Source organism: Paenibacillus sp. FSL P4-0184 (genome assembly GCF_038004625.1).
Classification (GTDB): Bacteria; Bacillota; Bacilli; order Paenibacillales; family Paenibacillaceae; genus Paenibacillus_AQ.
In genome coordinates, this window is the sequence record NZ_JBBORN010000001.1 from 2,041,885 (window position 1) to 2,099,555 (window position 57,671).

The following is a 57,671-nucleotide window of genomic DNA, read 5'->3' on the forward strand; positions in this document are numbered from 1 at the left end:
CTTCCACAACATCATCAGCGGGCAAATCAAGTACGGTCCGGATGAATTTTTTGCGTGAAGTCGCCAGTAACAGTGGATAGCCAAACTCAGTCAACCCGTCCAAAAGCATCATCGCCTGCAAATTTTCATTAAAATCCTTCGCAAAGCCGATCCCTGGATCCAAGATGATATTGGCCGGCTTCACTCCTGCGGCTAAAGCAAGATCAATACTTTCCTTAAGGTCTGCCGACATATCCGCACTTAGATTCGTATAATCACGGTCCTGCCGGTTATGCATCAAAATAATGGGACAGTCCGCAGCAGCTGCCACTGCCGCCATTTCCGGATCAGCTTTACAGCCCCATATATCATTAATGATATGGGCACCAGCAGCAATAGCTTGGCGTGCCACTTCAGCTTTGTAGGTATCTATAGATAACGGAATATGCGGTGCCGCTCGATGAATACTCTCGATGACAGGCAATACACGAGCTAATTCCTCTTCAAGCCCCACTGGTTTATGACCAGGACGGGTAGATTCTCCACCAATATCTATAATATCAGCACCGTCTGCGGCCATTTGTAGCGCATGTTCTACTGCTTTGTCCGGATCATCCCAAAGTCCTCCATCTGAAAAAGAATCCGGGGTTACATTCAGGATGCCCATAATCAGCGTTCGATTTCCCAATTCCAAATCAGTATTTCCACAGCGGTATGTCCGCTTGAATATGGCTGGTCTCATTTCGGTATTCCAGTCCTTTCTCTATAGAATGAAATCAAATCCGAAGTCATTCTGCCGCAAAGGCCATCGCCAACGGTAAATTTTTTATCTTTTTCCCAAAGCGTTGTGACCGGGACAATTTCTTGTACGGAATTAGTAAGAAATACTTCGTCGGCTATTTTTAACTGCTCCCAATGATATGCGCCCTCTTCTACCCTAATCCCAGCACTACGAGCCAGCTCCATTACCATTTCCCGGGTAATTCCCGGTAGAATCCCAGTTGAGATATCTGGAGTGTGGAGAATATTGTTTTTTATAAAAAAGATGTTGCTGACAATGCCCTCTGCTATGATCTCTTGTGCAGTCAACATCAGTCCTTCAGCACCATTCGCCGCAGAGGCATAGCCCCTAAGCTCACGCTTGGCCAAAATATTATTCATATAATGCAGAGACTTGAATCGCACTGCTCCCTCCGGAGTGTTACGCCGTAAGGACAACAGTTGCAGGTCTTTGCCTTCGCTATATATCTTTTCGGATACTTTCGGCAGCGCTTTGATGTACAGCAAATGATTGGGTTCGCAATAGTCGCCCGCAGGTAATCCGAGAATATCCTCACCAGCGGTCACGGTATAGCGTATATAAGCTTCTTTTAATTCATTTTTGTCCATAACACGCTGGATCCACTCCTGCAGCTGTTCAACATCCTGCGCAAATGGAATACCAAGCTCCTTGCAGCCCTCTGCCATACGCTTCAAATGACGCTCCAGCAGAAAAGGCACTCCCCCATACGTCCGAAAGGTCTCGAACAATCCTATGCCGTATAAAAAACCGTGATCCAGGGCGGAAACCACGGCTTGTCTTGCATCAATGACACCATTGTTAAATCCTATATATTTCATGCCGTTTCTCCGGCTCTCCGTTTCAAGAAATTACGCAGCATCGTATGACCATGATCCGTAATAATCGATTCCGGATGGAATTGCACACCTTCGATAGGGTATTCTTTATGGCGCAGTGCCATAATCTCCCCTTCTTCAGTCTCCGCTGTAATCTCCAGACAATCCGGCAGACTCTCGCGCTCTACAATCAAAGAATGATATCTCGTTGCCGTAAAAGGAGACTCCAGACCTTCAAGAACCGACGTGCCCTTATGATGAATCGGGGATGTCTTTCCATGCATCAAACGCTCTGCGCGAATAACATTTCCACCAAATGCTTGGCCTATCGCCTGATGCCCAAGGCATACGCCGAAGATCGGAATAATACCTTTGAAATGATGTAACAATTCCAAACTGATCCCCGCTTCATTAGGTGTACATGGTCCTGGAGAAATTAAAATATGATCGGGAGCCATTTTTTCAATCTCTTCAATGGTAATTTCATCGTTGCGGTGTACTTTAACCTCTTCCCCAAGTTCACCCAAATACTGTACAAGGTTATACGTAAAGGAATCATAATTATCGATGACCAAGATCACAGTGTTTCTCCCCCTTCGGCGCCGCTGGTAGTTTGGGATTCCTGCTGTAACTCACTACAGAGTACTGCCTTCACTACCGCTTTGGCTTTATTATGGCATTCACGGTATTCACGGTATGGATCAGAGTCGATCACGATGCCCGCACCTGTCTGAATATATCCGACTCCATCCTTTACAGCCAGTGTTCTAATAATAATATTTAATTCCATATTTCCGTTATAGTCAATAAAGCCCATGGATCCTGTATACGGCCCACGCCGAACCGGTTCCAGCTCTTCAATGATTTCCATTGTTCTTACTTTGGGCGCGCCTGTAATCGTTCCCCCTGGGAACAATGCTGCGATTACAGCATAAGCATCCTTATCCGGTGCGACCTGGCCCTCTACCTGCGAAACGAGATGCATCACATGAGAGTAGCGCTCCACCGTCATTAGCTCAGGCACGCTGACGGATCCATACGCAGCGACACGCCCGATGTCGTTGCGCTCCAGATCGACAAGCATAATATGCTCGGCGATCTCCTTTTCGCTCCCGCGAAGCTCCGCCTCCATGGCGGCATCCTCCGCGGGAGTCAGGCCTCGGCGCCGGGTGCCGGCGATTGGCCGTGCGCTCACTTTGTCCCCGTGCAGCTTGACGAGCAGCTCCGGTGAAGCGCTGGATAGCGCGAAGCCGGGCGACCGCAAGAGCCCCATGTACGGGGACGGATTGAGCTTGCGCAGCCATTCGTAAACATCCTCCGGCGAGGACTTCAGCTGCGCCTCCTGGCGCAGCGAGAGGTTCACTTGAAATACATCGCCTTGGCGGATGTATTCCTGAACGTCCAGCACGGCCTGCTGGAACTTCTCAGGTGAGAAGGCCGAGGTCATACCCGGCCACTCCCCTGAGGAATCTGTGAGGGCCTCAATGCTACCTTTGACCTCTTCGTTCAATCCCGAAGCAGCGGATACCAACTGCCACTGCTCTACCATTCGTCCAGCCTGTTCTATAGCACCGAGATAAAGGTTCTGCAAATCCTCCATCCCACATTCTGCTGGAACCGGGACGTGAACAGCACAATAAAGCACATGCTCTTCGTGATCATAAATCCATACCTCATCCATCCTCATAAAGAGATAATCAGGAAAACCGGGATCATCTTGTGCGAGAGACGGTAAACGCTCCAATGAGCGAACCACATCGTACCCTAGAAATCCAATACATCCACCGGTAAATGGAGGAATGCCCTGAACGTTTAGACTTGGCGAGGTGAAGCCTGACATCCACTGCTGTAGCAGCTCTAGCGGCTGACCTATCAGCGTTGTAGTCTCATGTGAACCCTCATCGGCTGTATGACCCAATGATTCGGGAGAAAGGCTAAACACCTCAGCGCCTTCTCCCTTGCCTTTTAATATTGATACAGGATTTAAACCTAGGTAAGTATAGCGGCCACCCTTGCCACTCTCCAACACTACGGAGTATTCGGAAGCTAGTTCCCAGGCCTTCTTCCAGGATGCGGGCAATTCCCCCGAACACTTGGGTGATTTTATAATCAAGGGGAACATGCTCCAGTCTTCAGCTGCCCATTGTTCCCACTCATGCCATGTCGTTATGATTTCCAAAGCCATCCTCCTAAAAGTTTTATGGAGCCATTACATCATAGACATCACTTCGCAATAAAACTTACTTCGTAAGCATTTGCTTAGTTTTATCTAACAATTACTTATTATTAATCATCAGTAGTATATTGCCTGTCAGTATACTGTACTTAAGGCATTATTGAAAAGCCCCCAGCTATAGGAAATTATTATGGCTTTTAAGTCTTCAGTAAAAACCATAGCATTTCTCAAAAATAATAAATTACCACGTCTAGGTCGTCATATATCCATAGAGCCTTTTGCCCATATAATCAACGAAAAGAGTCTCCATCACCACCAGAAAAGTGGTATGAAGACTCTTATAAATTACGTTATTGCAAACAATTACGCTTCGAAATTGTAAAGTGGTGTACTCAGGTAACGTTCACCATTACTTGGGATGATGACAACTACCTTCTTGCCAGGACCGAGGTCTTTAGCAACCTTAAGTGCTGCAAATACTGCTGCACCGGAAGAAATCCCAGACAAGACGCCTTCTTCTTTAGCTACACGGCGTGCAGTTTCGAATGCTTCATCGTTCTCAACATGGATGATCTCATCATAAATGTCCTGGTTCAGGATTTCAGGAATGAAGTTTGCTCCGATACCCTGAATTTTGTGAGGGCCTGGTTTGCCTCCTGCCAAGATTGGAGAAGCAGCAGGTTCCACAGCATAGATCTTCACGTCAGGATATTTGCTCTTCAGCACTTCACCCGCACCCGTGATCGTTCCACCTGTTCCGATACCTGCAATAAAAGCATCCAGAGGGCCTCCGATGGACTCAATAGCTTCAACGATTTCAGGTCCAGTGGTCTCACGGTGGATCTTCACGTTCGCTTTATTCTTGAATTGCTCCGATGGGAAATAGCTTGGGTTCTCTTTCAGAATTTCTTCCGCTTTCTTAACCGCACCATTCATGCCTTCCGATCCTGGAGTCAGAACCAATTCTGCTCCGTATGCACGAAGTAGATTACGGCGTTCCAAGCTCATGGTTTCCGGCATTACGATAACTGCCTTATAACCTTTAGCCGCAGCCACAAGTGCCAAGCCAATACCAGTGTTACCACTAGTTGCTTCTACAATTGTACCTCCAGGCTTCAGTAGACCTTCACGTTCAGCTTCTTCAACGATGCTGATTGCGATACGGTCTTTTACGCTTGATCCCGGATTCTGATATTCCAATTTCAAATAAATATCTGCGGAGCCTTCCTGTGCCAGACGATTCAAACGAACGAGCGGAGTACCTCCGATCAATTCTGTTACGTTGTTAACGACTTTAGCCATGAGCAAAAACCTCCTTAGAATGATAAATGCGATATAAGAACGTAAATTGTGACTTTACTCTTCTGTATGTGTGTCCCTATTATGCAATAATAACTGCTATAAAGGGGTATAGATATTGGACCACCGTTAGTTATTTCCGACTAAAACGGTAGGTTTTACGTTAATATCATATTATCAATCTTGCAGGCTGTTGTCAATATTTATTGCCACATCATATTTCGTGCGCAAATCACTCTCCACTTGTTGTAAAGGGGGTGCTTGCTCAAGCGCCAGCTCTTGACGTATCAGCGCCCGAATTTCCTTTTGATCAGGAATATTTTGTGTGTGAATACTCTCTAGTCGAATGATAGCGAAGTCGTCCTCCGCCTGAATCGGCCCCGCTATATCACCCTCATCCAAACTAGCAGCGGTCTTAAGCAGTCCCTCAGGCCAAAAAGGATCGTCTTCCTCTACTTTGCCCAAACGGCCTCCTTGCTGCCGACTCTCTGCATCAATGGAAACTTCCCTAGCTAAATCAGCAAAATTCTCGCCCTGCTCCAAGCGATCCATTACTTGCTCGCCTTCATCATAAGATGAAACCTTAATCATGGAGAGTTCCAATTCCCTTTTGGGAGTGAAACGCTCCGTGTTTTGGTCTAAATAAGTATCGATATCAGCTTCCTTAATCGTAATACCATCAGTGGCTATTGCTTGTAAGGTCAGACGATAAGCCGTTTCTGCGAACACTTCCTGACGAGATAATCCCAGCTGAGACTGCATTTGTGCATAATACTGTTCTTCCGATCCGTATCCAACCATAGTTCGTGCAAGTTCTTGCTCAACCTCATCGTCGGTCACGGTAATCCCCAGAGCCTTTGCTTCCATCTCCACAACAATATGATTGATCATTCCAACCAGCACTTCGTGGCCATGCTTTTTTTTGAGCTCATCCATCCACTGCTTATCTGTTATCGGTTGTCCGCCTGCAGTCGCTGCATCCGGTGTTTCGTTTTCTGTTGTATCCCCTTTTAGAAGAGCCATGGCGCGTAAGCTCCAGAACAATAGGCCCCCGAGCATTAAAGTTGCAACAGCCAGAATAACTACCGTATTGCGAAGTGCACGTTCCTGTCTCGTCATCATCCCATGCCCTACGATTTCGCTTGTTCTAAAATGACCTGTAATTCGTCCTTATTAAAAACATAAGCCTCGTTGCAAAAATGACATACAACTTCAGCCTGCTCATCTTCTGCAATTAATCTCTCCAGTTCATCTTGCCCTAAGCTAACCAATGTCTGCTCTACCCGCTCACGCGAACATTGACAAGCAAAGTTAATATCCAGTTCATCCATAACTACCGCATCCGGCAAAAGAAAACGCAGCATTTCTTCTGGCTCTAGGCCCTGATCAAGAAGTGTTGTCACGGAAGGCATAGCCCCTAGAGCTTTTTCGATCTCCGTAATCTCCGCATCCGTCAGTCCTGGAAGAAGCTGAACGATAAACCCTCCGGCTACAATCACTGACTCATCGGTATCCACTAATACACCTAAGCCAACTGCAGCTGGGGTTTGTTCAGAAACAGCGAAATAATAAGTGAAATCTTCCGCAAGTTCTCCGGAGATGATAGGAATACTACCTCGATAAGGTTCCTTCAAACCTAAATCCTTTATAATATCAATGAACCCTTCAGTTCCTACGGCTCCAGCAACATCCAATTTGCCCATACTATTGCTAGGTAAGTGAATGTGAGGATGGTGTACATAACCGCACACTTCTCCCAACGCATTGGACTCCGCAACGATTTGCCCGATCGGTCCATCCCCTTTGACCATGATACATAGTTTCTCTCTTCCTTTGAGCATAGCGCCCATCATGGCTGCAGCGGTAACTGTACGTCCAAGTGCGGCTGTAGCCGTTGGATACGTATCATGTCTGCGCCGCAATTCCTCGACCAATTCTGTTGTGCGGACAGCAAACGCTCTCACTTTACCATTCATAGCCGTTCCACGGATAAGTCGATCCTTCTTTTTTTCCATTGGGTGCATAGCCCTCCTATCTCTTCGCCCTTTAGGCTTCTTTATCTTTATTGGTTACGGTCATAAATAATTCGTAATCCTTCTAGTGTTAACATAGGATTTACTTCATCGATACAATCCGTCTCCCCCGCAATTAGCGAAGCGAGGCCTCCAGTAGAAATAACCTTCAGTTCCGGAGCGTTCATCTCGATTTTGATACGCTTTACAATCCCCTCGACTTGGCCTGCATACCCAAAAATAATACCAGCCTGCATAGCGTGAACTGTATTACGTCCGATAACCTTTTTAGGCTTCTCCAACTCAATTCGTGGCAGTTTCGACGCCCGCTGGTATAAGGCCTCTGTAGAAATAACAAGACCCGGAACAATCGCTCCTCCAAGATAATTAGCCCCTGCATCGATACAGTCGAAGGTCGTAGCCGTACCAAAATCAACAACAACAAGCGGACATTTATATTGTTCAATCGCAGCCACAGCATTAACAATCCGGTCTGCGCCAATCTCACGCGGATTCTCATAGCGAAGATTAAGTCCCGTTTTTATCCCTGGTCCTACGAGTAACGGATCTTTGCCTATATACTTTATACACATATCCACGATAGTCTTAACCAAAGGTGGAACTACCGAGGATATAATTACACCTTCCACATCTTTGACAGAGATCCCTGACATCTGAAAAAGATTGTGTATCAGCACTCCATATTCGTCCACGGTGGATTGGCGCGCAGTACTTAGCCGAAAATGATGTAACAATTCGCGCTTTCTGTATACACCGAGAACAATATTGGTATTACCGACATCGACAGCAAGCATCATGATGAGGACCCTTCCTTCTTGGCATTAAGGTCTAGACTAATATCCAGACTGGAAAAGGAGTACGTAAGGCGTCCTACAGAAATCACATCCACACCTGTTTCTGCGATCCCACGAACCGTTTCTAACGATACATTGCCGGAGGCCTCTGTCTTGACATGTGGAGCTTTAGCTTTAATCCTAGCCACCGCTTGCTTCATCATCTCGTTAGACATATTATCAAGCATAATAATATCAGCACCTGCTGCCAGCGCCTCTTCGACTTGCTCTAAGTTCTCAGTCTCTACTTCAATGCTCATCGTATGTGGAATGTTCTTCCGCGCACGACCTACTGCCTGCCTAATACCACCTGCACCTTTGATATGATTGTCCTTGATCATAACCGCATCATATAGACCAAAGCGATGATTAAAGCCTCCACCAACACGAACTGCATATTTTTCCAGCATACGATGTCCTGGTGTAGTCTTACGTGTATCTACTAGACGAGTCGGTAATCCATCGAGCACCTGTACGAAAGATGACGTACGTGATGCTACACCGGAAAGACGCTGCATCAAGTTGAGTGCAAGCCGTTCACCCGTAAGAATTGCATGTGTGCTTCCCTCTACCTCAATAATTACAGTCCCTTTTGTCACTGCTTGACCTTCTTCTACAAGGGCTGTAAAGCTAAGCGTAGGATCAACAATTTCAAAAACCAACTCTGCAATCGGGATACCACAAATTACGCCATCTTCTTTAGCATGAATAATCCCTTTAGATTCATGGCCAACAGGTATTGTCATTTGTGTTGTTACATCACCGGAACCTACATCTTCCCGCAGCCAAGCCTTAATGGATTGTACTAGTTCTTCATTGTAACCATTAAACATCATCGCTTAATTCCTCCACTATTCCCAGATCGCGAATTTGAAGCAGGTGCTTGCGCCACTGATCATCACTTCGCTGCGGGTAATCCTCACGGTAATGTGCCCCGCGACTCTCTTCCCGTGCTAGAGCAGACTCTGTCACGAGCAAACAGCAGGTCAGCATATTAGCGAACTCGTATTCCTCACGTTTAGTCAATACGGATCCAAAGATGGGTAGCTGCCGTTTCAATTCTTCTATTCCCTTAGACAAGGTCTCTTCATTACGTCGTAATCCAGCATATCGAACCATTACCTTTTGTAGCTTCAAACGGCGTTCCACAATAGCTTGAGTTGGCGAATCAACACGCCCTTCGTTGCTACTAACTGATGTAACATCACGTCCAAGCGGAGATAATTGGCGAATCCGCTCAATAATACGATGTCCAAAAACAACTGCTTCTGATAATGAATTGCTTGCTAATCGATTAGCCCCATGTACGCCTGTGGAAGAAACCTCCCCGCAAGCAAACAAGCGAGGAATCGTACTCTCCCCATTTAGATCGGTCTTAATGCCCCCCATCATATAATGCGCAGCTGGAGCCACTGGAATCCAATCACTTGTAATATCCAGTCCATAGCCCATACAGGTCTCATGTATTGTAGGGAAACGATGCTTCACCATTTCTGGGGATTCATGCGTAATATCCAAATAGACAAACGTTGACTTTGTAAGCTCCATTTCACTTACAATAGCCCGAGCTACAATATCTCGTGGGGCTAGCTCAAGCAACTCATGATATCGTTCCATGAACCGCTCTCCATTAATATTGCGCAATACCGCTCCTTCCCCACGGACTGCTTCGGAGATTAGGAATCTAGGAGCTCCAGGATAACTCAATGCTGTAGGATGAAATTGAATAAATTCCATATCTCGTATATGAGCCCCGGCACGATAAGCAATGGCTACCCCGTCGCCTGTAGCTACTTCAGGGTTGGTAGTGTATCTAAATAATTGTCCTGCTCCACCAGAGCACAAAATAGTCGCATCCCCTTGCAGGAATAACCGTCCGCCGCCGGGACGCTGCAACAATGCGCCTACACATTCTCCACCTTCAGTGATGAGATCAATGACATAATGATCATCCCACACCTCAATGTTCTCATGTTCAGCTACCTGTTCAGCCAAGGCACGAACAATCTCATAACCTGTAGCATCTCCATTAGCATGCAAAATACGACGGTGACTATGCGCTCCTTCCTGCGTCAAAGCCAGTACCCCATCTTCCTTATCAAAAAGAGTACCTAAACGAATTAGCTCATGAACTCTATCTGGTCCTTCATTAACAAGTGCATCGACAGCTGTGGATGAGCAAAGACCTGCTCCCGCCATTAATGTATCCTGCCGGTGGTAAGCAGGGGAATCGTCCTCAGCTATTACAGCTGCGATCCCCCCCTGTGCATAGCGAGTATTACTCTCCATTACTGATTTCTTTGTGATCATAATGACACGCCGATCTTCACTAGCTTTAATAGCCGTGAACAATCCGGCAATCCCTGAACCGATAACAATACAATCTGTCTTTACTTTAGGAATATCCCGAAGATCAAAATCAACCAAATATTGTGGAATCATGACCGCGTTTCACCTGTTTCAACGAAAGAGTAGCGCATACTACCGGACTTGTAGCATGCGCTCTAAGGAAGTTCTGGCTTTGTCGGCGACAGCAGGCGGTACATAGATTTGTGGCTTCATCGTCTCCAGGCATTTCACCAGTTTTTTTAGATTGTTAACTTTCATATTAGGACAAACAAGAAATTTTGTAGCAAAATGGAATTCTTTATCCGGACTATCTTTACGAAGCTGATATCCTGTACCATCCTCAGTTCCAACGATAAATTGCTTACGGTCAGATTTCCGGCAATACTCGAGAATGGATGTAGTACTACCTACATAATCACCCATGGCCACTACTTCCGGACGACATTCTGGATGAACTACAAATTCTGCTTCTGGGTACTTCGCTCTCATTTCTACTACATCTTTAACAGTCAACATATCATGAGTGTTGCAATAGCCTTCCCAGATAATCAGTTTTTTGCCGGTCTGATCTTGTACGTATTGACCAAGATTCTTATCGGGTACCCAGATAATTTCTTCAGCATCGAGGGATTCGATTACTTTCACGGCATTGGCAGAGGTACAACAGATATCAGTTTCCGCTTTAATCTCTGCAGACGAGTTGATATAAGTCACCACTTTAGCATTTGGATGTTGCGCTTTAAGCTTACGCAAACCGTCTACATTAACCATATCAGCCATTGGGCAGCCTGCACGTTCATCAGGAATAAGGACGGTTTTGTTTGGAGCCAGAATTTTAGCACTTTCCCCCATGAAATGAACACCGCAGAATACGATAACCTCTGCATCAGTCTCTGCAGCCTTCTGAGCGAGTAAAAAAGAGTCTCCCCGGAAATCAGCAACCTCCTGAATTTCATCACGTTGATAATAATGAGCTAAAATGATTGCGTTTCTTTCCTTCTTAAGCTGTTCAAGACGTATACGAAGTTCTCGATTCTGTTCCTGCTTACGCTCAAGTGCCAGAGCTTCCACCGATTGTTCTCCCCCTTAAATCTTCGCGGCTTTACGCCGGTGCGATGTTATCAAATGGCATGAGCCATCATCCGAAAAAATGAATAAGCTGATGTTAATAGTAAGTAATATTAATCACTAATGTACACAACGTTCCAGCCCCTGTCAATGTGACTAGACAGGCTTCCAAGCATGAAATTACCTAAAAATTAAAATAAAAAATCCGGAGAGCAATTACGCTCACCGGATTAATTTACATCTTATGAATAGTGATCCTGCTTAGGTAAGGCCAGTTCCGCCGCCTTTATTGTCATCATCAGATCCGTCATTACCCTCAGATTCAGGTTTGTTCGGGATTTCCTTTGATAGGTTCGGAGGCGTGGAATCAGTATCTTCAGACTTGCCTTGAATGCGGACACGCACATCACCGATATTATCAATGACAGGTTCGCCAACTTCAAGCGCAACGCCTTCGCCACCCTCAGCCTTACCATCTTCAGAAAGGAATCCTTGTTCAATCAGCTCTTTAATCTGATCAAGCTCAAGTGTTTCCTTCTCAAGTAACGTATTGGCAATCAGGTGCATTTCTTTAGAGTGTTTGAGCAACAGTTCTTTACAACGTTCGTAGCTCGAAGTAATAAAGTTTTGCATTTCTTGATCAATCTCATAAGCAATGGAATCACTATAATTCTGTTCATGCCCAATATCACGACCCAAGAATACTTGGCCTTGAGAAGAGCCGAACTGCATAGGTCCAAGCTTATCGCTCATACCGTACTCCATGATCATGGCACGCACGATGCGCGTAGCCTGTTGGAAGTCACTGTATGCGCCCGTACCGATCTCACCAATAAACAATTCTTCGGCAACACGTCCACCAAGTAATCCAGTAACCTTATCCAAAAGCTCCTGCTTGGTAACGATCATCCGATCTTCCTTCGGAAGCATAATAACATATCCGCCGGCACGTCCGCGTGGGATAATTGTAACTTTATGCACCATATCAGCATGCTCAAGGAAATAACCAGCTATAGTATGGCCTGCTTCATGGTAAGCAACAATGCGTTTCTCACGGTCACTGATAACCCGACTACGTTTCTCAGTACCCACGATAACACGGTCAATGGCTTCATCCACTTCAATCATGGAAATATCTTTGCGGTTACGACGTGCAGCTAGCAATGCTGCTTCATTTAGCAGATTCTCTAGATCAGCACCCGTGAATCCAGTTGTGCGTTTAGCGACAACATCCAGTCTTACATCTTTCGTAAGCGGCTTGTTACGGGCATGAACCTTAAGTACAGCTTCACGGCCTTTTACGTCAGGGCGGTCAACCGTAATTTGACGGTCAAAACGTCCTGGACGAAGTAATGCAGGATCAAGTATATCAGCGCGGTTAGTTGCCGCAACAATAATAATGCCTTCGTTACCACCGAATCCATCCATCTCAACCAGCAATTGGTTAAGTGTCTGCTCGCGCTCGTCATGTCCGCCGCCGAGTCCGGCGCCGCGTTGACGACCCACAGCATCAATTTCATCAATGAAGATAATACATGGCGCGTTCTTCTTAGCGTTCTCGAACAAATCACGTACCCGAGAAGCACCGACACCCACGAACATTTCTACAAAATCGGAACCAGAAATACTAAAGAAAGGAACACCGGCTTCACCTGCTACTGCACGTGCAAGCAATGTTTTACCTGTTCCCGGAGGGCCTACAAGCAGTACGCCTTTAGGGATACGTGCACCGACAGCTGCAAATTTGCGCGGATCTTTCAAGAACTCAACGACTTCGACAAGCTCTTGCTTCTCTTCGTCTGCCCCTGCAACATCCTCGAAGCTGATTTTCTTCTTCTCTTCATTATATAACCGAGCCTTGCTCTTGCCGAAATTCATGACTTTACCGCCGCCACCTTGCGCCTGGTTAAACAGGAAGAAGAACAAGATGAACATAATGACTAGCGGGATAATAGAAGAAAGGAATGTCAGCCAAATGCTGGTACCTTCCATTTTCTTCTGAGTTAATTCAATCCCATTAACATCACTAGCTTGAATCAGTTCATTAATAGCAGCATCTGTTGGAGGAATATATGTGGAGAAGCTTTTCGATTTAGTATCGGCAGGCAACTCTCTATATTCGCCTGTAACTAAAAAGGCATTACCCTCAAACTGAACCGTCAAATCCTTCACATTGTTGCTCTTGATCTCCTGCCGTAACTCGTCGTATCTAGGGAAATCGGCGGCTTCATTTCCATTGCTCACAAACTGGACAATACCCACCACGACTAAAAATAAAATCAAATAAAAACCAGAATTCCGGATGAACCGATTCATCCCCTACCTCCTCTCGCAACACTCAAGTTATTGTACCATAGCCTCTTGGGACACCTCAAATAAAGGAAGCCAAGGGTGCCCGATCCGTATGATCAAGGCAATCAATAGTTCAATTGGAATAAATCTCAGGCTTCAGTACTCCAACATATGGGAGGTTCCGATACCGCTCGGCATAATCCAATCCGTAGCCTACTACAAATTCGTCTGGCAACACGAAGCCTGTATAGCTGGCTTCCAGATTAACCGTACGACCTGAGGGCTTATCAAACAAGGTAACCACATTGATAGAAGCAGCATTGCGGTTGCGGAGTAGCTCAATCAAATAGCTGAGCGTAAGGCCACTGTCAATAATATCTTCAACGATCAAGATATCGCGGCCTTCTACCGATACATCTAAATCCTTAATAATTTTGACAACACCAGAGGACTTGGTGGATGCTCCATAGCTAGATACTGCCATGAAATCCATCTCAACAGGTACTGTAATGGCTTTAACCAGATCTGCCATAAATATAAACGCGCCTTTTAGTACACAAATGACTAAAGGGGTACGTCCTGCGTATTCTTCGCTCAGTGTTCGACCGAGCTCCTTAATTTTCTGCTGAAGTTCCTCTTCGGTGATCAAGACTTCTTGAATATCATTTTGCAACTTGCGAAACCTCCTAAGTTATACTATGAAAGACTTACATCGACCATTACGTTTCTTCACGGTCATCCAGCTCTGCTAGAGACAATAGAAGTATCGAGGTCGTTTGCCGCCCTACTGCGGCATGCATCGAGCGTCTTACGCCCGGAATCCAGACGATATTGCCCAAACCATCACAAACGAGGGGGATCATTGAGCGTTCAGCAGCAGGTATTTTATCATCAATATAAATATCTTTTACCTTTTTGCTTCCGTTTAATCCCATGACTCTTATGGTATCTCCAGGCAATCGGGAACGTATCGTTAGTGGAAAGACCAGTTCATCACGGTCAAACCAAGCCGACATCTTCCCATAATCCTCCCCCTGTACAAAAAAGTTTTCTCTCTCCAGCACCGCCATCGACATCACCTTACCTATTTCCTCCAGCTTAAGCTCGGAATCCGGTAAAAACAGACGATATGTATAGCTTGCCTGTTGCTGCGCGGGCTTGGACGAGAACAAGATGATATCATATTGCCGCACACAAGTCAGGCCTCCACCTAAATCCAAACTCCAGGTGGTGGGATAGCTCTGCAGCGTTCCCCGACGTACAGATTCAATCTTGGAGAAATCAAGGGCAGATAGATCCGCCGACAGATAATTTAATATTAGTTTAATCAAACGCCGTTGTAAAGCGGAGGGTATGGCCGCAAATGAAGCTCTGTTAAAGGTATATTTCCCTTCCCCTTCCGAAACCAGCTCCTCAAAGCATTTTACCGCAGATGCCTCCATATATTCATCCTCAGCTCCTGCAATTTCCGCAAGCTGCACAAGTGACTGTCTCACTCTGCCGTTATACCTTTCCAGAAAAGGAAGAACTTCCAATCGAACAGCATTCCGCTTGTATTTCGTCAGCAGATTAGTTGCATCCTCGGCATAGGTGAAACCTTCATTCTGACATAACCCAAGAAGAGCCGTTTTGTTAATACGTAGGAATGGACGAATGAGTTCCACCTTTTTTTCTGTTCTTTTCCACTTGATACCGGACAGCCCCGATAAACCGCTTCCTCGCAATAGACGCATAATCACCGTTTCTGCCTGATCATCCGCATGATGAGCCAGAGCAACGGAGCGCGCCCCATAACGGTGTGCGGTATCAATCAGAAATTCGTATCGCTTCTCGCGTGCTGTCCCCTCAGGACCGAGTCCACTCTCTTTAGCCAAAGAGGGAATATCGAATTCTGCCAACTCAAAGGGCAGTCCCAACTGTTCAGCCATACCACGTACTAGCTCTGCCTCTTCCTTAGACTCCGCTCTAAATCCGTGATTCACATGAGCGCATATTAAGGTAAGTGGCATAACGTTTACTGCTATTTCATGCAAAACATGCAAAAGAGCCACAGAATCCGGGCCGCCGGAAACTGCGACTACAATGGTGTCATGGGGCGCCCACAGCTCGTGCTCGGCTGCTGACTCCAATACTGACTCCACCAGTCCATTCATTTGCTCCATATGCGGCCCCCCTTTTCTCTAACTATATGTATAAGTTCAAAACCGAAATACCCAATAAATTGTAAAGGCAAGCACAAACAAGGATAACCCAAAAGCATTTTTGAGCCAGCGAGGTGTGTCCATACTATCAGGACGCTTTCTACGCGAATTGTAAATATGGCTTCGCCAGAGCTCTGTAGCATCTGCGGAACCGGTGAAACCTCCTTTTAACGCCAAACAAATCCAAGAGGATAGTTTCTTGTCGGGTAGATTTCTAGCCAGCTTAAACAGCTCATCTACACTTCTTGTCTGCGGCAGCTGTAGCGCAGCTTTCTTGAGCCCCTCTTCATTCAAAAGACGGAGGCACAGTACAGCAAAAGCGAATAGATCATAACCCTCATCACTCGTGCGGCTGCCTGCATTCCAAAAGCCACGGTCATGCCATTCGGTAAACTGCTTCACACTGCGACCAATAGGACTTGTGCCCCCAAAGTCGATCAGCTCCACTTCGCCGTACTTTGATACCATGACGTTTTCCGGCTTCAAATCCCCGAACACAAAACCGCATTCATGCAGCGTGCGCAGCTTATCAAGCAGACCAAGCCCTACCAGGCCTAACCAGTCGGGACCGTTTTTCGATAAAAAATGATGCAGAGGTTTGCCTTCAACATACCTCATTACATAAAAGGGGACATTATCCCCATTCGCAAAATCATCCGCTTCCAAAAAATAAGAAGACAATGGATTCTCACGACGAGCACGATGTTCATTCCGCTTTCGCCGTGATTGCAGCGAGGTTAGTACATTGATCTCCGATTGAAGTTCAAGTGTATCGTATCCGATTTTTAGCGCGTACCTTTCCCGTCTGCCTTCTCTTTGCACAAGATATACGGTTCCGTTCGCGCCCCTTCCCAGCATCCGCTCAACGACATAACGGTTACCCCGCCATTTGCCGTTAATTAAGGTACCAGTAGGATAGGACGGATTAGACGACATACCCACCAATCATCCCTTCTCTTTCGTCGTGGTCATCACTTAGTCGGCGTCCACGATGTTCATCCAGTGTATCATAACGATAATGTTCAAGCACCTTGAAAATAGCTGGACCCGTCGGTGTCGCCCCTCTCATGTGTAATTTAGAGAATAACGTACGAATACCTGACATGTCATGGGTCCAATCTAGATCAAGCTTGGCATCTTCGCTGCTGTTATTTCCAGGATAATGGAACACAGCAATCTCACTCTTACCTTCCCGTGCTTCCAAACTGAGCGCCAAATCGCGGATAGCATCTTCCACAGCACCCAGTTTAGGTTTCATACTAGCACTGGCATCGATAAGAAGTGCAATGCGCAGCGGTGTTGTTTCTGTCAGTTCATCTACAACTGTAACAACCTGTGAACGTTGAACAGGAGGTAACTGATCCAATGAGCCATCGCCTAGTATCTTTTTTACCTCTTTATTAACCGCCTGCTGGATCGTCTGAACCACGGTCTTGCGTGTCATCATCTGAATCGTCTGCGCCAGTTGTGGCGTTCCGACTATTCGGCTAAGGCCTCCCCCGGCCTTGGCAATGTCGGCAATCTCCCGGCTTCCGAGCTCGCCGATCGTACCATAATCAACTACACCAACCACATTTACGGTGATTCCCTCCTGCAGGGCATGCGCCGCTGCCAACACCGGACTTTCTCCTACATTCGAACAACCGTCAGTAATGAGCATAATTTGCTTCATGACCCTCAACTCCCCCTTTGTTTGAACCTCTGTTTCTAGCATATCCAGAAATGAGAGATTTCAAACGGTCGCTTTTGTTGGGGAAATTTATGATCTGAACTACGGGGATAGTGAATAGGGGAACTGCGAGAAATGTTTGGGCTTTCGATCGCTGTTATTATTTGATTTCTCTATTAAAACCGTCCTTTACGGTTGAAATCAAATAATAAAGGCGAACGCTCCGCTTCTACAGCTCCAAACTTTCTCTCCGTTCCGTACCTTCACTAGTAAACAGTTTAGATCAAAAAATTACGTTCCAAAGTCAGCGAACCTTTGAAACGTAAATAGTAGAGGCCGGCGAGTTACACATCATAGACTCGCCCCGACTTCCAAGCACGCACGACGCTTCGCGCGTACTTAAACCTCGTATAGCAGCACGGCGCATTGCGCGCACTGCAAATATATAGGCAACACGACACTTCGTGCGTGCTTAAACACACAAGCAATACGGCGCTTCGCGCGTACCAAACGTAAAACCTAAGCCTAAACCGAGAAAATTCCTAACTCACCGTACGCGGACGCTCCATTCGGCCGACACCAGGCATATGCAGACTGGACCACTCTGGGTGGAAATGATCTACACGACTTACGACAATTGTCATGTCATCATGGATCTCATTGCCCTGATAACGAATTACCTTATCTAACAGGCTATCCGCCAAATCTTGAGGATCATCCCCCTCAAGCTCTTGGATCAACCGTTTCATCCATATCTCCTTATTAACGGCATATCCTGGCGCATCATAAATACCATCCGTCATCATAATCAAAATATCACCGGCCCGAAGCTGCATACTAATCAGATCCACATCGATATCTTTAATGATTCCTATAGGCAGATTGCTAGAGGTTATTGGAATGACCTCACTCCCCCTCCGGATAAAGCTCGGTGCGGAAGCAATCTTCATAAAAGTTGTCTGTGCGGAATACTGATCTATCAAAGCCATGTCAACGGTAGCGTAGAACTCGTCAGGAGAACGTAATAAGAGAATAGAGTTTACCGACTTTACAGCCAGCTTCTCATCCATACCGGATTGCAGTAGCTTTTCTAACATACCGAGGGCGGCACTACTCTCCATTCTCGCCCGCTCACCATTTCCCATTCCATCGCTAATGGATACTGCAAAGGTGCCGTTTCCAAGCTCTACGGTACTGAAGCTATCGCCAGATAACATATCTCCTCCTTTAGAAACAACGGCCACTCCTGTGTTTATCTCAAAGGCTTTGGCTGAACCGAAGGTAACCATCGACAATCCTTCCCGAGGATGGACTGCCGTCTCGCTCATGACAGCAATATTCTCATCTAGTATGTCGGAAAGGAGCGGAGCGATCATTTTACGGCATTCATCAAAACCACGAGTATAGGCATGCACCACCTCTATTTCAACACGCCCAGGATCTAAACTTAGGATTTCGATACTATGAATAGACAGCCCTAATTTCTCCAATGTCTCACGGATTTGAGCTTCCTGACGATACATAGCCTGTCCCTCGCGTTTTATTTCACGCGCCAGGTCCTCCATAACCTGTGACACGCCCGATAACTGCTCGGCAACAAATTGACGACTATCGTATATTTGTCTTTTCCATCGCATATCATGTTGGTAAAGATCATATTGTCCTTTCATGACTTCAAGCACCTCACCCGTTTTACCGCAAATCCGGCTCCATTCCGGAGGCAGCTGAGCTGCCGTAATATCAGGGCATTCCTCAACAGTAGTCATCATATCTGTCATATATCTATACGTCTGATAGAATTTTGCATCCCAGCAGTGGGAACGCCGAATGCATCCTGCACAAGCACCCTCTGTCACCGTACTCATGAAATCCTCCATCTCACGGTCTGATTTCCCTACTTCTCCGGCACGTGGAATCTGACCAAAGCTGCTCGACAGCTGCTGGAATACCTGTGAGAATTGCGTCACCCGTTCTGCCGTTAAATCCCTGACCCTTCGCGCATATTCGTGTTGAGATCGGCTATGATCTGACGTGCCAGGAACATATTTAGCAATGGCAGATATCATCGCCTTAGGCGTTATAAGAAATAGCACTACCGCTACGCAGGTTTCCCATGTTGAGGCCATCATATCACCCGGACCCGTAAAATAGACGGAAAGGATCGTGGATCCTAGCAACATCCCGATAGATACTGCACCTTTTCGACCACCCTGCATCATTCCCGCTAGCATTCCAGAAAAAGCAAGCAGGCTCATCTGATAGATAGCACTAATATCCGCCAAACTGAGAATCAATCCGGTCACCACCCCAACAGCAGCCCCAAGAGGAGCCCCACCTGCCATGGCGAAGAGTAGAATCAAATATCGTGACAATATATGCTCCAAAGACAAACCATTAAGGGTCCAGCCCACAAGACCCGTCATTACTGAGGCAAGTAATATAATAAGGCACAGAATCTCCTCGTTCCTGAGCGCTCTACTCTTTTGCTTATAGGTTAGTAAAGGCAGCGCTTGAATGAACACCAGTGTAAGCACAAAACCTAGTAAAGCATCTAGTGTTGTCATCATAAGCGGATACCAAGAAAGAGAAGGTCCAATAACAATCTGGAACAAGCCAACCATAAACGAAGACACGAACACCATAAGTGGTGCATAGGATAAATCTATTCGTTCATAACTTTCCAAGCCTTTATAAACTAAAAAGAAAATAATCAGCTCAGCAGTAGTAACCAAAGCTCCAGGGAATGGAGTAAAGAGACTTCCAGCTATAATGGCTGCAGCTACAGGTAGAATAGAGTCGCGACGCATAAACACAATGACGGCAAAGTATGCGACAGCAAAAGGGGATAGTTCGTCCAGAATCATGGCTCTACCCAGCAGAAACCCCATGAAACTGAGCAATAGCATCCATTTCTTCGCTGCTATTAGCTGAACATACCGCTGCTTCTGACCCCAAGCTGTAATACGCGTGCGCAATGCTTGTCTCTGCTTCTTATCTTCACTTCCCACTCTTGTCCACTCTGGCAAATTTACCACGTTGCTTTTACTCATTCCCCTACACCACCCGTTTAAGAATTTATGGTTCTCATTATATAACCGGGGAATTGAGAAAGTTTGTCAGAAATGGAGGGACACACACAAGAAATTTCCGACAAAAAAGCCTTCATTCATGATCTGTAAAAAAGCGGTTCTATCCCTTGCGGGACGGTAGGTTGATTGGTTTCAAGATTGTTTACAACGTAATTTCACGCGCTGACGCGGCGGTTATTCGTCAGCGATTGCCCTAGAGTTATGTGAGAATGACATGGATGCTGTCGGCAATTTTATATGACATGACAAAAAAACCGCAAGGGCGAAATGCCCCTGCGGTTATTTATGATGTACAGGTATTGGATTATACGCGTTTAGCTCCACGGCCTCCACGCTTTCCTTCTGTGTTCTTCTTAATCGAAGATATCCGTTCTTCGCTGTCTTTCAGGAATCGCGACATTTTATCCTCGAATGAAGGTTTACCGGCTGCAGGCTTAAATGGACGCCCACCCCGTTCACGATTGAATCCACCGCCGCCTCCACCACTGCCGCCGCCACCGCCGAAACGGTCTCCGCCGCTAGGACGTTCTGGTCTTGGAGCTCTAGGCGGACGTACTTCCGATGCTGGCTTGTCAACAGCCTGCTTAATGGAAAGTCCGATCTTGCCGTCCTTATCGACGTTGATCACCTTGACTGTTACTACATCACTAATCTTCAGATGATCGTTAACATCCTTGACATAATTATCGGCGATTTCCGAGATGTGAACGAGACCTGTGACACCTCCTGACAGATCCACAAATGCTCCGAAATGCGTGATGCCTGTCACTTTGCCTTCTAACTTGGTGCCCACTTCAATTGCCATAGAATAAAATGATCCTCCCTTAAAAATATACAGACGAATATTAAGGTCATCCTGTCTGCGGTGATTTGATTATACAGTAAAGAGCAAAGCAAGGCAACAGAGTAAAAGCCTCTTTTCGCCGCTATTATTGCTCTGATTGCTCTGTTCGAATAGGAGTTTCCCCTTGAGGATAGATATTGTACCATTTACGTGCTAATTGGCCAATATACTCGTCATCATTAAGTCTGGATAATTCATATTTTAATTGAGTTAAAGATGCCATGACATCCTCACTAGTCTCCTGTTTCTTTGCAAGTTCCTCACCCTTGTCCGCAATGACCGCACTTTGAGCGAAGTAAGTATAACCCGCCCAACCAAAAAATACTGCCACAAAGACAATCCACATAAATCTTCTTCTCTTCGCGCCTGCGGCCGAATTTTTGCTATGATTACTTTTCTCTTCCGCAGTAAATCTGTTCATGCAACGTACCCCCTAATTCAAGGTCAGCGTTTCCGCCATTTGGTAATCCATTCAGTGATCTTCACAATCCAGGGGCTATGTGTCAGCCGCGATAACTGTGGAGAGATCCACCTAACAGGTAATACCCAAATTGGTTTGGTCAGACGCAGCAGAAGCTTAAAGATGAACCGCAGAATACGACCTAGTAGCTTTAGCAGCCCTAAAATAAATCGCCAAAGCCAGCGAAGAGGTGTACCTATCAGGATCTCCACAAGTCTCCACAGCAACCTGCACATATACTGAACCGATTGAATTAACCTTAACACAAAACGCCGCACCGTAACACTGAAGATTAAAAAATAGATCCATACTCCTAGAAACAAACCTAGAAAGACATAAAACCGCAATTGTCCTTGATTTCCGGCATACAGCATACGAAAAACGAGCAAGGCGGCCCAAAGCCAATACAGTAGATCTAGCATGGCATTCAGCCATTTGGGAAAATTGAACTTCAGCGACAGCACCCGGTAGCTGTCATAGGCCAGTCCCATTGCCAGCCCGGCCATGATCATGTAGAACAGCGTCACCCACTGGACTGCAGGATTCATTTAAATAGCTTACCGAGCAGACCTTTATTTTTGCCCTGCGATCCGGGATCGAGATAAATCAGGGAATGTACATTGCCCTCTAGGGACAACATTCCGTTCTCCAGACTTAAATTTTTGATATGTAAATGATTCCCGCGAATGGTGAGATGGCCGAGTTCTGTACGAAGCAAAAATTCCTCGCTGTCGAAGCTCTCCACATTTTGCACGCCCGTCAACTCCAGCTGCTTCCGACTGCGCATGTGCAGATCATGCTGTTTGTTTACCTTTCCTGGCTCGATCATAGCATGTACCCCTCCTTCTTACCTCTAATCTATGGCAGAGGCAGAAGTTATAGAACATCCCGTCCCACTAAAAATAATAGAAACAAAAAGAAGGCACAACTCTACAAAATGTAAAGTTATGCCTTCTTCTATTACTCTTACCAGTCCAGTCCGCTGCTTTTGGCAACAGGCTCTTCCCGAACTAGAGTATACATACCAGCGGCCTCGTCCTTGCGAGTCGTTTCGACCAGCTTTTCTACTTTGACCGTTACAAGCTTTTGTCCAAATTGTACAGTAATCTCGTCACCGATCTTAACTGCACTACTAGGTTTAGATTCCCGCCCGTTAATCAGTACCCGGCCTTGTTCGGACACATCCTTGGCCACTGTTCGGCGCTTAATTAAACGGGACACTTTCAGGAATTTGTCAAGACGCATTAGTTAACGGCTTCTTTAAGCTTGTTACCAGCTTTGAAAGCCGGTACAGTCGATTCTGGAATTTCAATCGTTGTGCCCGTTTGCGGGTTGCGACCAGTGCGTCCTGCACGTTTGCGAGTTTCAAAAGTTCCGAAACCGATCAGTTGGACTTTATCACCTTTTGCCAAAGCTTCTGTAATCTCACCCAAGAATCCGTTCAATACTGCTTCTACATCTTTTTTTGCCAATCCGTTTTTCTCGGAAATGTTGTTTACCAAATCTGTCTTGTTCATAATTTAAAGTTCCTCCTAGGATACGAAAAAATAAATGAAACGAGAATCACCACCATAATATGGGGCGAATCGCATTTCGTCTTTATGTTATTCTTGATGTCACCTTAAAATCCTGCCACGATTCGTCGTTTTTTTAAAAAAGAAGCAGTTATTTCTCAGAAATCGTCGCAGAATCTATTCTATAGCACTATTAAACTACTGGCCACATTCTAAATCAGAAAATAAAAGCTACATCCACAGCATTGCCCCATTTTTGAGTCCATATACCGTAAAGGGGCTGTGAATTACTAGACTTTTCGCTCCTCAGCCTTAGCCTCTTGCCACAGTTCTTCCATCTCTTCCAAACTACTATCCTTTACGCTCGTTCCCTTGCGCTGCAAGCTTTGCTCAATATATTGAAACCGGCGCACAAATTTGCGGTTAGTCCGGGTTAATGCCTCTTCCGGATCTGCACCGATAAAACGAGCGACATTCGTAACTGCAAACAACAAATCCCCAAGTTCCAGAATTTGATCATCTGTCGCCGCATCTGTGTCAATCGCCTCCTGCAGCTCATCGATCTCCTCACGAATCTTGGCTATGCAATCCGTAGCGTTGTCCCAGTCAAAGCCCACCTTGGATGCTTTTTTCTGAAGCTTGTATGCCTTCATAAGAGCAGGCAGGTCACGCGGAACACCACTAAGAACGGATAATTCCTCTGGCTTCACACCTTTACGCCGCTTCTCTTCTGCTTTCATGCCTTCCCAGTTCTTCAGCGCTTCTTCGGCATCATTCGCATTGGTATCCCCAAATACGTGAGGGTGACGGAAGATAAGCTTATCATTCAGCCCTTCAATGACGTCATACACGTTGAACGTACCAAGCTCCTCCTCCATTTGAGAGTGAAGCATAATTTGCAGCAAAAGGTCGCCCAGCTCCTCTTTCATATGATCGGGGTCATCCTCATCAATCGTTTCAAGGACTTCATAGGTTTCTTCGATTAAATTTTTGCGCAGGGATTCATGTGTCTGCTCCCGATCCCATGGACAACCTTCCGGGCTTCGAAGAATATCGACAATCTCATGCAGACGGGCAAAGGTACGATTTCTTAGATTCTCGTCACGATTCGCAGGTACATAAACTAACGACAGGTTGCCATAACCGTCGAGTCGATCCAGTTCGTACAGTGGGACTCTTACAATACTTTCTTCGTTCTCGACACCAAGTGCATGCCCCACAACAACTTCATATTCAGGCGGATACAGCTCCATCAAACATAATTTTGTCTCCGAGGCTGTAAAGCTATCGTACACCTGACCAATCAGAGTATGTAGTTCAGGCTGAAGCTGAGCACTGCGAATGCCTGAAGCATCTAGTAACTGAAACCCTTCAATGGGGTCAAACCCCAGTCGAACAAACGCCTCGTCGAGAAAGCTCTCCCCACCCAATATTTGCAGTTCAATGCCTTCCTCAGGACACCGCTCGCGCAGCTGCGAAACCGCTGATTCCGCAACCATAGGATGACCCGGAACCGCGTAAACAATATCTGTACCGTCTGCTGCTGCTTGAGCCTCTTCAATCAGTTTTGAAGTAATCGCTGCATACACCTCTGGAAACGAGGATAAAGATTCATACAATCCATCAAAGGACTGTGAAGTTATTTCAAGCTCGGAGAGGGCAGCCATGACTGGATGCTCTTTTGTGCGGACATAGACAACGGATGCTGCCTTCAGCTTCTTTATAATTCCTAGCGTCAATCGATCAGGGTTGCCTGAACCCAGACCGACGACCGTTAATGTTGCACTCATGTCTGTTCCTCCTCTTAAGCGGCTGTCTCAGCAGACCGCATTTTTAAATTGTGATGTAAACGTTGATTAAGGGAATAAGCGCAGCTTCTTCAGCTTGTCCGCCAGGGACGGGCCGAAGCCTGGAAGCTGGCGAAGCTCGCTCTCGCTAAGGAGCCGAAGGACTATAGCCCCTACGGCAAAGACAGCGCAGCCTGCGAGCACCCCGAGCAGGCTCTGCGCCAAGCTGGCAGTGCGCCCGCCGCAGATGCCAGCGGCCGTAGCCGCAGCGTCCACGCCCCAGCTGGTGGCTGCGGCGGCAAGAGCCAGGCCCGCTGTGAGCAGCGCGGGCCGTGCCAGGGCATCTGCGAGGCGAAGCCGCAGATGGCCCTGGCGGTAAAGCAGCAGCACGTTGAGCGCTGCTGCGAACGAATGCGCGGCCACGCCAGCGATGGCTGCGCCGGTAATGCCCTGCTGCGGAACCAGCAGCAGGTTCAGGGCCGCCTTGAGCAGCGCGGCGGCCAAAAGGTGCAGGGCCGGGGCGCGCACGTAGCCGAGGCCCTGCAGGAGTGCAGCCGAGATGATGCTGACCGTACCGCCAACAGCGGTTAAGGCCAGCCAAGTCATAGTGCTGCTGCCGGCGGTGTCGCCATAAAGAGCCATATTAATCGGCTCAGCAAGCACTGCAAGGCCCGCTGACGCTGCTAGCCCTAGCAGCCAGAACCAACGCAGCGACAAGCTGCAACGGTTCTCGATCAGCTTCATGTCTCCCTTGTACTTCGCCTCTGCTAAGGCTGGTATGAACACGACAGACAAAGAAGTGGCAATCATCGTTACAATCTGCACTAGTGGCAAACCACGATTGTATATACCAAACTGTGTCATTGCCTCCACTTCGCTTCCTAGAGAGGATAGCAAGCGAGGTACAGTGAATACATCTACAAGACCGATAAGAGGCATTGCGAGCGCGCCAAGCATCACGGGAATTCCATAAGCCAGCAATGCCCCTGCTTTAACGCCCATAATCCGTTGATTCGAACGCCCCTCATTATCTGCATTGGGCAGTTTTAAACCCTGACTTTCGACAGAAGCGGCAGCATCTAAAGGGGCCCCTTGTCTTAACACCCGCCGATGACGTCGCAAAAATAGCAGCATGATCACAAGCCCCGCTGCCCCTCCCCCGGCTGATCCGAGCAATGCGCCAGCAGCAATGCTCTCAGCGCCTGCACCCAGTGAGGTCAGGTATAAGAGCAGTACAATCATTACCGTAACACGTACGGACTGCTCTACAATTTGTGACACAGCCGTCGGAACCATATTATGAAGACCCTGAAAGAAACCCCGAAGAGCTGACATGATTGGAACAACCGCAAGCCCCCACGCACTTGCCCGCAAAGCGGGCATCACATGCGAGTTGCCGACCCACCCAGCTATAATCGGTGCACCTGCATAGGTGATTGCTCCGATAACCAAACCGCTTATGGCTGTTATAACCGCAGATAACCGCAGAATCCGCCGACCCTCGTCATCCTGCCTTCCTGCAGAGGCTTCAGCGACAAATTTGGATATGGCCGCTGGCAGACCCAGCATCGCTACCGTCAACAACATCGTGTATAAAGGATAAACCGTGTTGTATATACCAAATACCGCATCTCCGCCTAGATTTTGCAGCGGGATTTTTTGGAGTGTACCTATAAGCTTTGAAATAATCGCTGCCGCACTTAGAATAAATGCCCCTTGCAGCAATCGTGATGTTTGTGAGTTAGATTTCATAAAGTACCTGCTTCTACAACTTTAATGGGATGAATTTCTATATTATAACGTATGTATACCCACAAGTAGAAACGGTTTTGTAAGAACGACAAAACCCCGTTTGCCCTTTGTATATCTTACCAAAAGGAAAGCGGGGTCTACATTACGGTCTATTGCTCCATTTGCTTGCCAAGGAATGCGGCGGCGGTTTCGGCCATTTTCACTTCCATTGACGACATTTTCGCTGAATCATCCTTACTTACCATCACTACACAACCAATAGGATCTCCACCGGAAATGATCGGTGAGGCTACATATGAGGACACCAAATCCGGATGATCTTTAGCGATTTCATAACTGCCTTCGTTGGTTTCCAGTACAGTCTTACGACTATCCATGACCTTCTCCAAAAGAATTCCTACTTGTTTTTCCAAATAGTCTTTCTTGGAGCCTCCAGCCAGTGCAATAAAGGTATCACGATCAGCAATCATCGTAATATGCCCAGTACCTTCGAACAAGGACTCCGCGTACTCTTTTGCAAAGTCACCAAGCTCGCCAATCGGGGAATATTTCTTGAGTATGACTTCACCGTCCCGATCGACGAAAATTTCCAGTGGGTCGCCTTCTCTAATCCGTAGAGTACGTCTAATTTCTTTGGGAATAACCACTCGTCCGAGATCATCAATACGCCGAACAATTCCAGTAGCTTTCATTTCACATGTGCCCCGCTTTCTTAAGAAGTATGGTCTTACTACTGTCCATTATGGGAAAGGATAATCCCAGTGATTTATCGTAATATCTGACCATAGTATTCATCTCTTCCCAGATCCTTATACATAAGCTGACATGTATTAATATCTGCATCAAGATAAAGGCCGTTCTGAAGATGTTTCTTCGAAATAAAAAGCCATCTTCACATTAAGTGAGGATGGCTTTTCTAAGGTAAGCTTGTCCATTTTTACCGATGTTTATTCAGCAGCTTTTGTAGCACTTGGGGATGCGCTTGGCGCTGTAGTGGCTTCTGTTCCGCTATTTTTTGTTCCGGATTCATCTGCGGCAGCAGAGCTCTTCGGCAGATTGATGCTCTCAATAATGCCTTCCAGATCTTTCTCCATGAACGCTTCTAGGTTCTTGGACACAATGGAGCTCTTAATGCCTTCTTTTTGTTCATCCGTTAACTGATCAAAGGTTTTGTCGGTACGGGACTCCACCTTGATGATGTGGTAACCATAAGAAGTCTCTACAGGATCACTAATGGTATTCAAAGGCAAGGTTTGAGCAGCCTTCTTAAACTCATCTACATACGTTCCTACAGCTTTATCTTTATATTCTCCGCCTGTTTCCTTAGAGGCTGTATCGTCAGTGTATTCCTTAGCGATTGCTGCAAAATCAGCTCCGCCGTCCAGCTTTGCCTTAACTTCCTTCGCGATTTTCAGTGCTTCTTCACTAGTGCGCTCTTTGTTGTTAGCATCGGTCAGACCGATTAGTACATGGCGCAAAGTCGCTACCGTAAAGTCACCTTTTGTAGCTTCAAATTCTTTGACAACCTGATCATCTGTCACTTTAAGCAGCATATCCTGATAAACCGTCAGCACACGCTCCATATAACTATGGATATCGCCCTCTGTAACGTCAGCGTCTTTAAGTGTTTTCTTATAAGTGTCGCCCAGAGTTTTCTTCAAGTCAGCGATTTGGCTATCAGCCTCTTTCTTCGCCTGCTTCTTCGCTTCATCCGTTGCTTTGGAAGCCAAATATTCAAAGCCCACTTCCTGCTTCAAAATAGACTCCTTAAACGCCTCAATCTCTAAATATTGCGCTTGCTGTGGGGAGAGGAATTTCATGATTTTTTGATCCATAGCAAATTCCTTCTCTGTGATTGTTCCACCTTTATAAGTCGCAACTGCCTTGCTATCATCAGCACTACTACCGCATGCTGCTAGCATAGAAAAGGAAACCGCTGCTACCAATGAAACGAGCAGTACTTTCCATGATTTTTTTTTATTTAACGACATTGTGTAGTTCTCCCTTCGATTTAAAAGACTGTTTAGCTTCCTTAAGAAACTGTTCAAGCAAGTCAAGCAGCTGTTTATCACTTAAGTCTTTCGACTTTACTCGGATACTGGCTTTAGCATCTCTATCGAATTGTACACGTCTTTCGAAGCTATTTCCAACTTTGGCGAGTTTCGCCGTATCCAGAGCACCAAGACTTCCCTCATAGAAATTCAGGGTAACATCATCACCACGTCTGATCATGGAATCAATGCCATACATTTTTCCATACACTTTCAGACGAGCTACAGTTACTAGATTAACAACTGCTTCAGGCAATTCTCCGAACCGATCCAAGAGCTCATCCTCAAGCTCAGAAGCATCATCGAAGGATGTTACTGCCGCAACTTTTTTGTAGATTTCAATTTTCTGAATACTGTCGTAAATATACTCGGATGGCAGATATGCGTCAATCGACAAATCAATGACGGTATTGCCCTCTTTAAGCGAGGTATCTTCCTCTCCAAGCACAGTAACCTTACGCTTGCGGATCTCCTCCGCCAGCATTTGTGAGTATAGATCAAATCCTACGGATGCAATAAAACCATGCTGTTCTGCACCAAGTAAGTTACCGGCACCACGAATAGATAAATCCCGCATCGCTATTTTGAAACCAGAACCCAGTTCCGTAAATTCCTTAATAGATTGCAGCCGCTTCTCTGCCACTTCAGTCAGAACCTTGTCCCGCTGGTAGGTAAAATAGGCGTACGCAATCCGGTTGGACCGGCCTACACGTCCACGTAATTGATAGAGCTGAGACAAACCCATCTTATCCGCATCATGCACAATAAGTGTATTTACGTTAGGAATATCTACACCCGTCTCAATAATACTTGTGCTGACCAGCACATCGTACTCTCCATCAAGAAAATCAAGGATCGTCTTCTCCAGCTCCGCTTCCGACATTTGGCCATGTCCGATGCCTACCCGAGCCTCAGGAACAAGCATAGAAATTTGAGCGGCCATTTCTTGAATGCCCTGCACACGATTATAGAGATAGTAGACTTGACCGCCACGAGCCAATTCACGCTCTACAGCTTCCCGCGTAAGCGTCTGACTATGCTCAACAACATAAGTCTGCACGGGGAAACGGTTCTCCGGCGGCGTCTCAATGACAGACAAATCACGCACTCCCAGCATCGACATATGCAATGTACGAGGAATTGGAGTTGCTGTCAGGGTAAGAACATCTACATTCGTTTTTAACTTCTTCAGCTTCTCTTTATGAGTCACGCCAAATCGCTGTTCCTCATCCACGATCAATAAACCTAAGTCCTTAAATACAAGGTCCTGAGACAATAAACGGTGGGTACCAATAACCACGTCAACCGTTCCTGCCCGAACACCTTTAATCGTCTCATTCTGCTCCTTACGGCTGCGGAAACGACTTAGGACTTGAATATTTAGCGGATAATTTGCGAAGCGTTCCCGGAAGGTCTCATAATGCTGCTGAGCTAGAATCGTTGTCGGTACCAGCACAGCCACCTGTTTACCTTCAATCGCTGATTTAAAGGCTGCTCGTATAGCTACTTCCGTCTTACCATATCCAACGTCTCCACAAAGGAGCCGATCCATTGGACGATTCTGTTCCATATCCTTCTTAATCTCTTCAATCGCTCGAAGCTGATCCCGAGTCTCCTCGTAAGGGAACATTTCTTCAAATTCACGCTGTTCCTGTGTGTCCTTCTCAAAACCATACCCTGCTGCACTTTGGCGTTCAGCGTACAGTTTGATTAGATCATCAGCAATATCCTGAACGGAAGAGCGGACCTTATTGGTCACCCGCGTCCATTCATTACCGCCTAATTTATATACTTTCGGCTCTTTATCTTCTGAACCGACATATTTCTGAATCAAGTCAATTTGCTCAATCGGAACCGAGAGCTTATCGCCACCCGCATATAAAATATGCATATAGTCGCGATGAATACCGCTGACCTCCAGCGTGCCGATCCCCATATACTTACCGATACCATGGTTCTGGTGAACAACATAATCACCAATTTTCAGCTCAGTATAACTCTTGATCCGTTCAGCATTATCTATCCCTTTGGAGATCTTCCGTGCCTTCCGCTGCTTCTGAGAGAACATCTCTCCTTCAGTGATAACGGCTAAATGAATAGAAGGCAGCTCAAAGCCTGAACCCAGGTTTCCTTGTACGATCGTTGGCTCATCAATGCCGTAGTCATAAAGGACTCTGCGCACACGTTCAATCCGTTCTTCACTGCTCGCAAGCATCATTACCTTTACACCAGACTTCTGCCAACGCTCCATTTCCGATTTAAGCACATTCATCTGACCATGGAAATCCTGCATCCCACGACTAATAAACCCAAGAATGTTCTGTGGTTGAATGTGTGGGACCTGGCGCAAAAAGATCGACATAAACAGGCTTTGGAACGGACGTTTGTACATCACAACATCTGTCTCGACAGAGAGATCCAGATCCGGCAATGTTTTGCCGTTTTGCATCAGATGGAGGTTCCATTCCGATTCATCTCTTTCGAGCTGTTTCGCCGTTTCAAGCAGTCTTGTCGGCTCATCGAGAATAAGGATCGTATCCTGGGCCATGTAATCAAATAAATGAGAGCGTTCAGGGTATAAAAGACTGATATATTTATAGATTTCAGGAAAATAGGTTCCTTCGCGCAGCATTTCTAGCTCGCGTCCAATTTCTTCTTTTAGACGCAACTTAGCCTGCCGATCCGCCATTTTCTCTAGCTGCCGTTCCAGCATAACAGATGCTTCAGCAGAAGCAGATTCCTGGCGAAACCTGCTCCCTATAATCTCTTTAGCCGGTGTAATCTTCACACTTCGTACTTTATCAATAGAACGCTGATCGACTGGATCAAAAGTTCTGATCGAATCAACCTCATCATCAAATAACTCAACACGATATGCCAAAGGAGAAGTCATTGGATAAAAATCAATAATTCCACCTCTTACGCTCAGTTCACCGCGATTCTCAACCCGCTCTACTCTTTCATAACCCATTTCGATCATGGACATCAAGAATTCATCCAGAGCAAGCGTTCCATCCTGAGAAACCGTAACCTGTGCCTCTGCCATAACCTCTGGTGCAGGGAGCAATCTGCGCACTCCCGAGTAGGGAACTACAACAATACCACGGAAGCCCTGGGCACATTTGGTCAGTACATCAATACGCTGGGCTAATGTCTCTGGACTTGAGACAGCCGCTTCCGCAGCCACAAGTTCATTAGCAGGATAGAGCAGTACTCGTTCCGGGGAAAGCGCTTCCTGTAAATCATCGGCCATTTTCTGAGCCGAAAACATATTATGAGTCACCACAAGCAAGGGACGAGCTGTCTCTTCATGCAGTGCTGCAAGCATGATCTGTCTAGCTGAACCTGTAAGCCCCGATATGAGCTGCTCTTTCATACCTGCAGCTACACCCTGGGTGATAGACTGGAAATCGGGATCCTTGGAAAAAGCTTCTATAATACCTTGTAACAACAGGCGCACCTCTCTTACTAAACAGGCTAACGGAAGCCAAAGCCACCGTCACCTATTATGATTGGAATCGAAAAGAAGCCTCAGCTGTAACGCCAAGGCTTGCGGATGACGATAGAGACAGGCGCTATCACCTACTGAAGCGGACTCGTCAGCAGGCTAAGCTCCGGATTATGCTCTAAAGCCTCCTTGCAATAGTCGCAAGTCACCTTTACCGTGATCTCACCTTCTGAATTATACGCTATTATATCTCTGCGCTCCGCAGGGGTCAAGGAATGAAGGCCCAACTGCATTTCTGTTACATCACTTCTATTAATGCTGCCTAGAGATGTCTTGCAGTGCCTACATACATAGTTTATTGCCATCTATATGCCTCCTGAAGGTACTATATACCTTCAGTATGTCCGGGGAGCATCATCTTTAGCCTCATAACCAACAGAGTTTACAGATCAACCATTGAATTTAGCCATCGTCTGTTCGAATGAATTCTGTAAGCTGAACTCCAGTGCATCACAAGTATTAAGGATCATCTGCTTCAGAGGATCGCCTTCCTTTTTAGGAAAAGAAGAGAGAACATAATCCACTATTGCAAAACCCGGTTCAGGGCGAGAAATACCCATGCGTACCCGATTAAAGCTTTGTGTACCTACATGCTGAATGATCGATTTAATTCCGTTATGCCCACCAGCACTACCTTGATAACGCAAGCGAATTTTTCCGATTTCGGTATCCAGATCATCGTAGACGACGATCATATCTTCTAGTTTAACTTTATAATAATCCATATAAGCGCGAACGGCCTCACCGGACAAATTCATAAAGGTCATCGGTTTAATCAATACGGTTTTGACTCCCCCGATAACCCCTTCACCGATCACGGATTTACATTTGCTTTGGTTGAAGGAAATCCCGTTCTGAGCCGCAAGCTCATCCAATGCCATAAAACCAACATTATGCCTTGTTTTCGCATATTGTGTTCCCGGATTTCCCAATCCGACAATCCATTTCATTATCGAACCTTTCCTTTCCATTCGGGCTCTCCGGCAAGAGAAGTCCGTTTTTGGTACAATAGATCTTATCTACATATCTCTGTGCAACCAGAGCGAAATTATACTCCGAAGACAGGTGATAACCTATGCTACATCAAAGTAGAATCTTAACACATCAGCGCGATTTTCAGTACCATATCCAATATGCTGTGCCTGTGGAAATATACAGAGGCGACGTGCACATTGACATTGGTGTATTGACAGCAGTGGACGAAGGATTCGTGGAGCTGCAAGGGACACTCTATAACCGCAGCATATTCACCTTCGTCTCCCGCGCCGGGTATTGAAGCCAGCGCTTCTACCTGCATCACGCCGATAAGGGTTACATCTCCGAGAACGGAGGTGTAACCCTTTTGTAAAATATAAGAATGTATAAGTTTCACGCTATACATTATCCTTATATTTCTCGCAATTCATTGATTATATTTATTCAATCTCAAACAATTTACTAATCGACAGCTCTTCATGAACGCGGATAATTGCCTCACCCATAAGTGGAGCCACGGACAACACTTTGAGTTTAGAAGTTGGGTTCGCGCTGCGAATTGGAATCGTATCTGTCACGATAATCTCTTTAATTGGAGAATTCTCCAGACGTTCATGTGCAGGACCAGACAATACTGGGTGTGTACAGCAAGCGTATACTTCCTTCACGCCGCCTTCCATCAAAGCATTAGCACCAAGTACAATGGTTCCAGCAGTATCGATAATATCATCGATCAGAATGGCTGTTTTACCTTCAATATTACCGATAATGTTCATGACCTCGCTGACATTCGGCTCTGGACGACGCTTGTCTATAATTGCAAGCGGAGCGTTCAGGAAATCAGCAAGCTTTCTTGCACGTACTACACCGCCGTGATCTGGCGATACGACAACTGGGTTCTCGATTTGTTTGGAACGGAAATACTGAGCCAGGATGGGAACTCCCAGCAAGTGATCTACTGGAATATCAAAGAATCCCTGAATCTGCATAGCATGGAGGTCCATCGTAATTACACGGTGGGCGCCGGCTTTTTCAATCAAATTTGCTACCAGCTTGGCCGTAATAGGGTCACGGGAACGAGCTTTCCGATCTTGACGAGCGTAACCATAGTAAGGGATAACCACATTGATGCTTTTTGCGGAGGCGCGTTTGAGTGCATCCACCATAACTAAAAGCTCCATTAGGTTGTCATTAACCGGGCCGCAGGTGGATTGTACAATATACACATGACAACCCCGAACGCTCTCTGACAGCTTGACCTGAATTTCTCCATCGCTAAAACTTGTAGTATGCGATTCACCCATCGGAATTCCGATGTAATCAGCGATTTGACTAGCAAGCTTTGGGTTGGAGTTACAGGTGAAAATCTTTAATTTGGAATCACAATAAGTCATAAAATTTAAACCCTCCGTGACGGAATTTAGCTTTCCAAAGGCGCCGGCGCGGAAATACAAGTCCGTCCGGCGCTTCTTAGCAACGCTTTACGATGGACTCGAGTGGTCTTTCTTCGCTTTTGCACGGGAACGGATCTTCTCTGCATATCCCGGTTTATTCTCCTGCCGCACTCTGGCAACAGCCAGATCGTTCTCTGAAACGGAACGCGTAATTGTCGAACCAGCTACAACAAAAGCCCCCTTGCCCACAGAAACCGGTGCAATAAGGTTAACGTTACTGCCGATAAAGGCATCGTCTTCAATTGTTGTCGTAAATTTATTATACCCGTCGTAGTTAACAGTAATCGCACCGCAACCGACGTTTACATTCTTACCCACAGATGCGTCGCCAATATAGCTAAGATGCGACACCTTAGAACCGTCACCAATCGTAGCATTCTTGATCTCGACGAAATCTCCAACCTTCACTTCTTCTCCAAGTATAGAACCTGGACGCAAATAGGCAAAAGGCCCAACGGTAGTCCGTGCGCCAACTTGTGCTTGATTCAATACGGACTGCTTAATCGTCGCGTCGTCCATGATCTGACAATCTTCGATTTCACTTGCCGGTCCGATCACACAGTTCTCACCGATTACAGTTTTACCCTTCAAGATGGTTCCTGGATAGATCGTTGTATCTGACCCAATGACTACATCTGCTCCGATATATGTGGAGGCAGGATCGATTATGGTTACGCCACCCAGCATATGTTTGCGGTTGATACGTTGACGCATAATACCTTCCGCATCAGATAAAGCTAAACGGTCATTAACACCAATAGACTCGTTAGCATCCTCAGTCTGGAATGCTAGAACAAGATCACCTTGCTCACGCAGAATACTGATAACATCTGTCAAATAATATTCCTGTTGATTATTGCTGTTAGTAACCTTCTCTAAAGCCGAAAATAACTTGATGTTATCAAAGCAATAAATTCCTGTGTTGATTTCATGAATAGCTGCCTGTTCGGCATTACAATCTTTCTGTTCTACGATCTTCATTAAGCCGCCATCTTCACTACGTATAATCCGTCCTAATCCAGATGGATCATCCATTACTGCGGTTAATACAGTCGCTGCCGCCTGACGCTCCTCATGCAGAGCCATCAATCCTATCAGCGTCTCCGATGTAATAAGCGGAGTGTCACCATAAGCAACAATCGTCGTTCCTTCTTCACCACCGAGCAAATCCTTAGCTTGTTTGACAGCGTGACCAGTACCGAGCTGAGTTTCCTGCAGCACGTATTCCGCACTTTGCCCTACATAGGCCTTAACCTTCTCTGCGCCATGCCCAACAACAACAACGGTGCGCTGGCATCCGGTCGCTTCTACTGTATCAAGCACGTGCCCTACCATTGGCTTACCGCAAACGGGGTGCAGCACCTTATATAATTTAGATTTCATTCGCTTGCCTTGACCTGCGGCAAGAACTACAGCCATTCTTTTCAAGAATGCCAACCTCCTACTCTTGAACTCACTACTGAATATATCTCATTCCGGGCAAAAAGAAAAGAGAACCATGAAGTCATGGTTCTCTTTTCTATAAACCCCATGTTAGAAAAGCATTTATCGCTGCCTTTCGAAGATGTCGTCAAATCCTTCACTAGCGCTAGCTTTTCTTGCAAGATCAAGCTGCTTAAGTCATGAAGTATATTCGGTATGATCTTATCAAAAACGGCGGATCCTACGCCACCCAAAAGGTAGCCGTCTTCCGAGGCAGCCTAAGCTCCCTCTTCAATAACTTCTTCTTCTTCAGTAGCGGCGCGATCGTACTCGGCCAGAACCGCTGATTGAATCTTCTCGCGTGTTCCCGAAGAGATCGGGTGAGCGATATCGCGGAATTCGCCATCCGGTGTACGCTTGCTGGGCATTGCAACAAACATCCCGTTATTACCATCGATGACGCGAATGTCATGAACAACAAACTCGTTATCGATTGTAATGGATGCGATTGCTTTCATTCTCCCCTCAGAGTTAACGCGGCGGAGTCTGACATCCGTAATTTGCATGTGTGTGTTCACCACCTTTTTCCATCAGAGACTTGGTGTATAATTCCACACAGCAAAGCGAATTCCTTCTTTTTGATTCCATAAAATACCTAAAAAAGAAATATATTTTTTAGGATCTGTTGTTTTCGACACGCATCGGGTGATTTTCTTAATATCCCTTACGTTTTCGACAATTTCCACGCTTTTTGAAAACAAAGAAACGCCAATCTATCAAGAGGAAAAGTAGTTACCCGGATGCGCGGAAATCCGCCGCTCTTTCGAGTCTACCTCGCTTAGTTTCACTAAAGAAACATAGTCATGCAACAAACGCTCTTCCGTCTCTACTGCGCCTGATTCGACCAACACACCCACTCCAGCAACTTCGGCATTGAACTCACCGAGTAAATCAACCATCCCTCGAACGGTTCCGCCTGCCTTCATGAAGTCATCTACAATGAGTACCCGTGATTTCTCCTTGAGTGCTCGTCTAGAAAGAGACATGGTGTGTATGCTCTTATGTGATCCAGATACATAATTAATGCTTACTGCTGAGCCTTCTGTAACCTGATGATCACGTCGTACCAGCACTACTGGCAAGCCGAGCTGTGCTGCCGTTGCATAGGCTAGCGGAATCCCTTTAGTTTCTACTGTCATCACCACATCGATTTCCGATCCATAAAAGGCCGTTGCGATGATTTTCCCTGCTTGCTCCATCAAAGATGGCAGTCCAAGCAGGTCCGACATATACAAATAACCACCAGGCAATATCCGATCTGTCTGTTCCAGCTGCACACATAAACGTTTAACAAAAGAGAGCGCCATTTCTTTAGGCATCACAGGAATATAACGTACTCCACCTGCTGCACCGGCTAAGGTCTGAAGCTCTCCAATGCCCTCACCTTCAAATACTTCTTTTATGATCGCCAAATCTTCACTGATGGAGGACTTAGCCGCTCCATACCGATCGGCAAATATAGACAGCGGCAGTAGGTCATGTGGCCGCTCAAGTAAAAACTGAGTCATGTCTACCAAACGTTGGCTTCTTTTTAATTTCTTCACGGAATGCTCCTCGCCAAAACCGAATATTTTATGAAAAATATATCACTTTTGTACGGGTTTACACAAGAGAAGCATACTAATTGAGTGATCTCACTGCATAGACTTCCTTGCAGAACCCTCGCAGTCCATTATAAATTCTTGCTACTTTAGACTGCTTGGACACTAAACCGAACACTGTAGGACCGCTGCCGGACATTAACACTCCGTCTGCTCCGAGCTTAACCATCGCCTCTTTGAGCTGCTGGACCTCTGGATGCAGCTTTAGGGTAACATCCTCAAGCACATTGCCCAGATGATTACACACGCCCCCAAAATCTCCAGCTTCGATCGCGTCCTGCATCTTTCGAGCCGAAGGATGAACAGCTATATTATTGCTCCGCACACGTCCGTATACTTCCGCAGTCGATACATTGATAGGTGGCTTAGCCAATACTACCCAGCATTGCGGAGGGTTCTTAATCGGCGTCAGCTTCTCGCCACGACCTGTTGCCAAGGCAGTGCCACCTGTAACGCAGAAAGGCACATCTGAGCCAAGCTCAGCGCCAAGCTCCTGCAGCTCCTGCGCAGGTATACCTAGGCGCCACAGTCGGTTCAGACCACGTAGGGTAGCCGCTGCATCACTGCTGCCGCCAGCCAGGCCAGCTGCCACCGGTATTCTTTTATCCAGATGGATATGTACACCACTCTTCACGTTATAACGCTCTTTAATAAGCCTAGCCGCCTGAAAGGCCAGGTTCTTCTCATCTAGAGGAATATAACCCGCTTGACTTGATATTATAATAGTATCCCTTGGCAGCTCAGACAGCTCTAAGCGGTCTGCTAGATCCACCATGGTCATAATCATTTCCACCTCATGAAAACCGTCAGCACGCTTGTGCAGCACATCCAGCATCAAATTAATTTTCGCTGGTGCCTTTTCATACATTTTCAAGGCGTTCACCCACCTTCAGCTTTTCCCGTAAAAACAACTTAACATATTATATGAAAAACTTCTAATGAAGTCCAATAATAAAAGGGTGTCGCCAGTTCGACGCACCCTTTTTCGTTAAATAATTGTTCACACGCTAAAGATTAAGATTTCCGGGCAGCCTCTTCAGCGAGCTGAATCGCTCTTTTTACCATATTACCTGCATCCTTCGCCCGTATTCCTCCCCAGCCTTCACGTTCCACAGTTTCGTAAAAACCAAGCTCCTTGGCTAACTCTGTCTTTAGTTCTTCCGACATCATGCCTCGTTTTCTGCGGCTCATTACGGAATTCCTCCCTTATGAAAGAAAATGATAAACCGATTGCTCAATTAGTATGCTTGCTTAGAACAAGGATCATTCACCGAATATTAACCGCCAAAAAAAAGAAACAGTCGTCCTTTATGAAGGAGAACCGTTTCTGATAAAATAAAAAACAGCCTCCAAAGGAAGCTGCCCGTGAAACATTAAGCTTTAATATACATAATCCGCATCTGCCCATCGTCTTCACATACTGTGATTTCCACAGATTCAGTAAGGATATCGGCATAGCTATAGGAGACTCGCTTGAATGTTTGCTGCTCCTGATCCAGTTTGACAATAAATACAGAAGGGTACGTTTCTTCCAGGACACCGGTGCGTTCTACGGTTTTACGACGACCTCCGTTTGCACGCAACGTGATCTTATGACCGACGTGAGCTTCGAGACTGCGTTTGATTTCCAACAGCGCGTTATTAGCCATTGCCTGACGACCACCTCTTTTCTTGTCCATTATACAACTTCCCCAGGTGTTTGTCAAAGCAAATAAATAATTATAGATGATGAATATTTGGTTGTCAACGGAATTTTTTTGCGGAGAATCAGAGGCGAACTAATAGCCTTGTTATCTGTAATAGGTTTACCACAAAGCAAGAAAAATAACATTGTCGATCTTTAAAGATAACTACCATTTCACACAAGCATAATTGCCTTTGGCGTCCCTATAAGGACGGTTAGCGTTTATGCGGGAAATATAAGGATAATGTATAGCGTGAAACTTATACTTTCTTATATAAAAAAAGGGTTAAGCTCATCGCTCACCCTTTCTTCGCGTTACTCTATTCGGCCACTCCAAATTACCTATTAGCTTTGAAAATAGACCAGTACCTGTCGATTAAATTGCGGAAGGTGTCACTTTTAGTGCTGACAGATTCTGCAGACGCGGCATCCCAATACGGAAGCTGCCACGGGTCTCAATACCGCCTATTCCCTGATTACCACTAATGGTGTTGTTCAAAACCTCACTCAGATTCACCGTATCCCTAATGGGCGTGAACGACGATTTTGCCGCTACATAAACTGGGTCTAAGGCATGGATCAATATCCGTCCAGGAGAACTGGCGAAGTTCGCCCCTGCCCCCAGCAGTGCCTCAAAATGTGACTGACAAGCACCTGCAACAATCGTCAACGCATCAAAATTTCGCTCATAATCCCTAGCTACCCTAATAGCAGCTACGAAGTTTTGCGAATTTTTATAGCTGCTCAGACTGTGAAGATCGTAAGTATGCTGTTGCTTCAGCACCCCGTCATGACCGGTAATCACCACAATATCTGGACGCACGCGGGGCAGCAGCCGGTATAAAGTGTCAGCCATTGCGGACTCATGAACATGATGACCTTCAGCAGGGATCCGCAATTGCTCGTATAAGCTAAGGCTCTTATTCAAATACGCTGGATCGCCATCCAGATGCAGTACTTTCCCCGGTACTTCAAAATAAGCAGCTTCCTTGGGCGATGGAGCCCATGCTCCTTCTGATAGAGCGCTCCCGCTCCGCTGACTTTGCTCCTGTCGGTCTTTCCGCAGCTGTGTCAGTGATTCATTCGCTTTAATCTGTGCCTGCTGTCCTCGTTCCGTAATTCGGGTAGGAGGCACTTGAACCAAGTCATTCAGAGGAGAATCCGCCAACAGACGGAAATCTGTGCCTTTAATGACGGCTCTGTCCTGCACAATATGATCTACACGAAAAGTCAAATCTCCGCCATAAGATTTACGAACGACCAAGTCTCCTAAATTCATTACAACCACCACCTCTACCCCATCGTATGGGCAAAGGCCTCAGTTGGTTCATAACTAGCTATGTTTTTAGCTTATTCAATTCCAGCAGCTAACAGAACACCGCTCAATCGGGCGTATTCTTCTAGACTTAACGTTTCTCCACGACGTGTTGGTTCAATACCAGCTTCTGCGAGTAAAGCCTCCAGACGCTCACGTCCCTCTTCAGGGAAGTAACGAGCTTTGAGATTGTTAGCAATCGTCTTGCGACGCTGTGTGAAAGAAGCTTGGACTACCTCAAAGAAGTGCTTCTCACTCTCAACTTCTACCGGTGGACGCTCTCTTACCTTTAGACGGATTACAGCGGACTCCACATTAGGTTGAGGAATGAACACCGTACGCGGCACAATGCAGACGAGCTCAGGCTCGCTGTAGTACTGCACGGCAATGCTAAGGCTCCCATATTCCTTTCCTCCCGGAGAAGCAGCCATACGCTCCGCAACCTCTTTCTGAATCATTACAACGATGTTATCAAGCGGAAGCTTCTCTTCGAGCAGCTTCATCAGAATCGGAGTAGTTACATAATACGGCAGATTGGCAACTACACTTACCTTGTTCACGGATGCAAAATCTTCTTTGAACAGCTCCTGCAGATTTACATTCAGAACATCATCATTACGAACCTTTACATGCGGATAAGGGGAAAGTACGTCCCTTAAAATAGGAATCAGCCTACGGTCGATCTCCACAGCAGTCACCGCACCGGCGGTTAGCGCCAAACGCTCCGTCAGGGCACCAATCCCAGGACCGATTTCCAATGCCCCTGATTCACTATCTAGCCCAGCAGCGTCAACAATCTTGTCCAATATATTTTGATCAATCAAAAAATTCTGTCCTAAGCTCTTCTTGAACTTGAATCCATAACGTTGAATAATTTCTTTCGTCCGTTTTGGAGTCGAAATTTCCTCTCTACCACTCATGAAGTAATGCCCCCCTGATCAATTTGGGCGAGAGCTCCGGCAAATTCCTCCCGCGTAATTCCAAACATCGCCAGCCGCTTGTACAGCTGCTTGCCATTACAATATCCGATTCCAAGCAAATTACCAAGTGCCATACGTCTTTCAGCTGCCCGAGGATGTACAAGCATTCCAGCGGCCATTAGATCATCAAGTCCAATTAAAGCAGGTGCACCTTCAAAAGAGGTATGTACATTCCGCAGCGCATGACGAATCGCCTCTGGAGAAGCGTTCTCCACACCAATATCTCCCTTGCGGGTTGCGTCCTTCTCCGGAATGAAGGCATGCTTACAGCCCGGAACCTTTGCGGACACAATCTTACGAATTCGTTCACCCGCGTGATCCGGGTCAGTAAGGATAATCACTCCTCTACGCTCCATAGCAAGCGCGATCTTCGCAATTACGGTCCGGTCTACAGCCGAGCCCCCTGTTTCGATCGTATCTGCTTCTACAGCGCGTTTAACAGCGACGGTATCACTCTTACCTTCAACGACAATTAATTCCTTAATCATATCTCTTGACTCCTTCCAAAAAAAGCAAAAAAGAAGAGGTTTCGCTCCTCTTCTTTTGGTTAAAGAATGTATAAGTGATGAGCGGTTGCTCTGCGATCAACGAAATGATCATCTGGCGTTCCTTAACGGTTATCATCACTATAGCTTATCAAAGAATAATTTGCAAAAGCTTCAGCCTAGTTTAACTCCGGCTTCACAGGTCCAATCACATAAACGGTACGCGATTTACGACCGAAATTACGGACATGGCTCAGTGAATCGTAATAGACATCTACTTTATTGCCTTTAATGGCACCGCCAGTATCTTCTGCTCGGCGGAATCCTAGCCCCTCGATATATACCCACCAGCCAATAGGGATTACATTCGGGTCTACCGCAATTGTACGACCTTCCGTTACGCGTGTTCCGGAGGCAGTTTTGGTACCAATACCTGGCTCTTCTGATGAATAAGCTGTCATGGAGACGTTCTTAATCATCTTCTTGTACTCAAAGTCTACGCCAGCCTTGCTAGTGACGTTATTAGTCTTGGCGCTAACCTTAGCCGTTTTTGAAGTGGTGTTTGATTTGGAAGTTGTTGTAGTCTTAGCTACAGCCGGCTTAGGAAGTGCTTTGGTACCAACGGCAATAATCTTATCTTTCGTTACCGTTTGTACTTCCTTACCAATCATGCGCATAGAGGCCAGTTCTCCGTCTTGGTAGATCTTTTCAATATGCTGAATCATGACGCCTGGTTTGCCTGCCTGTGCCACTCTAACTGTTCCCACAGTAAGGGAGGGGTCTGCTGTCTTGATGACTCTGAAGGGTAAGTTAGTTGATCGCTGTACAGTCTGTTTGTTGATGCGAACAATCTTAACCTCCATGTTTGCAGAAATGGTGGTGTCTAACGAAGGGAAAATCTTATCATGACCTTCTAGGGTAATGCCCATTTTCTCAATTGCTTTACCAATTGTGTCTTCGGTCGTATATAACGTTTTTGTTGCTCCATCCGCAGTAAGACTAATTTTCTGCGCACGATTGATAACGACACGGTCACCGTCTTTTATTTCATCACTCAGTCCTAAAGATAGTTCATCATGCGGCTGCAGCGAAATTTGCTCTTTCTCCAACACATCACCAAGAAGCGCTTCTCGCGTTTCAAGCGTCTGTGTTTGCCCGTCTATTACTAAAAATAATTGTTTGTTACTTTGACCGTGTACGTACAGCAGAATAAGTAGCGCGATAGCGACTGAAATCACGCCTGCAAGTAAAAGTACGCGAGTATTTACTTGCTCCCACCGTAATGCGAAAGACCTGCTGGATGACTGCGAATCATGGGATACTTCTGGTTGGAATACGCCCATTCTCTCCATCCTCCTTACATAGCCCCGTCGTCAATTGTATATCATGAGGACTGAATTCCTTTGACGAAACTATTTGAGATTGTCACAGGACACGCACGTAATAACTTAGCGTCTCCTGCTCATGGATCGCCTGCTCGGCACAGCTACTCCCACCCCTGTTATATAACAGTATGTGGGCAACATTCTATTTATTCAAAAATAAAAAAGCCTAAAAAGAGTTCAACTGAGGACTCTTTCGTGGCTTCTCCAATATCAGAATAGAGAATGCTTGTGCACGAGGTTGCCTCTCTTACTTGCGCTTACGGGGTTAGCTGTCGGGTTCGGACGAAAGAGAGACGCCCTATTTCAGGTCACCCGCTCATGGCGGTTGCCCTTAAATTCACCCCAAAGACCACGTAAAGAAATCAAATACTGTCCTACGGCACGTCTAAACCGTATTTAAAATACAGGCATGCGGCAGGTCAATATTGGTTCCCCCGTTCTCCATACGGAGACTCAGCGAGACGATCCATGAATCAATGGCTGTCACTATAACACAGCTCACATCACTGAAAAGATGATATCCTGTTTTGATGCATGTTGTAAAGGACGATTCAACCACGTTTACGCAAAAATATGGTTAAAATATTGTAATATTCAGCCGTTTTTATATTAAAAAAGTTTAATATATCGGCCATTCTCTATTTTTCGCCTGTTTTGCTCCCGTTTTCACTGAATCCCAAATCGTTCCAGTGCGTTCGCATACGTTATTTTAGCCAATTCTTCCCATGTTAACCCTTTAATTTCAGCTGCTGCCTCTGCTACAAGCTTCACATGAGCGCTCACATTTCGCTTCCCGCGGAAGGGGTGTGGAGTCAAATATGGAGCATCGGTTTCGATCAATAATCGGTCTAGTGGGGTCTGCGCAAGCACTTCTTTTGGCACTCTTGCATTTTTGAACGTAATGGGTCCTCCAAAGGATAAATGAAAACCAAGATTCAAGCACATTTTAGCTGTTTCCCAGCTTCCTGAGAACGAGTGCATCACGCCTCCAACCTCATTTGCTTTTTCCTCCCGTAAAATCCGTACAACATCCTCATGGGCATCACGATCATGAATACAAATCGGCATATTTAGTTCACGGGCTAGTCCAATTTGCTTGCGAAAAACTTCATGTTGCACATCCTTGGGAGAAGTATCCCAGTAATAATCCAGTCCGATTTCACCAATAGCCACTACTTTTTTATGACTGCATAGAGAAGCAATCCAATCGAGATCTCCTTCTTTCATATCAATCGCATCCTGAGGATGCCAACCCACTGCCGCATAAATATAATCATAAGATTCCGCCAGCTTCATCGTTGAGGGAATCGTCTCCCGATTAAATCCGATATTAATCATCTTGCTAACTCCTGCTTCTACAGCACGAGCGATAACTTCTTCGCGATCCTCGTCGAATTGAGGTGCATCCAGATGCGTATGTGTGTCAAACAGAAACATTTTAACCCTCACTCCTTGTTCTTTTTTAAATATAAGACAATATAAGTTTCAAGCTATCCGTTATATCTTATATTTCTACTCTTCTTGTCAAAAATCCCATATTTTCTTGTATTATTTTGCAAAAATCTCTGCAATAGAACCAGGCAATCGAGTATTTCTCAACTTATCCTGAGGAAAATAAAGATGATATCTTCCACGGTGAATGCCGCTAATAGAACGCACAATATCCGACACCTCTGAAATTTCCCGCAGATGATCATGCCGATCAAGCAGCAGAATTTGTTTATTGTCAAAAGCTTCTCCCGGACGGAACACATCATAGGGCAGATCTGTCGGAAAATCAATCTCCAAATCATATTCTGGGTGAAGTCCGGCTGCCGCAAAACTGCTGCGAATTTCAGTAATCATATCTGTATCGAGATTCTCCACCTCTACATATTTATACAGTTTACGATGAATAAAACGGGTACACAAGTCACTTAGGAGCTCATCTTTCTCAAGCGTCCACTGCATAAAAGCCGTCTGTACCAGTGCTTCATCTAGCATTAAATATTGCTTCACTGTCACCTCACCACGGAACAAATCCTCCAGCGGATTAATCATGAAACTAAAATTGTACCCCTCTTGGAAAAGCTCCTTGGCTCTACGGAAAATTTGTCGCAAAATAATCTCTGAGCTACGTGTCACCGGATGAAAATAGACTTGCCAGTACATTTGATAACGCGACATTAAATAATCTTCAATGGCATGCATTCCCGATTCTTTTACAACAATTCGACCATTATAAGGACGCAGCATTCTTAAAATCCGATCAATGTCGATCGTTCCATAGTTTACACCTGTATAGTACGCATCACGCAGCAAATAATCCATGCGATCAGCATCTAGCGGACTGGAAACCAGATTTACAACAATTTCATGCTCATAAGTTTTAGCGATTACAGAGGCTACTTTACGAGGAAAATCCTCCTCCACATCACGCAAGATCTCAGTAATCTCTGTGTCCTCCAGAATAATTCGACAAGTCCAATCCTCATGATTCATTTCAAAAGCTTCTTCTATAGAATGGGAAAATGGACCATGTCCGAGATCATGCAGCAAGGCCGCACACAAGGTGAGCAGACTTTCTTCAGGAATCCAATCCTTATACCCGCTTCGTTCAAATTGCGAAATAATTCTACGTGTAATTTCGTACACCCCTAGGGAATGAGAAAACCGACTATGCTCTGCGCCATGAAAAGTAAGATACGAGGTACCCAGCTGGCGAATTCGGCGTAAACGCTGAAATTCCTTTGTATTTATTAGTCGCCAAATAATAGTATCCTGCACGTGGATATAATTGTGAACCGGATCTTTGAAAACCTTTTCTTCTGTGAGCGGCTGCTTCATGAGATCAACTCCTTTATTAAATTTAATATGATTTTAACCAATATAAGTATATAATAAGTAATTATGTCGTACTTTGTCGAATAGTGACGTTTTTAGTCTTGGTAAATCGACAAAGTTTATTTTTTCACTTTTTTTAGAATTCGTGATTGTTATAGGGAATTCAAAGTTTTCGTGAAAAAGCACTTATTTAACAGATGAAAAAAGGTTGACTGTTTTGGGAATCGTTGGTATTATAAATATCATAAAACAGTGAACAATGTCGAATAATGACGTTTTTGGAACATTGAGAGGAGTAACGATTGTTATGATGAAATCAACAGGAATTGTAAGAAAAGTAGACGAACTTGGACGGGTAGTTATTCCCATTGAATTGCGCCGTACTCTTGGCATTGGTGAAAAAGATGCACTTGAAATTTACGTTGATGGTGAGCGCATTATGCTTAAGAAATATGAGCCTGCCTGCATTTTCTGCGGCAACGCTGAGAACGTAACTTACTTCAAAGGAAAAATAGTTTGTCATGAATGCATTTCTACTATCCCTACCCCTGTGACAAACTAAAATAAATAGTATATAATAGAACTAATCAAATTGTTAATTCTAACCTTTTCATATCTCCTTGACCTCCCGTGACCACGGGAGGTATTTTTTTTCTGCAATCACCTGTGTTTCCCGCCCCAAAAGGTGTCTATAAGGATTTACTCCCCCATGACACCTAATAATGATGGGTAATGCGGTGAGAGCATGAAGTAAAACGAGTTTTACCATGATCTGGTATATCTTGGGCTTCCTTTTGGGAACCACCTTCAGGCTAGAATCTCGTCAGCTTCGTAATACCCCTCCGTACCTGGTTAACCTCTTAGAATTAGAATCCGTCAATGACACTTATTGCTGCTCCGCTTTATCCAGAAGTGCGTTATAAATATCCCGCTTTGACACACCACGATCAGAGGCTGCTTTTTTCATAGCTTCTTTACGCGGCATATCTGCTGCTTCGTAATGAGCAACATGTTCTTCAATACTTAACTGGCGCCACCAAGCCGATTCCGCCATTTCTGCATCTTCCTTGCTCTCGCCTTCAACGACGATAACATACTCACCAAGCGGTGGATGTTCAGCGAGCCAATCCATACATTCCTCGATCGTCCCACGAAGAAACTCCTCATATCTCTTCGTCAGTTCACGAGCAAGCACAATTCGTCGATTGCCAAATGCTTCATGGAGATGAGCCAGTGTCTTCACCACGCGATGTGGAGATTCGTAGAACAGTATAGTCCCTTGCGCCGAACGAAGTGGACTTAATACCGCACGGATATCTTTACGTTCTCGAGGTAAGAAGCCGATAAAAGTGAAAGTAGTCGTAGGCAGACCGGAGGCAATTAATGCTGACAAAGCTGCGTTAGCTCCGGGTATAGGAATTACTGGTATACCGTGACTTATGGCAAGGGCTACAAGGTCTGCACCAGGGTCGGAAATGGCTGGTAAACCGGCATCGCTGACGAGTGCCAAATTTTTTCCTTCTATTATATAGCGGATAAGTTCAGGTCCACTGGCAGCCTTATTATGCTCATGATAACTGAACAGCATAGAGGGTGTAATTTCAAAATGGCTCAACAATTTCCGAGTTTGTCTTGTATCCTCAGCTGCAATAATATCGCATTCCTGCAATGTGCGGACAGCACGATAAGTCATATCCTCTAAATTACCGATGGGTGTTGCCACCAAAAAGAGTGAACCGGTTGATTCCTGCTTATGTGTATTGTTATTGTTCTGAAAACTGCTTTGGCATGATATCGTCATGATTTACCCTCTTTAGCACCATAGTAGATGTCCATAATTTCTGGACAGTATTGATTGTCCTCATTATATACAATGAGTGGTGGATGTAAACGAACCTCCGGCTTACCATCACGTATCGCTTCAATTAATACCATATTAGCTTCCAGATGCGCACGTGGATGTACAAAGCGAATAATCTTAGGCTCGAGCCTATATTTTCTCATAAGACTAATAATATCGACCAATCGTTGTGGCTTGTGAACCATACTTACCTTTCCACCGGTGCGAACCAGTCTCACACAGGCTTGAATGACCTCCTCCAGCGTACACCCGATTTCATGACGAGCCATGGCCTGATGAGTGTTCAGCTTGAGGTCACTGCCGTTAAGCGGCATATAAGGAGGATTGACTGTTATTGCATCATATACGCCATGCCCTGCAACTTTATATAACTCACGTAAATCGCCTTCATGGATCACAACCTGATCCTGTAGCCCATTTAGAGCCACGCTACGCCGAGCCATATCCGCTAAACGGGGTTGAATTTCAATCCCTTCTATAGAAGCTTTAGTTCGGGTCGTCATCAAAATAGGAATTACACCATTTCCAGTACAAAGATCCAGGACTCTCCCACGAGGCGGAACGCTGGCGAAACGCGCAAGCAGTACAGCATCCATAGAAAAGCTAAATACTTCGTCACTTTGAATAATTCGCAAGTCATGCGTTAATAAATCATCCACCCGCTCCGTCGGCAACAAAGGAACAGATATATCGTTAAAAGAATTTGTCATGTAGTAATCTCCTAAATGTTTTGTTGAGCTAAATTCAAAAAAAACCGTAGGATCAATCTCCTACGGCTGGATATCCTCATTTATTAAGAAAAGAAAGACAGAACAGACAATCACCTTCCGTGCGTAAATGTCCAAAATAAACATTACAGATGTGAAAGCCTTCATGGTAAAGCCGGGCCAAGTTGTCATAACCTTCCCCGACAACCTCTTCTGTTCCCTCTCCGGCAGCTAAAAGAGCTTCCGCCTCCGCAGAATCTACGGTAGGATCCAAAGGTGCATCCCGCTTTAAAATTTTGCGAAGCTGTTCATTCTCCAGAGTTAACCTCTGATTAGCTTCCATCAGTTCTTTTACCGTCTGTTTCCATTCTCCAAGATTGGCGCGCATCGTTTCCATCTGTGCTTCCATATCCTGCATGTGTGCAAATATATTTTTCTTCTCCAAGTTTCCACCCCGAAAGTAACCTTATAATGGTTTACTTGACGACAACATCATCCATTGGAAGTTCCTTAACTTTGCCCACTTCAAACAACTGTACATGAACCGTACGGCTTCCGGCATTAAGTCCTACTACTTTGCCATCACCCAATGAGGTCACGACAATCTTGCCGACCGCTGGCATTTCTTCCTTTACACTCTCATAATTGTCATGCTCAAATTTCAAACAACACATCAGACGTCCACAAAGTCCTGAAATCTTCGTCGGATTAAGTGACAGGTTCTGATCCTTCGCCATTTTAATGGATACGGGTTCAAAATCCCCTAACCAAGATGAACAACAAAGTACTCGCCCACAAGGTCCAAGTCCACCTAGCATTTTAGCCTCATCACGCACCCCAATTTGCCGTAGCTCAATGCGGGTCCGGAAGATACTTGCTAGGTCTTTAACCAATTCTCTGAAGTCGACCCGTCCTTCGGCCGTAAAGTAAAATATAATCTTATTACGGTCAAAAGTAAACTCTACATCGACGAGCTTCATTTTGAGACCATGGTCGCGTATTTTATTTAAACAGGTGGTAAAAGCCTCTTTAGCAGCCCCTTTGTTCTCTTCAACTACGCGTGCGTCGGTTTCTCCGGCAATACGCATCACTTTTTTGAGGGGCAAAACTACGTCGGATTCTTCCACCTCTTTTTTGCCTACGACAACTTTACCGTATTCAACCCCACGTGCTGTCTCCACAATAACATATTGATCCCGTTCAATCGGAAAATCAAGTGGATCGAAATAATATATTTTACCCGCTTTTTTAAAACGGACACCTACTACGCTGTACAAAAATTAACCCCCTTGTTTGCCGGTAAAAGGAACCTATGGGCATGTCCGCTCCCTGATGATCCATGCTTGTCCTTCCTCGTCTGTTAAAACGATATTTCCAGGTAAAGCGACATCCGGAGGATATATCATAACTAATCCTTTAACTTTCCAGTCGGATTAAAAACTGCTCCAGACACAACTGGGCATTGGCATTGGATCGCAGCTTCTTAGTGCTCTCTGCAGCAAATCCCATATAAGCCACCCATTGTTCCGCACTCCGCTCACGGGCATGCCTGGAAATAAAGTCTAACTGATCTATGAAAACGATACTCTCATGCTTACGATACAGGAAGTAAAGCATATCTTTAAACCACAGATGGAACATGCTGAAGAAGATATCCAAATGTTCAGCGAGTCCGGTCTTGAACAGCTTCTGCCCAGCAGTTGCTACAGCGGAGCTGCCCTTGCCTAAGGACTCCTTAGCTAATTGTAACATTACATTTCTCATTTCTGCAAACCAATTCTGTTCCAAAAGTTTCCTGCAACCATCAAGTCCTGAACTAAGTGATACTGCACATCGAGCTAAGGGTATGGGAACGCCCTCACTTGCCAGAGCTTGGAGCATAATATCCGGGTTTAACGGACTAAATGGAATCCGCTGAGTCCGCGACTGAATTGTTGGCAATAAGGAACGGCTATTATCAGAAATTAAGATTCCAACAGCCGGAGCTGGTGGTTCCTCCAGAAATTTCAGCAGACTATTGGCAGCTTGTACCGTCATTTTGTCTGCTCCATCTATAATATAAACTTTCGGATTCACACCCTCTGACCGATAGGAAAAGACGCGCTGCAGCTCACGGATTTGATCTATTTTAATACTTGCTCCATCTGGCTGCAGCAGTGACAAATCAGGGTGGTTTCCATGCTCTACTTTGCGGCACTCCAGGCATTCCCCACAGGCATCGTCCTTGCTCTGGGTACAAAATATAGCTTGGGCAAACATCAGCGCCGTTTTCATTTGTCCACTGCCTGCCGGCCCTGTAAATAAATAAGCATGACTCACAGCTTCTTTGCGCAAGGCATTTTGGAGTAGCCGCTTGGCGTTCTCCTGGCCTACTATATCATGAAAAGGCATAATTTCCTCCCAAAACTTTCAACCATAAACGCCTTTAGCGTCCTTATAAGGACGGTAAGTGTTTAATCGAGAAATATAAGGCTAAAGTATAGTGTAAAGCATATACTTTCTTATATTTTAAAAAGAAAGGTTGATTAACAACCCACGGATTTCTCCAACGCGTCCTAACAGATCGATCCGGCCTTGCTCACTATTCAGCAAATCATCTGCCATTGATAGCAAAGCCGAATCAATTTCCTCAAGCAGCTTGTAACGCTTGCCACGTCCACGTCGATCCCATCCGCGTGTTTCCTTCAGAATGACACCTCTTCGAGCCGTTTCCTCCAGAAATCTTTTGATCATCATCCGGTAGATGGTAAGCTCACGAATCGTCATAGACTTAGATAAACGATCGCCTTGAGACTGTATTTCTTTGATCTGGCGATTCAGTTCATCTTTGGTTTTCTGCTCACTTTGCTGCTGAAAAACATCAGAGAACGTTTTTTGCTGAACGGGTTTGTTAGCCCCTTCTGTATTTGGCATCTCACTCTTCAAGGGCCTATACCCCGGATTGATCTTCAAAGGTTATCTACCGCCCTTTTTATAAATGGCTTGCTAATCTATATTATACTTAATAATGTTCAAAACGATCTACAGGAAGTACGAATACAGTAGCTCCACCCACTTGTACCTCAACAGGAAGTGGCAAATACGAATCCGTTGTTCCACTCATCGGTGTTACAGGAGTGACTAACTGCTCACGCACTTTACAGCTGTTTCGGATCACGGTCAATACGGATTCAATCTGACTGTCTTCTACCCCGATCATAAATGTCGTATTCCCCGCTCGTAGAAATCCACCTGTACTTGCAAGTTTAGTAGCACGGAAATTGGCTTTGACTAGCTCGCTGGACAACCGGTTACTGTCTTTATCCTGGATAATTGCAATGATCAACTTCATCTTCGCATTCCCTCCCAATACTTTTATGGTGTATTACTACTTAGAGTTACTCGTAGTAACCCTTACTTCATAAGCACACGCCTAATTATATGTCACTTCTCTTAGTATATTAGACAAAACACCCTAAAAACCCTTTAATACTCTCTCTTCAAGAGTTCTCACGATATCTTGTTCTACCATATGAATGGGGCGATTAGCATCCAGAACTACTATTCTGTCCGGATTGGCCTGGGCTAATAATTGATAGCCTTCACGGACCTTCTTATGAAAAGAAAGGCTCTCCAGATCCAGACGATTCACTTCCCGTTCTTGATTCGCTGCTATCCGTGACAACCCTATCTCTGGGTCTACATCCAGATAAAAGGTTAGATCTGGCATACGGTTCCCTATTGCAAAACGATTAATACTCCATACCTCTTCTATTCCGAGTCCTCTCGCATGTCCTTGATAAACGAGGCTGCTGTCTACAAAGCGGTCACAGAGTACAGTAAGCCCTTCTCTAAGAGCCGGTTCAACGACTTCGGCGAGATGTTGGCTTCTTGATGCAGCGTATAGTAATGCCTCTGTACGCGCATCCATAGCTGTATGGGCAGGATCTAGAATAATGGAACGAATCTTCTCAGCAATCTCAACGCCACCCGGTTCACGGGTAATTCGATAAGGCATGGACCGGTTCTGTAAATAGGCCGTTACTCTACCTAGTACCGTTGTTTTTCCGGAGCCTTCGCCCCCTTCTAATGTTATGAAGAAACCTTCTTTTCCCACTTATGCTTCTCCGCCCTTCTGAATGTTGTATACCTCAATACGCTGCAAGACCGGATCAGCACAAGCCTGAAATTTGGCGCCTCCTTTGGCTAAACCAGCCAGCCTTCTTTGGATCTGATCTGTGATCACTTCACCCGGATATAATACCGGGATGCCTGGTGGATAGGGAATAACCATCTCTGCCGCCACTCTACCCACGCAATGTTTAAGATCAATACTTTCAATCTCATTCGCTGACACCGGCTTCAATGAGAAGTGGACAGGAGCTGAGAATTGTAAAGGATGGAAATTGTTCCACGTGGAAATATTGCGAGCGCCTGATAAGTCGGGGGCGTTCGGTGATTCGGAAGGTTCCTCCGAATCTATTTCCCGCAGCGCCTGCAGCAAATGATCTGCATCTCCAGCCTTCGATCCAAGGCTAAACAGCAGTACTGCGTGCCGGTCATCGCTCATCTCCGGCACGCAGCCCTTTGCCTCGAGCTTGCGCTGCAGCTCGAAGCCGCTCAGGACCCCGGTGGCGTCATAAATGACGACTTTAAAGGGGTCCTGTGTCACGTACGCCGCCATATAATCAGGCGGCGTATTCGGGTGCAGCGGCTCTGCCGGCTGCACTAGTCCGTAGCGCGGCAGCTCCGCGAGCCCGCGCCGCAGAACGTCCACGGCGGCCAGCCCCGCCGTGAAGGCATCCTTGCCCCGGCTGTGCAGCAGCCGCCGGGCAAGATCCAGCGACGCCATCATAGGATATGATGGGCTGGAGCTCTGCACCATGGCGAGCCGCTGCCGGAGCAGGGCGCGGTTGAGCCGCGGTCCTTGAACATGCAGCATAGCGCCCATGGTCATCGCTGTGAGCATCTTGTGCGTGGACTGCACGACGCCGTCCGCGCCACAAGCAAGTGCCCCGGCTGGCAGCGCCGGGTGCTGCCCGTAATGCGCCCCATGCGCCTCATCCACAAGCAGCGGTACACCGCTGTCGTGACAAATACTCGCGAGGGGCGCAAGATCACTACCCATGCCGTAATAATTGGGCATGGTAACAAGTACAGCTGCGGCTTCAGGATAGGCTGCAAGTGCAGCCTTAACAGCTTCGGCCGCCGGCGCCACTGCCAAGCCGCTGAGTGGATCAATCAGAGGCTCCAGAAAAACAGCACGTACTCCAGCCAACATCAGTCCATGAATGACTGACTTATGCACATTGCGTTGAACAATCATAATCATTCCAGGCTCGGGACAAGCGGTTAGAATAAGAGCCAGATTGCCGGCTGTGCTCCCTCCAACCAGAAAAAAGCTTTCCTCTGCTCCAAAGCAGTCTGCTGCCAACTCTTGCGCTTCCTTGATAACTCCCTCAGGATGATGAAGATCATCCGTTCCGGAAATTTCCGTAACATCATACTTCATTACCTCATCTAAAAAGCCAGCGCCTTCAACGCCCTCATATGCCTCTCCATTCTTATGACCTGGCACATGATATGATCTATTACCCATAATTCTATATTGTTCCAGCATTTCGTATATAGGCGCCCTACAACGTTGTAATTTATTCATATTAAATTCCTTCCCATAGGGTTCCTTCTATTTTAACGTAAATATTCGCAAACGCCTACGCTTCAGTGTAAAAGCGGCCCTATGGACAAGAAAACGGCTCCTCCCGCCTGAAGAACGAGGAAGCCGTGTATTGAATATCACTAATGCAGCCTTCGTATCTTTCATCCAGACCGCTCTCTTAATTGCATCATTTAACAGAGTTACTCTACTTAGGCGTTCTTTTGCAATCCGATCTTCTTCATCCGGCCGATAAAAAAACGGTACTTGGCATCTTCAGCCTCGGTACGTATCATCTCAGCCTCACATTCCTCACAAATAAAATGCGAGACAATCACAATACCTTCCTCTTTTACCTGTCCACAAATGATACAAGCTTGCCCGGTTTGCTGTTCCATAACCATCCCACCTTGACTCTTTTAAGAACAGTATGATACACCTTCTATCATTTTAAACCTTTTCATAGTTTTTTCATATCCTTCGTATCGTGCATTATATATATTCCGTTGCCGTTATATCGGTGAATTTTCGCCGCAGTTTAATAAAATACATCCAATCGCCGATATTAAGAACATACGAATTCACGAGGAGGTTAGACTATAATCTATGGAACCCACTACCAAAGGTGCAGCTACATTCTATCAATATAAACTAATTAAAAAAGTAAATCTAACGGCACGCCTGCTGCCTATTTATATTATGCTTCCCTTATTAGTCCTTGTGCTCGAAACCGTATTTCTTTCCTGGTGGAGCATTCTTTACATAATCATAGCAGCGCCTGTAGCCTTCTGGGTTCAATATGTCATTTCACGCTCAGTTCTTTTAATCTCAGGACACCCCATTTCAAAAAGATGGTCTGTCTCATTTAAACTGCCCTGGTTAGGGTTTATGCCTGATCAACATATTAGTTACCGTATATTCCGTAAAGTACAGCTACATAATTTCTATATCGGTCTTTGTATTGCAGCACTCTTTATTTTCTGGTCACCGCCAGCATTTACTGTATCACTGATCACTTGCCACTTATGGCTCCTAATGCCTCGTCTTTATACTCTGTTCAGACTGAATCGACAGGATCAGGGGGGCATGCTGAAATTCAATCCGACCGATGTATCCTATTACTCTCAATAAAGTGCAGCAGTATAGCTCATATTATTTTCACGTATTAAAAAATAAACCGCCATCCTTAGGGATGGCGATTCTTTATTTCGTCTTAAGGCCTTTAATGGAGGTCTTCTTTTCTTTAGGAATCATCACTACAAAATAATCATCGTGCACTGTTAAATGAACCGTTAACCCATCCTTCAGAAAAACACCCGAAGAATCACTATCATCATCTTCCTGTTCTGTCCATCCCCAGGCTTTAATAGCCTCCAAATAAGGATCCGGAATACCATTCTTCTCCTTTAATCCAGGTAAAGAATAACGTACATAATCCATAGCAACGTTAGTAGTAGTCTGGTCTGGTGAGTTTGCCTCATGGGGGACAGGGAAGCTTTTCTCATTAAGTGCACCCTCAAAAGTATCCCACTTAGGTTCTTTAGCCCCGCAACTTGCCAATATTAAAGTTAAAATACAAGAAATCATTATTAACTTGAATATTTTTAATTGTTTCATGCCTTAAATCCTCCCTACCTCTACAATGCATCTAAAGACACAAGAAAATTCAAAGTTAGAATTTATGAGTAGTTCCTTCGTATTAAAGATCTGCTAACTATTAGCACTTTTCTATTATACTTGTATCCACCGCAGCGTCGGTAACAAAAATGTCATTCCACAGTAACCTATTCTACTGTTATTACTAGCCTTAAATACTTGCATAATAAAAAAAGAAAAAAAGCCACTGCTGATATTATCAACAATGGCTTAATCTGCTTGGCAACGTCCTACTCTCCCAGGACCCTTCGGTCCAAGTACCATCGGCGCTGGAGGGCTTAACGGTCGTGTTCGGGATGGGTACGCGTGGAACCCCTCCGCTATCGCCACCAAACATGCGTCTGTGAAACAGACGCTGCCGCGTGAAATTTCGTTCATCACCAAAAGTGAGAATGAATTTCTTAGCGTGTTACAGGCTTGATGCCTGAAAACTGAATCCGAATTGAATTTACGTTTTAAGTATAGGATAAGCCCTCGACCGATTAGTATTGGTCAGCTCCATGCATTACTGCACTTCCACCTCCAACCTATCTACCTCGTCGTCTTCAAGGGGTCTTACTAATTGGGAAATCTCATCTTGAGGGGGGCTTCACGCTTAGATGCTTTCAGCGCTTATCCCGTCCGTACGTAGCTACCCAGCCATGCTTCTGGCGAAACAACTGGTGCACCAGCGGTACGTCCATCCCGGTCCTCTCGTACTAAGGACAGCTCCTCTCAAATTTCCTGCGCCCACGACAGATAGGGACCGAACTGTCTCACGACGTTCTGAACCCAGCTCGCGTACCGCTTTAATGGGCGAACAGCCCAACCCTTGGGACCTACTTCAGCCCCAGGATGCGATGAGCCGACATCGAGGTGCCAAACCTCCCCGTCGATGTGGACTCTTGGGGGAGATAAGCCTGTTATCCCCAGGGTAGCTTTTATCCGTTGAGCGATGGCCCTTCCATGCGGTACCACCGGATCACTAAGTCCGACTTTCGTCCCTGCTCGACTTGTAGGTCTCGCAGTCAAGCTCCCTTATGCCTTTGCACTCTTCGAATGATTTCCAACCATTCTGAGGGAACCTTGGAACGCCTCCGTTACTCTTTAGGAGGCGACCGCCCCAGT

57 protein-coding genes, 2 rRNA genes and 1 riboswitch (2 of these 60 only partly in view) are annotated in these 57,671 nt (G+C 45.8%); of the genes, 3 read left to right on the plus strand and 56 right to left on the minus strand.

The window, feature by feature from the left end:
- The 30 genes from folP to pth all read right to left on the minus strand — a co-directional run.
- On the minus strand, nt 1-721 hold the 5' portion of the coding sequence (gene folP / locus MKY52_RS08765) for a dihydropteroate synthase (protein ID WP_341050955.1). It extends 137 nt beyond the left edge of the window; the window shows 721 of its 858 coding nt (coding positions 1-721); the start codon lies at nt 719-721; its stop codon lies off the left edge, out of view.
- A complete protein-coding gene (locus MKY52_RS08770) occupies nt 718-1,599 on the minus strand; it encodes an aminotransferase class IV (RefSeq protein ID WP_341050957.1) in 882 nt (293 codons plus the stop codon). Before MKY52_RS08770 ends, folP begins: the two co-directional genes overlap by 4 nt.
- The gene (gene pabA, locus MKY52_RS08775) at nt 1,596-2,177 is read right to left on the minus strand and encodes an aminodeoxychorismate/anthranilate synthase component II (protein WP_341050958.1); all 582 of its coding nucleotides are present in this window, start codon (nt 2,175-2,177) and stop codon (nt 1,596-1,598) included. The genes MKY52_RS08770 and pabA overlap by 4 nt, the downstream gene beginning before the upstream one ends.
- Nucleotides 2,174-3,781, minus strand: coding sequence for an anthranilate synthase component I family protein (locus MKY52_RS08780; RefSeq protein ID WP_445670989.1), 1,608 nt, complete (start codon nt 3,779-3,781; stop codon nt 2,174-2,176). The genes pabA and MKY52_RS08780 overlap by 4 nt, the downstream gene beginning before the upstream one ends.
- A gap of 354 nt (nt 3,782-4,135) precedes the next feature.
- Nucleotides 4,136-5,074, minus strand: a complete 939-nt coding sequence (gene cysK / locus MKY52_RS08785; protein ID WP_042123166.1) for a cysteine synthase A — start codon at nt 5,072-5,074, stop codon at nt 4,136-4,138.
- A gap of 174 nt (nt 5,075-5,248) precedes the next feature.
- Complete coding sequence (locus MKY52_RS08790; protein WP_149643859.1) at nt 5,249-6,193, minus strand: peptidylprolyl isomerase; 945 nt, start codon at nt 6,191-6,193, stop codon at nt 5,249-5,251.
- 8 nt (nt 6,194-6,201) lie between these two features.
- The gene (hslO, locus tag MKY52_RS08795; protein WP_042183894.1) at nt 6,202-7,086 is read right to left on the minus strand and encodes an Hsp33 family molecular chaperone HslO; all 885 of its coding nucleotides are present in this window, start codon (nt 7,084-7,086) and stop codon (nt 6,202-6,204) included.
- 47 nt (nt 7,087-7,133) lie between these two features.
- Nucleotides 7,134-7,901: a type III pantothenate kinase gene (locus MKY52_RS08800; protein ID WP_042183892.1), complete on the minus strand. Its 768-nt coding sequence runs from the start codon at nt 7,899-7,901 to the stop codon at nt 7,134-7,136.
- Nucleotides 7,898-8,773 carry a carboxylating nicotinate-nucleotide diphosphorylase gene (gene nadC / locus MKY52_RS08805; RefSeq protein WP_042183890.1) on the minus strand — a complete coding sequence of 292 codons (876 nt, stop codon included), beginning with the start codon at nt 8,771-8,773 and terminating at the stop codon, nt 7,898-7,900. Before nadC ends, MKY52_RS08800 begins: the two co-directional genes overlap by 4 nt.
- Nucleotides 8,763-10,379, minus strand: a complete 1,617-nt coding sequence (gene nadB / locus MKY52_RS08810; RefSeq protein WP_076286871.1) for an L-aspartate oxidase — start codon at nt 10,377-10,379, stop codon at nt 8,763-8,765. Before nadB ends, nadC begins: the two co-directional genes overlap by 11 nt.
- Before the next feature lie 39 nt (nt 10,380-10,418).
- A complete protein-coding gene (gene nadA, locus MKY52_RS08815) occupies nt 10,419-11,357 on the minus strand; it encodes a quinolinate synthase NadA (protein WP_042183878.1) in 939 nt (312 codons plus the stop codon).
- 258 nt (nt 11,358-11,615) lie between these two features.
- Entirely contained in the window at nt 11,616-13,670 is a 2,055-nt protein-coding gene (gene ftsH, locus MKY52_RS08820) for an ATP-dependent zinc metalloprotease FtsH (RefSeq protein ID WP_341050959.1), read from the minus strand.
- A gap of 109 nt (nt 13,671-13,779) precedes the next feature.
- A complete protein-coding gene (hpt, locus tag MKY52_RS08825) occupies nt 13,780-14,319 on the minus strand; it encodes a hypoxanthine phosphoribosyltransferase (protein ID WP_042183870.1) in 540 nt (179 codons plus the stop codon).
- 46 nt (nt 14,320-14,365) lie between these two features.
- A complete protein-coding gene (gene tilS, locus MKY52_RS08830; RefSeq protein ID WP_341050960.1) occupies nt 14,366-15,808 on the minus strand; it encodes a tRNA lysidine(34) synthetase TilS in 1,443 nt (480 codons plus the stop codon).
- Between the two features lie 36 nt (nt 15,809-15,844).
- Nucleotides 15,845-16,783 carry a serine/threonine protein kinase gene (locus tag MKY52_RS08835; RefSeq protein WP_042193073.1) on the minus strand — a complete coding sequence of 313 codons (939 nt, stop codon included), beginning with the start codon at nt 16,781-16,783 and terminating at the stop codon, nt 15,845-15,847.
- Nucleotides 16,773-17,519 (minus strand): VWA domain-containing protein, encoded by a 747-nt coding sequence (locus MKY52_RS08840; protein WP_042183866.1) that lies wholly within the window; start codon nt 17,517-17,519, stop codon nt 16,773-16,775. Before MKY52_RS08840 ends, MKY52_RS08835 begins: the two co-directional genes overlap by 11 nt.
- 539 nt (nt 17,520-18,058) lie before the next feature.
- Nucleotides 18,059-20,566 carry a stage II sporulation protein E gene (gene spoIIE, locus MKY52_RS08845; RefSeq protein WP_149643863.1) on the minus strand — a complete coding sequence of 836 codons (2,508 nt, stop codon included), beginning with the start codon at nt 20,564-20,566 and terminating at the stop codon, nt 18,059-18,061.
- 343 nt (nt 20,567-20,909) lie between these two features.
- On the minus strand, nt 20,910-21,410 hold the full coding sequence (locus MKY52_RS08850) for a S1 domain-containing RNA-binding protein (RefSeq protein WP_036678766.1): 501 nt from the start codon (nt 21,408-21,410) through the stop codon (nt 20,910-20,912).
- Between the two features lie 124 nt (nt 21,411-21,534).
- On the minus strand, nt 21,535-21,870 hold the full coding sequence (locus MKY52_RS08855; protein WP_042183861.1) for an FtsB family cell division protein: 336 nt from the start codon (nt 21,868-21,870) through the stop codon (nt 21,535-21,537).
- 23 nt (nt 21,871-21,893) lie between these two features.
- Nucleotides 21,894-22,457, minus strand: a complete 564-nt coding sequence (gene yabQ / locus MKY52_RS08860) for a spore cortex biosynthesis protein YabQ (RefSeq protein ID WP_341050961.1) — start codon at nt 22,455-22,457, stop codon at nt 21,894-21,896.
- Nucleotides 22,454-22,738, minus strand: a complete 285-nt coding sequence (gene yabP, locus MKY52_RS08865) for a sporulation protein YabP (protein WP_042123140.1) — start codon at nt 22,736-22,738, stop codon at nt 22,454-22,456. The genes yabQ and yabP overlap by 4 nt, the downstream gene beginning before the upstream one ends.
- A gap of 137 nt (nt 22,739-22,875) precedes the next feature.
- Nucleotides 22,876-23,154 carry an RNA-binding S4 domain-containing protein gene (locus MKY52_RS08870; RefSeq protein ID WP_042183857.1) on the minus strand — a complete coding sequence of 93 codons (279 nt, stop codon included), beginning with the start codon at nt 23,152-23,154 and terminating at the stop codon, nt 22,876-22,878.
- Complete coding sequence (locus MKY52_RS08875; protein ID WP_036678778.1) at nt 23,154-23,426, minus strand: HU family DNA-binding protein; 273 nt, start codon at nt 23,424-23,426, stop codon at nt 23,154-23,156. The genes MKY52_RS08870 and MKY52_RS08875 overlap by 1 nt, the downstream gene beginning before the upstream one ends.
- Nucleotides 23,427-23,713: 287 nt before the next feature.
- The gene (gene mazG, locus MKY52_RS08880) at nt 23,714-25,213 is read right to left on the minus strand and encodes a nucleoside triphosphate pyrophosphohydrolase (RefSeq protein ID WP_042183855.1); all 1,500 of its coding nucleotides are present in this window, start codon (nt 25,211-25,213) and stop codon (nt 23,714-23,716) included.
- Nucleotides 25,214-25,279: 66 nt separating this feature from the next.
- On the minus strand, nt 25,280-26,962 hold the full coding sequence (locus MKY52_RS08885; RefSeq protein ID WP_341050964.1) for a putative polysaccharide biosynthesis protein: 1,683 nt from the start codon (nt 26,960-26,962) through the stop codon (nt 25,280-25,282).
- 149 nt (nt 26,963-27,111) lie between these two features.
- Nucleotides 27,112-27,654, minus strand: a complete 543-nt coding sequence (gene spoVT / locus MKY52_RS08890; protein ID WP_042123132.1) for a stage V sporulation protein T — start codon at nt 27,652-27,654, stop codon at nt 27,112-27,114.
- Nucleotides 27,655-27,909: 255 nt separating this feature from the next.
- Nucleotides 27,910-28,953, minus strand: coding sequence for a peptidylprolyl isomerase (locus tag MKY52_RS08895; RefSeq protein WP_341050966.1), 1,044 nt, complete (start codon nt 28,951-28,953; stop codon nt 27,910-27,912).
- Complete coding sequence (mfd, locus tag MKY52_RS08900) at nt 28,940-32,464, minus strand: transcription-repair coupling factor (RefSeq protein WP_341050969.1); 3,525 nt, start codon at nt 32,462-32,464, stop codon at nt 28,940-28,942. Before mfd ends, MKY52_RS08895 begins: the two co-directional genes overlap by 14 nt.
- A gap of 131 nt (nt 32,465-32,595) precedes the next feature.
- On the minus strand, nt 32,596-32,826 hold the full coding sequence (locus MKY52_RS08905; protein ID WP_042123127.1) for an anti-sigma-F factor Fin family protein: 231 nt from the start codon (nt 32,824-32,826) through the stop codon (nt 32,596-32,598).
- An 84-nt stretch (nt 32,827-32,910) separates the two neighbouring features.
- Complete coding sequence (gene pth, locus MKY52_RS08910) at nt 32,911-33,471, minus strand: aminoacyl-tRNA hydrolase (RefSeq protein ID WP_042183849.1); 561 nt, start codon at nt 33,469-33,471, stop codon at nt 32,911-32,913.
- A 125-nt stretch (nt 33,472-33,596) separates the two neighbouring features.
- On the opposite strand from pth, the gene MKY52_RS08915 reads away from it, so the two are divergent.
- Nucleotides 33,597-33,797, plus strand: a complete 201-nt coding sequence (locus tag MKY52_RS08915) for a hypothetical protein (protein WP_042123126.1) — start codon at nt 33,597-33,599, stop codon at nt 33,795-33,797.
- Between the two features lie 139 nt (nt 33,798-33,936).
- On the opposite strand, the gene MKY52_RS08920 is transcribed toward MKY52_RS08915, so the two are convergent.
- From MKY52_RS08920 to MKY52_RS08980, 13 genes are all read right to left on the minus strand, one after another.
- The gene (locus MKY52_RS08920) at nt 33,937-34,890 is read right to left on the minus strand and encodes a ribose-phosphate diphosphokinase (protein ID WP_036678796.1); all 954 of its coding nucleotides are present in this window, start codon (nt 34,888-34,890) and stop codon (nt 33,937-33,939) included.
- Nucleotides 34,891-34,977: 87 nt separating this feature from the next.
- Nucleotides 34,978-36,378, minus strand: a complete 1,401-nt coding sequence (gene glmU, locus MKY52_RS08925) for a bifunctional UDP-N-acetylglucosamine diphosphorylase/glucosamine-1-phosphate N-acetyltransferase GlmU (protein ID WP_042183845.1) — start codon at nt 36,376-36,378, stop codon at nt 34,978-34,980.
- Nucleotides 36,379-36,650: 272 nt separating this feature from the next.
- A complete protein-coding gene (spoVG, locus tag MKY52_RS08930; RefSeq protein WP_020425826.1) occupies nt 36,651-36,938 on the minus strand; it encodes a septation regulator SpoVG in 288 nt (95 codons plus the stop codon).
- Nucleotides 36,939-37,148: 210 nt separating this feature from the next.
- Nucleotides 37,149-37,976, minus strand: a complete 828-nt coding sequence (gene purR / locus MKY52_RS08935; RefSeq protein WP_042183840.1) for a pur operon repressor — start codon at nt 37,974-37,976, stop codon at nt 37,149-37,151.
- A gap of 76 nt (nt 37,977-38,052) precedes the next feature.
- The gene (gene ispE / locus MKY52_RS08940) at nt 38,053-38,907 is read right to left on the minus strand and encodes a 4-(cytidine 5'-diphospho)-2-C-methyl-D-erythritol kinase (RefSeq protein WP_042183839.1); all 855 of its coding nucleotides are present in this window, start codon (nt 38,905-38,907) and stop codon (nt 38,053-38,055) included.
- Nucleotides 38,908-39,047: 140 nt separating this feature from the next.
- Complete coding sequence (locus tag MKY52_RS08945; RefSeq protein WP_042183837.1) at nt 39,048-39,224, minus strand: small, acid-soluble spore protein, alpha/beta type; 177 nt, start codon at nt 39,222-39,224, stop codon at nt 39,048-39,050.
- A gap of 182 nt (nt 39,225-39,406) precedes the next feature.
- Nucleotides 39,407-39,682, minus strand: a complete 276-nt coding sequence (veg, locus tag MKY52_RS08950; protein ID WP_019914493.1) for a biofilm formation stimulator Veg — start codon at nt 39,680-39,682, stop codon at nt 39,407-39,409.
- Between the two features lie 411 nt (nt 39,683-40,093).
- Nucleotides 40,094-40,996 (minus strand): sporulation peptidase YabG, encoded by a 903-nt coding sequence (gene yabG, locus MKY52_RS08955; protein ID WP_042183835.1) that lies wholly within the window; start codon nt 40,994-40,996, stop codon nt 40,094-40,096.
- 71 nt (nt 40,997-41,067) lie between these two features.
- Nucleotides 41,068-41,952: a 16S rRNA (adenine(1518)-N(6)/adenine(1519)-N(6))-dimethyltransferase RsmA gene (gene rsmA, locus MKY52_RS08960; protein WP_042183833.1), complete on the minus strand. Its 885-nt coding sequence runs from the start codon at nt 41,950-41,952 to the stop codon at nt 41,068-41,070.
- On the minus strand, nt 41,949-42,500 hold the full coding sequence (gene rnmV, locus MKY52_RS08965) for a ribonuclease M5 (protein WP_042183831.1): 552 nt from the start codon (nt 42,498-42,500) through the stop codon (nt 41,949-41,951). The genes rsmA and rnmV overlap by 4 nt, the downstream gene beginning before the upstream one ends.
- Before the next feature lie 176 nt (nt 42,501-42,676).
- Nucleotides 42,677-43,840: a 3D domain-containing protein gene (locus tag MKY52_RS08970; protein ID WP_076286881.1), complete on the minus strand. Its 1,164-nt coding sequence runs from the start codon at nt 43,838-43,840 to the stop codon at nt 42,677-42,679.
- Between the two features lie 281 nt (nt 43,841-44,121).
- Nucleotides 44,122-44,351: riboswitch (cyclic di-AMP (ydaO/yuaA leader) on the minus strand.
- Between the two features lie 197 nt (nt 44,352-44,548).
- Nucleotides 44,549-45,319, minus strand: a complete 771-nt coding sequence (locus tag MKY52_RS08975; RefSeq protein ID WP_341050972.1) for a TatD family hydrolase — start codon at nt 45,317-45,319, stop codon at nt 44,549-44,551.
- A 111-nt stretch (nt 45,320-45,430) separates the two neighbouring features.
- Nucleotides 45,431-46,708 (minus strand): HD domain-containing protein, encoded by a 1,278-nt coding sequence (locus tag MKY52_RS08980; RefSeq protein ID WP_341050975.1) that lies wholly within the window; start codon nt 46,706-46,708, stop codon nt 45,431-45,433.
- Nucleotides 46,709-47,012: 304 nt separating this feature from the next.
- Between MKY52_RS08980 and MKY52_RS08985 the strand changes: the two genes are divergently transcribed.
- Complete coding sequence (locus MKY52_RS08985) at nt 47,013-47,267, plus strand: AbrB/MazE/SpoVT family DNA-binding domain-containing protein (protein ID WP_042123095.1); 255 nt, start codon at nt 47,013-47,015, stop codon at nt 47,265-47,267.
- A gap of 324 nt (nt 47,268-47,591) precedes the next feature.
- On the opposite strand, the gene rsmI is transcribed toward MKY52_RS08985, so the two are convergent.
- The 10 genes from rsmI to MKY52_RS09035 all read right to left on the minus strand — a co-directional run bounded on the left by rsmI (nt 47,592) and on the right by MKY52_RS09035 (nt 55,306).
- A complete protein-coding gene (gene rsmI / locus MKY52_RS08990) occupies nt 47,592-48,506 on the minus strand; it encodes a 16S rRNA (cytidine(1402)-2'-O)-methyltransferase (RefSeq protein WP_341050977.1) in 915 nt (304 codons plus the stop codon).
- Nucleotides 48,503-49,276 (minus strand): tRNA1(Val) (adenine(37)-N6)-methyltransferase, encoded by a 774-nt coding sequence (locus tag MKY52_RS08995; protein ID WP_042183822.1) that lies wholly within the window; start codon nt 49,274-49,276, stop codon nt 48,503-48,505. The genes rsmI and MKY52_RS08995 overlap by 4 nt, the downstream gene beginning before the upstream one ends.
- 76 nt (nt 49,277-49,352) lie before the next feature.
- A complete protein-coding gene (gene yabA / locus MKY52_RS09000) occupies nt 49,353-49,718 on the minus strand; it encodes a DNA replication initiation control protein YabA (protein ID WP_042123089.1) in 366 nt (121 codons plus the stop codon).
- A 31-nt stretch (nt 49,719-49,749) separates the two neighbouring features.
- Nucleotides 49,750-50,550, minus strand: a complete 801-nt coding sequence (locus MKY52_RS09005; protein ID WP_042123087.1) for a PSP1 domain-containing protein — start codon at nt 50,548-50,550, stop codon at nt 49,750-49,752.
- Between the two features lie 139 nt (nt 50,551-50,689).
- Complete coding sequence (holB, locus tag MKY52_RS09010; protein ID WP_042123085.1) at nt 50,690-51,664, minus strand: DNA polymerase III subunit delta'; 975 nt, start codon at nt 51,662-51,664, stop codon at nt 50,690-50,692.
- A gap of 117 nt (nt 51,665-51,781) precedes the next feature.
- The gene (locus MKY52_RS09015) at nt 51,782-52,225 is read right to left on the minus strand and encodes a YaaR family protein (RefSeq protein ID WP_341050978.1); all 444 of its coding nucleotides are present in this window, start codon (nt 52,223-52,225) and stop codon (nt 51,782-51,784) included.
- A gap of 49 nt (nt 52,226-52,274) precedes the next feature.
- Nucleotides 52,275-52,604 (minus strand): cyclic-di-AMP receptor, encoded by a 330-nt coding sequence (locus MKY52_RS09020; protein ID WP_042183817.1) that lies wholly within the window; start codon nt 52,602-52,604, stop codon nt 52,275-52,277.
- A gap of 123 nt (nt 52,605-52,727) precedes the next feature.
- A complete protein-coding gene (gene tmk / locus MKY52_RS09025; RefSeq protein ID WP_042183814.1) occupies nt 52,728-53,369 on the minus strand; it encodes a dTMP kinase in 642 nt (213 codons plus the stop codon).
- The gene (locus MKY52_RS09030) at nt 53,370-54,911 is read right to left on the minus strand and encodes an aminotransferase class I/II-fold pyridoxal phosphate-dependent enzyme (protein WP_341050980.1); all 1,542 of its coding nucleotides are present in this window, start codon (nt 54,909-54,911) and stop codon (nt 53,370-53,372) included.
- 209 nt (nt 54,912-55,120) lie between these two features.
- On the minus strand, nt 55,121-55,306 hold the full coding sequence (locus MKY52_RS09035) for a sigma factor G inhibitor Gin (protein ID WP_042123074.1): 186 nt from the start codon (nt 55,304-55,306) through the stop codon (nt 55,121-55,123).
- Between the two features lie 208 nt (nt 55,307-55,514).
- Between MKY52_RS09035 and MKY52_RS09040 the strand changes: the two genes are divergently transcribed.
- Nucleotides 55,515-56,039 (plus strand): hypothetical protein, encoded by a 525-nt coding sequence (locus MKY52_RS09040; RefSeq protein ID WP_341050983.1) that lies wholly within the window; start codon nt 55,515-55,517, stop codon nt 56,037-56,039.
- Between the two features lie 72 nt (nt 56,040-56,111).
- On the opposite strand, the gene MKY52_RS09045 is transcribed toward MKY52_RS09040, so the two are convergent.
- The 3 genes from MKY52_RS09045 to MKY52_RS09055 form a co-directional block, all read right to left on the minus strand.
- Nucleotides 56,112-56,525 carry a hypothetical protein gene (locus tag MKY52_RS09045; RefSeq protein ID WP_042183800.1) on the minus strand — a complete coding sequence of 138 codons (414 nt, stop codon included), beginning with the start codon at nt 56,523-56,525 and terminating at the stop codon, nt 56,112-56,114.
- 256 nt (nt 56,526-56,781) lie between these two features.
- Nucleotides 56,782-56,898 (minus strand): 5S ribosomal RNA (rrf, locus tag MKY52_RS09050).
- A 128-nt stretch (nt 56,899-57,026) separates the two neighbouring features.
- Nucleotides 57,027-57,671, minus strand: a 23S ribosomal RNA gene (locus MKY52_RS09055); it runs 2,284 nt beyond the window's last position.

Bases quoted from the DNA above. Each gene is read 5' to 3' on its own strand.
- MKY52_RS08770 (WP_341050957.1), bottom strand. From the start codon at position 1,599: ATGAAATATATAGGATTTAACAATGGTGTCATTGATGCAAGACAAGCC.
- MKY52_RS08780 (WP_445670989.1), bottom strand. From the start codon at position 3,781: ATGGCTTTGGAAATCATAACGACATGGCATGAGTGGGAACAATGGGCA.
- cysK (WP_042123166.1), bottom strand. From the start codon at position 5,074: ATGGCTAAAGTCGTTAACAACGTAACAGAATTGATCGGAGGTACTCCG.
- MKY52_RS08790 (WP_149643859.1), bottom strand. From the start codon at position 6,193: ATGATGACGAGACAGGAACGTGCACTTCGCAATACGGTAGTTATTCTG.
- hslO (WP_042183894.1), bottom strand. From the start codon at position 7,086: ATGGAAAAAAAGAAGGATCGACTTATCCGTGGAACGGCTATGAATGGT.
- MKY52_RS08800 (WP_042183892.1), bottom strand. From the start codon at position 7,901: ATGATGCTTGCTGTCGATGTCGGTAATACCAATATTGTTCTCGGTGTA.
- nadC (WP_042183890.1), bottom strand. From the start codon at position 8,773: ATGATGTTTAATGGTTACAATGAAGAACTAGTACAATCCATTAAGGCT.
- nadB (WP_076286871.1), bottom strand. From the start codon at position 10,379: ATGATTCCACAATATTTGGTTGATTTTGATCTTCGGGATATTCCTAAA.
- ftsH (WP_341050959.1), bottom strand. From the start codon at position 13,670: ATGAATCGGTTCATCCGGAATTCTGGTTTTTATTTGATTTTATTTTTA.
- tilS (WP_341050960.1), bottom strand. From the start codon at position 15,808: ATGGAGCAAATGAATGGACTGGTGGAGTCAGTATTGGAGTCAGCAGCC.
- MKY52_RS08835 (WP_042193073.1), bottom strand. From the start codon at position 16,783: ATGTCGTCTAATCCGTCCTATCCTACTGGTACCTTAATTAACGGCAAA.
- MKY52_RS08840 (WP_042183866.1), bottom strand. From the start codon at position 17,519: ATGAAGCAAATTATGCTCATTACTGACGGTTGTTCGAATGTAGGAGAA.
- spoIIE (WP_149643863.1), bottom strand. From the start codon at position 20,566: ATGAGTAAAAGCAACGTGGTAAATTTGCCAGAGTGGACAAGAGTGGGA.
- MKY52_RS08850 (WP_036678766.1), bottom strand. From the start codon at position 21,410: ATGGCAATTGAAGTGGGCACCAAGTTAGAAGGCAAAGTGACAGGCATC.
- MKY52_RS08855 (WP_042183861.1), bottom strand. From the start codon at position 21,870: ATGAACAGATTTACTGCGGAAGAGAAAAGTAATCATAGCAAAAATTCG.
- yabQ (WP_341050961.1), bottom strand. From the start codon at position 22,457: ATGAATCCTGCAGTCCAGTGGGTGACGCTGTTCTACATGATCATGGCC.
- yabP (WP_042123140.1), bottom strand. From the start codon at position 22,738: ATGATCGAGCCAGGAAAGGTAAACAAACAGCATGATCTGCACATGCGC.
- MKY52_RS08870 (WP_042183857.1), bottom strand. From the start codon at position 23,154: ATGCGTCTTGACAAATTCCTGAAAGTGTCCCGTTTAATTAAGCGCCGA.
- MKY52_RS08875 (WP_036678778.1), bottom strand. From the start codon at position 23,426: ATGAACAAGACAGATTTGGTAAACAACATTTCCGAGAAAAACGGATTG.
- mazG (WP_042183855.1), bottom strand. From the start codon at position 25,213: ATGAGTGCAACATTAACGGTCGTCGGTCTGGGTTCAGGCAACCCTGAT.
- MKY52_RS08885 (WP_341050964.1), bottom strand. From the start codon at position 26,962: ATGAAATCTAACTCACAAACATCACGATTGCTGCAAGGGGCATTTATT.
- spoVT (WP_042123132.1), bottom strand. From the start codon at position 27,654: ATGAAAGCTACTGGAATTGTTCGGCGTATTGATGATCTCGGACGAGTG.
- MKY52_RS08895 (WP_341050966.1), bottom strand. From the start codon at position 28,953: ATGTCGTTAAATAAAAAAAAATCATGGAAAGTACTGCTCGTTTCATTG.
- MKY52_RS08905 (WP_042123127.1), bottom strand. From the start codon at position 32,826: ATGGCAATAAACTATGTATGTAGGCACTGCAAGACATCTCTAGGCAGC.
- pth (WP_042183849.1), bottom strand. From the start codon at position 33,471: ATGAAATGGATTGTCGGATTGGGAAATCCGGGAACACAATATGCGAAA.
- MKY52_RS08915 (WP_042123126.1), top strand. From the start codon at position 33,597: ATGCTACATCAAAGTAGAATCTTAACACATCAGCGCGATTTTCAGTAC.
- MKY52_RS08920 (WP_036678796.1), bottom strand. From the start codon at position 34,890: ATGACTTATTGTGATTCCAAATTAAAGATTTTCACCTGTAACTCCAAC.
- spoVG (WP_020425826.1), bottom strand. From the start codon at position 36,938: ATGCAAATTACGGATGTCAGACTCCGCCGCGTTAACTCTGAGGGGAGA.
- MKY52_RS08945 (WP_042183837.1), bottom strand. From the start codon at position 39,224: ATGAGCCGCAGAAAACGAGGCATGATGTCGGAAGAACTAAAGACAGAG.
- veg (WP_019914493.1), bottom strand. From the start codon at position 39,682: ATGGCTAATAACGCGCTGTTGGAAATCAAACGCAGTCTCGAAGCTCAC.
- yabG (WP_042183835.1), bottom strand. From the start codon at position 40,996: ATGAATTTAGGAGACTTGGTCGTTCGTAAATCTTATGGCGGAGATTTG.
- rsmA (WP_042183833.1), bottom strand. From the start codon at position 41,952: ATGAGTGGTAGAGAGGAAATTTCGACTCCAAAACGGACGAAAGAAATT.
- rnmV (WP_042183831.1), bottom strand. From the start codon at position 42,500: ATGATTAAGGAATTAATTGTCGTTGAAGGTAAGAGTGATACCGTCGCT.
- MKY52_RS08970 (WP_076286881.1), bottom strand. From the start codon at position 43,840: ATGGGCGTATTCCAACCAGAAGTATCCCATGATTCGCAGTCATCCAGC.
- MKY52_RS08975 (WP_341050972.1), bottom strand. From the start codon at position 45,319: ATGTTTCTGTTTGACACACATACGCATCTGGATGCACCTCAATTCGAC.
- MKY52_RS08980 (WP_341050975.1), bottom strand. From the start codon at position 46,708: ATGAAGCAGCCGCTCACAGAAGAAAAGGTTTTCAAAGATCCGGTTCAC.
- MKY52_RS08985 (WP_042123095.1), top strand. From the start codon at position 47,013: ATGATGAAATCAACAGGAATTGTAAGAAAAGTAGACGAACTTGGACGG.
- rsmI (WP_341050977.1), bottom strand. From the start codon at position 48,506: ATGACGATATCATGCCAAAGCAGTTTTCAGAACAATAACAATACACAT.
- MKY52_RS08995 (WP_042183822.1), bottom strand. From the start codon at position 49,276: ATGACAAATTCTTTTAACGATATATCTGTTCCTTTGTTGCCGACGGAG.
- holB (WP_042123085.1), bottom strand. From the start codon at position 51,664: ATGCCTTTTCATGATATAGTAGGCCAGGAGAACGCCAAGCGGCTACTC.
- MKY52_RS09020 (WP_042183817.1), bottom strand. From the start codon at position 52,604: ATGAAGTTGATCATTGCAATTATCCAGGATAAAGACAGTAACCGGTTG.
- MKY52_RS09030 (WP_341050980.1), bottom strand. From the start codon at position 54,911: ATGAATAAATTACAACGTTGTAGGGCGCCTATATACGAAATGCTGGAA.
- MKY52_RS09035 (WP_042123074.1), bottom strand. From the start codon at position 55,306: ATGGAACAGCAAACCGGGCAAGCTTGTATCATTTGTGGACAGGTAAAA.
- MKY52_RS09040 (WP_341050983.1), top strand. From the start codon at position 55,515: ATGGAACCCACTACCAAAGGTGCAGCTACATTCTATCAATATAAACTA.
- MKY52_RS09045 (WP_042183800.1), bottom strand. From the start codon at position 56,525: ATGAAACAATTAAAAATATTCAAGTTAATAATGATTTCTTGTATTTTA.